The organism is Rhodococcus sp. C-2 (assembly GCF_027854095.1).
GTDB lineage: Bacteria > Actinomycetota > Actinomycetes > Mycobacteriales > Mycobacteriaceae > Rhodococcus_F > Rhodococcus_F qingshengii.
The window spans coordinates 2,921-58,406 of record NZ_JAQGFI010000010.1 but is presented as its reverse complement, the minus strand read 5'-3'; the positions used below and the strand labels follow the sequence as shown (position 1 = coordinate 58,406).

The following is a 55,486-nucleotide window of genomic DNA, read 5'->3' as shown; positions in this document are numbered from 1 at the left end:
TCCCGAACCGCACATCTGGATGCGTTCTTACCTGCGCTAAAGACAAAACAGTCGCCCGAAAATAGCGAATTACAAATCTCTGATATCGGCGTCATATTCGATTTCGGGCGTGATGCCAGAAGGTCGCAGGAGCCTCGAAGATCTCTCTCGGCTACAGGCTTGCGGCCAGAGCCAACTCGACCCGAACAGCAACGTCGACGCTCGCGTTCTCACACGAGAGATACAACTCGTGCGCGTCCAGTCGACCTATCGCGACCGCATCGGCGACTACTTCGTTGAGCAGGACTTGAGAAATTCCACCGGAAGCGAGGTCGTGCACGGTACGCAAAGGCGTGGTGATGCGGATGGGCCCGATCTGTTCACACTCGTCGTCCGCGAGCGGCAGTCGGTGCAGTGCTACCTGGCGGGTCGGCGCCGCGAGAGGGTGCGCAGCGGAGAGGTGAATGAAGCGAGGTTGCAGGTGCCCGAGGCCATGCAGATCTGCGGCACTGTAGTGCGAGACGGTGGCGCTACCGGCGAACCACGTGCACCACTTCGCGAACTCGTCCAAGGCGGTATGTCTGACGCGTTCGAGGCGAAAAAGCCCGCGGCACTCACATGTCCATGTTCCGGATTCCGTCATTTCTTCCATCAACGCCAGACCGAAACCCAGTTCGGATGCCTGGAGAGCCGTGACAAATCCGCACTGTCGCAGCGCCAGCAGCTCGAGTGATTCGTAGTCCGAAGCCATGACCACCTCCGGTGACCGTCGAAAACGCCGTTTCGAACAGACTACGGGCGAGTGTGTCGCGCATCACAGGAATGAGGAAGTGCGTATTCACAGAGTTCGTTCAGACTCGTCGGGAAGAATCTGGCGAATGACTGTCGCAGCGAACAACCCTCGTCCGCGCAACCGAGTGCTCATCATCCTTCTCGTGGTGATCGCCGTGCTCGTCGCGGCGCTCGTCGGTGGAGAACTGTACGTGCGCAACCAGGTGAAGACCTGCATGGCCGATCAGTTCCAGAGCGAACTGGGATCCCAGGTCGACGTCGGGTTGAGCTGGAAGCCCGTACTCCTGCAGGCAGTCGACAAGAAGGTGCCGTACATCAGCATCGACAGTGACGACTCTTCGTTCGGCCCCGCAACGGGAATGCAGGTTCACGCGAAGGTGAACGACATCAACTTGCAGCCCTCGGCGGGCAACAGCGGCACCGTCGGCAGCTCCAGCGCCGACGTCACCTGGTCTACCGCAGGCATTCTCGCCACCTTGCAGGAACAGACCTTCGGCGGGCTCGTCTCCGGCGTCACCGCCGACTCGAGCGCCGGAACACTCGCGTTCGACGTCGGTCCGGTCGGGCTCGCGAAGCTCACGGTCAAGCCCACCGTCACCAACGGTGTGGTCGACGTCCAGACCGTCGGCGCCGAGATTCTCGGATTGGGTCTGCCGACCGATCTGGTCGACGGCATCGTCCAGACACTCACCGACAGCCTGCAGACCTACCCGCTGGACATGAAGCCCACGAAGCTGACCGTCACCGACGACGCTATCCAGATCTCGTTGGAGGGCGGCGCTTACGCCATGCCCGTCGCCGACGCGAACAACCAGAACACCTCGGCGGTTCCGGACAGCTGCGGCCTGCTGACCTAGTCGGCCAGACCGTCCAATACTGCTCGACTTCCGGATAGTCCGAGGCGGGTGGCGCCGGCCGCGATCATGTCGAGCGCTGCCTGCGTCGTACGTATTCCGCCACTGGCCTTGACTCCCACGCCCGGGCCGACCGTCTGCGCCATCAGTGCGACGGCCTCGACCGTCGCTCCACCCGCGGGGTGGAAGCCGGTGGAGGTCTTGACGAAGTTCGCCCCGGCACGCACAGCTGCGCGGCAACATTCGACGATGGCCTCGTCGGACAGCGCTGCGGTTTCGAGGATCACTTTGAGGATCGCACTCTCCCCCATCGCCTCGCGGACGGTGAGGATATCGGCCAACACCGCGCTGTAGTCGCCGGCGACCGCCGCTCCTACGTCGATGACCATGTCGATCTCGGCTGCGCCTTGATCGACGGCCAGTCGCGCTTCGGCACCCTTGACCAGCGAATGATGCTTCCCCGACGGGAATCCGACGACGGCCGCCGTCACAAGTCCCTCGGCGCGAATCGGCAACATCGACGGCGAGACACAGACAGCCAGCACACCGAGGCTGCGTGCTTCGTCGATCAGGGCGGTCACATCGGCCGCGGTGGCTTCGGGTTTGAGGAGAGTGTGGTCCACCATCGCGGCAACCTGGGAACGAGTGAGTGCAGCTTCAGACATGTTGGAAAGCTTGGCACACCACCACGCGACCGTCGCTGCAGCCGCACCTGAGAGACTAGGCCGCATGACCGCTGCACCATCGATCGATGATCGTCGCTATGTTCTGTCCCTCGGCTGCCCCGACACCACGGGCATCGTCGCACGCATCTCGACCTTTCTCACCGACGTCGGTGGATGGATCGTGGAGGCCGCATACCACGCCGATGCCGACACCGGATGGTTCTTCACGCGTCAGGCGGTCCGTGCATCGTCGGTGAGTATGAGCATCGACGAGCTTCGTGAACGGTTCAAAGCTGTTGCGGCCGAGATCGGTCCGGAAACCGAGTGGACTCTTCACGACTCCGGCGCACCCAAGAAGATCGTGTTGCTCGTGAGCAAGGAAGGTCACTGCTTGCATGACCTCCTTGGCCGCGCCGCGGGCGGGGAACTCCCCGCAGAAATCAGCGCCGTCATCGGAAACCACGAAGATCTGCGCAGTGTCACCGAGCGCCACGGGATCGACTTCCACCATGTTCCGTTCGCCAAGGACCCGGCAGAACGGGGACCGTCCTTCGAGAAGGTCCGCGCCCTGGTCGACGCTCACAATCCCGACGCCGTGGTTCTTGCCCGATTCATGCAGGTGCTGCCCGAATCACTGTGCGAGCACTGGGCCGGGCGCGCGATCAACATTCACCACAGCTTCTTGCCGTCGTTCATCGGTGCCCGCCCCTATCACCAGGCGTTCGCCCGCGGCGTGAAGTTGATCGGCGCCACCTGCCACTACGTGACCGCCGAACTCGATGCCGGTCCGATCATCGAGCAGGACGTGATCCGTGTGGACCACGCCGACGATGTCGCCGACATGGTCCGTCAGGGTCGAGACATCGAAAAGCTCGTGCTCTCCCGCGGACTGCGCTGGCACCTCGAGGATCGTGTGCTGGTCCACGGGCGCAAGACGGTCGTCTTCAGCTAAGGCTGATCAGCAGGCAAGAGGGCAAGGACCTCCGGTACCGGCCGGAGATGTGCGGCCAGAATTTCGAGAGCCTTGTCTGCATCGGATTCGTCCAGCGCCGCAACCAAGGCGCGGTGCTGGGCATTGATCGTGTCGAGGCGGTGCGGTCCCACGTTGAGTGCGCGCACCGCAACTCTCTGCTGCCGTGACCGCAGCGACTCGTAGAGTTCGGTCAGTACCGAGTTCTGAGCAGCTCTGACCATCGCAAGATGGAACTGCCGGTCGAGACCGGAAACCTCGAACCAATCACGTTCGCGCCCTGCTGCTTCCATCGGTTCGATCAGCTCGATCATCGACGTCGGTGCGCCGAAGCCTCGGGCACACAGCACAGTCACCGCGTGACCCTCGATCAGTTGCCGGCTCTGGTAGACCTCTTCGAGCTCTCGGGCCGTCACCGTTCGTACCTGCGCACCCTTGCGCGGCAGGAGGGTGATGAACTTTTCGGCGGCGAGCCGATGGAATGCCTCTCTGACCGGTGTTCGGGACACTCCCATGGTTCCGGAGACCCACAGCTCGTCCAGGAATCGGCCGCCCTCGATCGATCCACGAATGATCTCGTCCCGCAACCAGACGTAGACACGGTCGCGTGCCGGCCCCTGGGCGGCTGACGGGTCGGCAGTTGCCGGTGTCGACATCACAATCCCTTCGCACTGGCGTCCGCCGGGTTGACGAACTTGTAACAAATTCATCATACCGACTCTGGACACACCAAGTATTCACTGTGTATACATGACGTATACGACAGCTGTGCGGGTCGTCACACCGATCAGATCAGTCGTAAAATCCCTACTGCCAAGGAGCCCACCAGCATGTTCAGCACTCCCGCCGACCGCCGTCACGCGATCTGGCTGTCCGATCCAAGCTTTGCCGCAGCAGAAATCGCGCGCGGGCTCGGCTACGGCGCGGTGATCCTCGACATCGAACACGGGTCGTTCGACCTTGCCGACCTCGAGCGATTCATCCCCTTCCTTCGCGGCCTGGAAATGGAGGTCCTCGCGAAAGTACTGGGACCCGAGCGCGGACCCATTCAGCAGGCTCTCGACTTCGGCGCCACTGCCGTTGTCATTCCGCACATCGAAAATGCTTCCCATGCAAAGGAAGTCACTGCGTTCGCCAAATTCCCACCGCTAGGCGACCGTAGTTTCGCCGGCGGGCGCACGACCAACTACGGCGGTTTCACCGACGACTGGGTCCGTCGCCAGGACACCTTCACCCGTTGCTACCCGATGATCGAGGATGCCGGAGCAATCGAGAACATCGCAGACATCCTGGCACTGGACACCGTCGACGGCGTCTTCGTGGGCCCGTCTGATCTTTCGCTGCGCCGAGAACGCGGTGCATACACACGTAACGAGGGCGATTTTGCCGACCTCGCTATCGTTGCCGCAGCGGCAGCCGAAGCAGGCAAGCCGTGGGTACTGCCGGCGTGGAGCGTGGAAGAGAAAGAATTTGCAGTCCGACACGGCGCTGATCAGATGGCGTTGATCATGCAGCACGGTGCCCTCGCTGCCGGCTTTGCCGGACCGCTCGATCAGATCACTCGGATTCGGGAGTCTCGATGACAACACAAACCTCGGAACCCGGCTCGTCACCGATAAAGGCGGCCGTCCCGCCGAAGATCGGCCGTGCCCGTTGGGGTATCGCCGGAGTTCTCGGCGTCGGCATGTTCGTCAACTACATCGACCGCGTGAACCTCTCCATTGCCGCACCGGAGATCATGCGCGACTTCGACATCAGCGCTTCGCAAATGGGAATGGTCTCGTCCGCGTTCCTGTGGACGTACGCCATGCTCCAGATGCCGATCGGTTCGTTCATCGACCGCATCGGCGTGCGGTGGGTCAATCGAGCTGCCGCTTTTCTCTGGGCCGTGGCGTCGTTCGCCTCCGCTGCGGCAGGTGGACTGGGAATGCTCCTGGTCGCCCGACTCGTCCTCGGTGTCGGCGAAGCGCCTACTGTCCCGGCCGGCTGGAAAGCAATCGGCCAATGGTTCCCGAAGCAGGAGCGCGGGACCGCGACGTCCATCTTCGACGGGTGCGCCAAGATCTCGAACGTGATCGGCATCCCGATCATGGCGTTCTTGGTCACGACGTTCAGCTGGCACGCGGCCTTCATCTTCACCGGCATCCTCTCCGTGGCCTACCTCGCGATTTGGTGGCTGCTGTATCTGACGCCCAAAGAGGCACTGGCGAAAGGTCGGCTGAGCCAAGCGGAGTTCGACTACATCCGCGAGGGCGGCGCCGAAGACGAGGACGCAGAAACCAGCGGTTCGCTCAATGGTTTGGGCTACCTCCTGCGGCGACGCAAGACTTGGGGACTCGCACTCGGGTACGCGTCCTATACGTACGCCTACTACGTGCTCTTGACCTGGCTCCCCGCCTACCTGGAGAAAAGTTTCGGGGTCAACCTCCTCAAGGGCGGCATCTACACGATGATCCCGTGGCTCGTCGCCGTGATCGCACAGTTCCTCATCGCCGGCATCCTGATGGACAGGTGGTTGGCCAAAACGGGTGACGTCACCAAGGTCCGCCGTACGGTCCTCGTGGTCAGCCTCCTGGCATCACTTGCTGTCACGGGAGCGGCATACGCGGGATCGATCGCAGTCGCCCTGATCTTCCTCTCGATCGGAGCCGCAGGACTGGCAGTGTCGGTCCCCGCAGGTTCGTCCATCGTGGCGCTCATCGCGCCGGAGGGATACACCGGGTCGCTCGGCGGCATCGTCAATTTCGTGGCGAATCTGCTCGGAATCGCGGCGCCCATCGTGACCGGCATGGTGGTCGACGCCACCGGTTCGTTCGCCGGCGCGTTCATCGCGACCGGTGCGGTACTCATCGGCGGAATCTTCTGTTACACCGTGGTGCTCGGCAAGATCGAGAGAATGCCGGCGCCCCAAGCCCAGAAAGGCACAACCACATGGTCGACGTAGCAATCGCACAGTACGCCCCAGGACTCGACAAGCAGTCGAATCTCGAGCAACTCACGAAACTGGCAAGCGAAGCGGCGGAATCCGGTGCTCGCATCGTGGTCGCTCCCGAGTACGCGATGTTCACGGCTCCGAGCATGGACTCACGTTTCGTCTTGACCGCCGAGTCGCTCGACGGCGAATTCGTCTCAGCACTGGCAGACCTCGCAACAACTCTCGGTATTCACATAGTCGCCGGGATCAACGAGGCAGTTACGGGCTCCGACAAGATCTCGAACACCTTGGTCGCCCTGGCCCCGAAACTCGGTGTCGTTGCGATCTACCGAAAGCTGCACCTGTACGACGCTTTCGGTTACAAGGAATCGGACGTCGTCCGTGCCGGTGAGATTCACGACCCCGAAACCTTTGTCGTGGAAGACGTCCGGTTCGGTCTTCAGACTTGCTACGACCTTCGCTTCCCGGAAACGACACGACGGATCGTCGATGCAGGCGCCGACGTTCTCCTCCTCCCGGCAGAGTGGGTGCCCGGTCCGTTGAAGGAAGATCACTGGACAACTCTCGTCCGCGCCCGCGCGATCGAGAACACGATCTACGTCGCGGCGGCCGACCAATGCGCACCGGCGGGATCAGGCGCGAGCATGATTGTGGATCCGATGGGCGTCATCGTCGCATCTCTGGGAGAACGCGTGGGTATGGCGACTGCAACCGTCTCCCTCGAACGAATCGCGGAGGTTCGGATGAAGAATCCGGCTCTCGAACTACGCAGATTCGGAGTCACCGCGCGCTAGAGATTGCGCAGTCGCACGATTTCCTTGTCGAACTCGTCGATGTTCTCGATCGACGACATGTGACCGACGCCCGGCAACACGATCAACCGTTCGAGGTTGCCGGCGTCGTCGAGGACTTGCGCAAGCTTGCGCGCATGGACCGGCGGAGTGAGTCGGTCGAGCGAACCGACGAGCACGGTGGTCGGCACTTCGAGATTGTCGAGTCCCTCGTGAATGTCGAGGGTGCTCAGCGCTGCTCCCCAACCTCCACGGATGCGGGGCTTGCACTCACGAACGATGTTCTCGCAGAACTGAATCTCGGCCTTGGTCGCGTTCGGTGACATCGAGACGTACTGGATCGCCTTCGTCATGGCGCCCGAGGAGACGAACGGAACGGGCGAACTGAGGATGGCGCGGCCCACGGGGACCGGCACGCGAGGGAAACGATTGGGCAGTGGGATGACCGTGGTCTCGGCGATCAACCTTTCGCTCGCGGTGCTCGCGAGCATGACCGCCGACGCGTACTTCTTGACCTCGTCGGGGTGACGACCCGCCCAGGCGATGATGCTCATCCCGCCCATGCTGTGACCGACGATGACGGCCTTCTTGTCCTCACGAACGGTGGCCGCCAGCACTGCAGAGAGATCGTCGGCAAGGACGTCCGGGCCGAGCGGAAGATTGCCGACGGTGCTGCGGCCGTGACCGCGCTGATCGTAGGTGATGACCCGATATTCGCCGGCAAGCGCATTGACCTGCGGGTACCAGAATTCGGTGGAGCACGTCCAGCCGTGACTGAGAACGATCGGATCGCCGTCGACGGGACCGTAAGCCCGGACATTGATGATCGCACCGTCGTCGGTGGTCAGTTCGCTGATGTCAGCTTTGAGCGTCGGAGTCTTCAGGAGTGCATTGGGCTCGACGTCGCTCGAAAGAGTCAACCCACGCGTGGATCGCCGATGACGGATCCCAGCGACGGCCGCGACGAGTGCTCCCACTCCGACGGCGCCTGCCAGTACTCGAAGCTCTGTGGTGCGCGAACGACTGGACATGCATTTACCCCTGACTGCTGCTGACGACAGACGGATGCAATCTATGTGTGACTGCCGTTAACCGACACTATCACTCGAACAACGCCCGTTGTCAGCGTTGGAGAGAAGAGTGGGGCAGCACACCATGAGCCGGGAACCACGGCTCGGAATGAGCGGGAGTACGGCAAACTACCAGCGAGAACCGCCGTGCTGAATGTCGTCCACCCGCGGGCGAACGTCGACGAGATACACGCACACTGCAACGACCGCGATGATGCCCAGGAGCCCGACAGGGGACGTCGCCAAGAGAATCAACGCCGCGACGATCAGAATTCCCAGCCAGATCGGCTTGGTCAATTTGTTGACCGCGGTGAAAGCGTCAGGACGCTGCCTGACGGCATGAACGATCGCGTAGACAGCACCCACCAATGCGAGCACTTTGAGTGCGAGAAAGATCAGACCGACTAGCCCATCGACTTGAGTCACAACTACATCCTAAGTTCTCATCCGGTTCCCGACGAACACGAAGGCTCCCACACTCGGCTGAGTGAGGGAGCCTTCGTCAGGTGGAGCTGGGCAAATCAGGCCTTCTTGGCCGGAGCAGCCTTCTTGGCCGGAGCCGGTGCGGTGGCCTTGGCGGGAGCAGCCTTGGCGGGTGCAGCCTTGACCGGAGCGGCCTTCTTCGCGGCGGTGGTCGCGCGCTCCTGGACGTCGGAAGCAGCAGCGGTCACGCGAGCGGCAGCTTCCTTGGAAGCCTCGTCAGCCTGGTCACCGAGGTCGAGGACCTTCAGTGCAGCCTCGTCGCCTGCGTCGGCGATCTTCTCACCGGCGTCAGAGATCTTCTCGCCGACCTCTTCTGCGGTGTCGGAGATGCGTCCGGCAGCGCGGCCGGCCAGCTTGGCAGCCTGCTCGCCTACGGCGCGCGTCTGACGAGCAACGGTTCCGAGTGCGTCTTCGGTCAGCTCGACGGCGTCGCCGAGTGCCGACTCTGCAGCAGCGATGCCTTCTTCGACTGCGGGCTGCTTGCGGATGCGCTCGACTGCGTCTTCGCCACGTTCTGCGAGGGAGTTGTACAGGTCTCCGGCAACCTTGAGGTATGCCTCGGCGACCTTGCGGAGTTCCTCGGGTGAGAACTTCTCGCGCAGCTCGGCGAGCTCTTCGGGCAGCTCGGACGGCAGGCCGGCGAGACGCTCGCGCAGCGCATCGACGCTCTCGGCAACGTCACCCTGGACGGAAGCGAGCTTCTCGCGAGCACCGTCGACACGGCCGTTGACATCGCCCTGGGTGTTCTCGGCGCGCTCACGAACCTGAGCAACTACATCGGCCACGGCCTGGACAACCAGGTCGCCTGCGCCGACGGCGGCGTAGAGCGAGGTCTTGACGCTGTCGATGGCGTTCTTGTCAGTCATCTTGTTCTCCTAGTGAAGTCTCGGTGTCTGGAATTGCGGCCGATTCCGCGAAATCGGGCGCTGCGGCTGGTCTTGACGACTCGTTCTCGCGACAGAACGAGTCGTAGATTTCGAGCAGTACTTGCTTCTGCCGTTCGTTGATGGCCGTCTCGGCCAACACCGCGTCCCTGATGGGACTGTGCGGGCGTTGCTCGAGATATCCCGCTTGGACGTACAGCACTTCTGATGAGACTCGAAGGCCCTTGGCGATTTGCGCCAGTACGTCCGCCGACGGTTTGCGCAATCCGCGTTCGATCTGGCTCAGATACGGATTGCTGACGCCGGCGAGTTGAGCGAGTTGGCGCATCGAAACTTGGGCGGCTTCCCGCTGTGCACGAATGAACCCCCCGATGTCGTGTGCCGCAGAGCTGACGACGCGAGCTGCCAAGTCGCTTGCTCCGGCTGCGGCACCGGATGATTCACGATCTCCGTCATCGGAGTTCGTCGACTTCGCTGGCATTGCGTCCTCCCTTTCCAGTGGACATTTCCCAGAATAGGAGAGGGTGCTAACTATTGCAAGCACTACTGCTAGCACTCGTGGTGGACGTCACATACCGGACAGCTCAGCCGAAGATGAGCGTCGAAATCGTGTAGATCAACAGCCCGGCGATCGAGCCGACAACGGTGCCGTTGATACGGATGAACTGAAGATCTCGACCGACCTGCAACTCGATCTTCTGGCTCGCCTCGTCGGCGTCCCACCTCTCGACGGTGTCACTGATGACTCCAGTGATCTCGTCGGTGTAGTTCTCCGCGATGTACTTGGTGCCCTGCACCAGCCAGCCGTCGACCTTCTCACGCATGGACTCGTCGTCACGCAGCCTGACTCCGAAGCCGGCCACGTTCTCGGCGACCTTGGTCCGCAGGGTGCTGTTCGGATCGTCGACGGACTCCATGATGAGCCGCTTGGCAACCTGCCATGTCGACGACGCCAGACCCGTCACTTCCTCGCGACCCATGATCTCGGCCTTGATCCCCTCGGCCTTCTTGATGGTCTCCGGGTCGTTCTGCAGATCATCGGCGAAGTCGATCAGGAAGCGGTTGGCGGCGAGGCGTACCTCGTGTTCGGGGTTGGAACGGACCTTCCAGGTGAACTCGACGAGTTCCTTGTATATCTTCTCCCCCAGCATGGCGTCGACGAACTTCGGCGACCACGCGGGCGAATCGCGAACGATCACACGATCGATCGTCTCCTGGCTGCCGAGAGCCCACTGATGTGCCCGCTCGGCAAGCAATTCGATGATCGGCAGTTGCTTGTTGTCCTTGAGAAGTTCACCGAGCACTCGGCCGATCGGCGGTCCCCACATGGGCTCGGCCAGACGCTTCACGATCGTGTTGTCGATGATCTGGGCGATGTCCTCGTCGCGAAGAACCTCGACCATGCCGCGCAAGACCGTCGACGTCTCGGCGGCGACGCGAGCGGCGTTGGCAGGTTCGGCCATCCACGTACCGAGGCGGAGCGGAATCTGCGCCTGCTGCACCTTGGCCGACACAACCTCGGGAGCCAGGAAGTTTTGACCGACGAATGAGCTCAGGCTGGCTCCGAGCTGGTCTTTCTTACGCTTGATGATGGCAGTGTGCGGGATGGGAAGGCCCATCGGATGACGGAAGAGCGCGGTGACGGCAAACCAGTCGGCAAGCGCGCCGACCATGCCTGCCTCGGACGCGGCCCGGACGTACCCGACCCACTCTCCGGCGCCGCGGGATTCCTGCCACCGGCAGAAGATGTAGACCACCGTCGCGAAGCCCAGAAGGCCAGTAGCGAAGACCTTCATCTTGCGAAGGTCCCGACGCTTGGCGGCGTCGTCGAAGGCGGAGAGGCTCAGTTGCTGCACCCTCGCCATTGTGCCGAAAGGTGTGACGCGGCGTAGCGCGAGCGACACGAAGTCCGATTCTGCAGGACCTAATCCCCCGAACTGCGGATGTGAGTGCCCGAGATAAAGGCGCGGACATTAAGCTGGACCGGAAAGTAGACCGATCGGACGTGGCTCGCACCACAGATATGAGATGACTCGTGGCCAAGAATGCCGTGCAGGACAACGAGCAGGTAGACGGCCCAGTCGTTGCTGATGCGAAGCCCGAGAAATCCGACGGTCGGAAGCGTCGTTGGCGTGAGCACAAGATCGCTCGCCGCGAGGAACTCGTCGACGGCACCATCGCCGCCATCCGCGCGCGCGGCCGTGAGATCGGCATGGACGAGATCGCGTCCGAGATCGGTGTCTCCAAGACCGTGCTCTACCGATACTTCGCCGACAAGAGCGACCTCACGACCGCCACGATGATGCGGTACGTCGAGACCATCCTGTCGCCGCGTATCTACGAAGCGATCAGTGGCGATCTCGACGATTTCGAACTCACTCAGGCGAGCATCACCGCATACGTCGAGACGGTGGCATCCGACCCCGACATCTACCTCTACGTCATGGCCAACGGCGCCGGCGCCAACCGCGACGTCGTTGCCGATTCCGAGCGCATGATCGCCGAATTGCTCTCCACGGTGTTGGGCAATCGTCTTCGCGAGATGGAGATGGATTCCGGCGGTTCGCTGCCGTGGGCGTTCGGGATCGTCGGCGGAATTCAGCTCGCGACGCACTGGTGGATCTCCAACAAGTCGATGTCCGCAGAATCGCTGATCGACTACCTCACGATGATGACGTGGGGCGGCATCACCGGCATAGCGGCGGTCAACGGATCACCGGCCAAGTTCAAGTCGGTTCCGCATCCCCTCGTCAAGCCTGCCGAGGACTGACTCGCCCGAGACCGAACTTTCGAGCCGCCGGGCGCGATCCTGTGGCACTCTTTCGGCATGGCACAAGACTCGCTGTGGGAAACACCGGCCGCCAAGACCCTGCGGGCGGAGCCCGGGTTCGAACTCGATCAACTCGATCGCAACAGCACTCCGGGATTCACCGGAAACAAAGCTGACGGCGAACGTCTGCTCGAGGAGCGCGGCGCGGTTCTGTCCGACCTGCAGGAGTTGCTGTACGCCAACGGCCGGTCAGGGGACAGTCGTTCAGTCCTGCTGGTCCTGCAAGGAATGGACACCGCAGGCAAGGGCGGCATGGTCCGACACGTGATCGGTCACGTGGATCCTTCGGGAGTTCAGCACGCGGCCTTCGGCGTCCCGACCGAAGAGGAAAAGCAACATCACTACCTTTGGCGGATCAAGAAGGAACTCCCCCGCGGCGGCTATCTCGGTGTGTTCGATCGCTCCCACTACGAGGACGTCCTGGTAGTGCGCGTCCACGATCTTGTCCCGGAGGATGTCTGGAGCAAGCGCTACGACGAGATCAACCAGTTCGAAAAGGAACTCGTCGACGCCGGAACCACCATCGTGAAAGTCGCGATGTTCGTCTCGCTCGACGAGCAGAAGAAGCGACTCGAAGAACGTCTCGACCGCCCGGACAAGTATTGGAAGTACAACCCCGGCGACGTGACCGAACGCGGTTTGTGGCCTGCATATCAACAGGCGTATCAGGCAATGCTCGACAAGACGTCGACCGAGCACGCGCCGTGGTACGTCGTGCCGTGTGATCGGAAGTGGTACAGCCGCATTGCGGTCACGGAGCTACTGATCGACGCTCTGGAAAAGCTCGATCTCGACTGGCCCCCTGCCGACTTCGACATCGAGGTGGAGAAGGCACGACTCGCACAGTCTTGATCAGAAGCAGGCCCGATCAGAACAGGTGTGGGGATTCGCGGTGCACTTTGTGATCGTGACGCACAGTACTGGCGTACAGGGCTACCGCGAGGCCGATGCACGCGACGCCGGCGAGGCCGGCGATCAATGCCCAACCACCCTGGCCTGAACCTGCCGCCACCAGAAAACTGCCGAGGCAGACCACTGTGGCCAGCACCAGGAAATACGACGCCCACGCTGCAAAGAGATTGAGCTTCATCGTTCGCTCCTCCGGTCGGATCTCTTTCGTTTCGACCGTACGCCGGAGCATGACGGTCGACAAGACACTGCCGCCTCGAGGTTTCCCGACGTCTACGCCGGGTAGCCGAATTACATGGACATCGGAACTCTTTATCGCGGAATCGAATCCGCTCACGGACTGGACGGTCCGTCCACTGGCCTCAGGCGCAGAATCCTCGAGATCACGGAGCGATCCGACCGATCGCGCACTGTCGCGGCACTTCTGCGCGGCGCCGCCGTCGGGCATCCCATCCATCCTGCCCTCGTGACCATTCCCGCGGGCGCGTGGACGGCTTCGTTGATCTTCGATGTTCTAGGCGATCCGCAGACTGCACGACGGCTGATCGGGCTCGGATTGGTTTCGACTCCGCCGGCTTTGCTGACGGGATGGCTGGACTGGTCCGAACGTGGCGACGTCGCACGCCGAGTGGGGCTGGTGCACGCGGCGTCGAATGCAGTGGGGATCTGGTCTTTTGCGGCGTCGTACAGGCTACGCGGAAAGGACTCACTCGCGCTGGCGCGAGTGCTGTCGGTGCTGGGGCTCACCGCGGTCGGTGTCGGTGGCGCGCTCGGTGGTCACATCGTTTTCAAGCTCATGGACGATCCGGCCGTCGAGGCTGCAGCGACTCCGGTTCTCGATCCCATCCTGGATGTAGTCAACTGAGCCGATCGGACCTCGATACTGTTCAGGCGTAAGCACTTCCGGAGTAGCTCCGCAGTTCTCGCGCGGTCTCGTCCGAATCCGCCAATGGTCTGTTCATGACCCAGTGTGGGCTGCGCGTGCCCAGTGTCGCGGCAAAATCGGCGACGGCGTCCGGGGTCGGCACTGCGTGTTCGCCCAGATATCCGAGAACGATGAGGTCCTCCCCTGATCTGGTCTCCACGGCCAGGGCCCAACCGCACGTCTCCTCCCACAGCAAAGCCACCTCGCGCCCGGGGAAACGCGGCACAGTTCGGTCCAATGCGATGTAAGCCTCCAGAGGGTGCTCGCGCCTGCAACACCACTGCTCGATGCCGGCCCCCACACCGACCGCCACCCGTTGTACGTACCGCTCGAACCCGAGTCCGACGGTTGCGTCGACCAGCATTTGTTCTGTCATCGAACCTCACTCCTCGCCATCGTGTTTGGAATGTGCCCAGCGCTGACCGCGTCGAAACCCGGTTCAGATCACGGACTCCGGGTATCCCCAGACGAACCGATCAAGTGGAGAGGGGACCCGATGAAGTACTCGCCCGCTATGGCTCCCGGACGAATGCTGAAGATCTCCATGGTGTCGGTGAACGCCGATCCACTCGCACCGGTGGGCTGCTCGGCAGCCGGTGCACAGAACCTGCACGTCGACGAACTGTCTGCCGCCTTGGTTCGTGCCGGACACGACGTCACCGTCTTCACCAGGCGTGCCCACGTCGGTGGGCCGGACCGCGTTCGCGCCCGCGCCGGGTACTCCGTCGACTATCTCGAGGCCGGCCCGACGCAGGCTCTCCCGGATGCCGATATCCTCCCTCACCTGGGAACCTTTGCCAGCATTCTGCGCGCTCAGTGGAGTACCGACCGACCCGATGTGGTGCACTCGCACTTCTGGATGTCCGGTGTGGCAACGGAACTCGCGACCCGATCGCTCGGCATCCCCGTACTTCAGACATTCCATTCCCTGGGATCTGCGGCGCACCGCCACCTCGGAGCAGCCGACGACAGCCCCTCGGAGCGGACTCACCTGGAACCGTTGATCGCCAGGGGCGCAACCCATGTCATCGCGACCAGTTCGGACGAAATCTTCGATCTGGTCCGGCAGGGATCACCACGATCACGGACCACGATGGTGCCCTCGGGCGTGGACACCGAAGCATTCACCCCGGAGGGACCCGCCGCGAAGAAAACCGCACCGCATCGATTGATCTGCGTCGGAAGACTGGTGGAGCAGAAGGGCTTCGATGTTGCCGTCGCCGCGCTGGCTTCGCTGCCGGATACGGAGTTGGTGGTGATCGGCGGGCCACCCGTCGCGCAACTGAGCACCGACGAAGTGGCGATCCGCTTGGTCAAGCTCGCCGAGCGCCTCGGCGTCGCAGATCGAGTCCAATTGTTGGGACGGGTTCCGCACCGCCAACTACCGAAACTGATGCGATCGGCCGACGCCCTCGTGTGCACCCCTCGATACGAACCGTTCGGAATCGCGGCACTGGAAGCAATGGCGTGCGGAGTTCCCGTAGTCGCGACTCCTGTTGGCGGACTGCGGGATACGGTGATCGACGGACTCACCGGGCGTCGGGTCCCGGTCAACAACCCGGTGGAAACCGCGCGCGCAGTCCGCCATCTTCTCGACGACGAGGACGAAGGCGCGGCGTTTGCACGGCAGAGCCGGGCCCGAGCGTGCGAATCGTATTCGTGGGATCACGTCGCCACCGAAGTGGTCCGCACCTACGGCCGCTGCGTCACAGCACCGCCGAGAGCCCGCCAACACAAGGGCACTCACCGAAGTGAAGTGCACTGACGCTGACGGGCTCTACGAAACTGAATTCACGAAGGTGATTTCACGAAGCTTGGACTGAAACTGCGTGATCAAGCGGGGAAACGTCGGGTCTCTTCGAGTCCGATTGCATGATCGAGCGACTCGTAGCAGGCAAACATCGACTCCTGACCAGCTGCTTTGAGCAACCTTTGCACCGGGCGGGCGCAGACGAGCGCGAGTGTGCCGCCCACGTCGCGTGATCGCGTCGACAGGACCGACAGCACGGACAAGCCGCACGTCCCCATGAATTCGAGTTCGGATAGATCGACGACCAGCGTCCGGTCCGCGGCCACGTGGTACGTCAAGAAGTCACGAAAAGCATTGGCGCTCATCAGATCGATCTCACCACGAACTTTGATCACAGCGGTGTGTGCACTGATGCGGTGCGCGTGAAACGATGCGGTCGCTGTCCCGGTCGCGGGAGGTCCGTAGTCTACCGATCCCTTCGCCGCGTTCGTAAAGCCTGAAATAGATGATCCTGGAACAACAGTCATGGTTCTCCCATCCCGCAACGGTTTACACTCTGCAAAAGAGAAGGGACCTCCGAAGGAGACGCACGATGAACGGGTCTCCAGAAATACGGATAAATCCCTCATCGGCTGTGTGCTCAACCTCGGTTTGAAACAGTACGCCAGCATGACGGACGTCACAAGTGCGTTGCGACCATTCGTTTCGGTGTTCCGAACAAAAATGTGGTTTGGTCTGCGGTTCCGCGAGGTAATCCGATGTTGCGATCGCCAACGGTCGTGAGCAGAATCGTGTCGTTTACCCCGGCACCACCATCGACCAAATTTCGTGTTCGGGGGTCACTGTGAAGGTCGGGATGGGTATCGTTCTCGGCACCAGACTTCACCGCGACCCCTGGTACGACGATCCGGAGAACTTATGGCACACCTCAGCGCACTCGAGCCCGATCAGGATCAGACTCAGCCAGTTGTGGAGTTGAGGATTCAAGCGACTCTCGATCAGCTGTCGATTTTGCGTGCACTGGCCGCCACCGTTGCCATTCAGGAAAACTTCGACCTCGACGCCATCGCCGACATCAAACTGGCCATGGACGAAATCTGTACGCATCTGATCGTTCGCGCTGCGCCTGATTCGGTTCTGGTGTGTCGGTTCGTCTTCACGCCGCCGCAATTGCACGTGTCCGTGTCCACGACGACCACGGAGTACGAGGACAGCAGTCAGCGTTCGTTCGGGTGGCACATCCTCACCGAACTCACCGATTCGATTTCGCTCGACCAGGAAGAGAACCTCGGCGGCGTCGGCTACATCACCACCATGAAGTTCACCAAGGCCCTCAGCGGGCGCCTGTGACCGCTTCCGCAGACGGCCCGTCACGCCCGCGTCGGCGGTCCACCGACGAATATCGGGACGTAATACCAGTTTTCGAGGAACTGCGGACCCTCGAGCCCCACAGCCCGGAGTACGAACGAGTGCGCACTGCACTCATCACCAGATGCCTACCGTTGGCCGAGCACATCGCCAGACGATTCGACGGTCGTGGCGAGGCACACGACGATCTGGTTCAGGTGGCGCGTCTCGGTCTGGTCAACGCCGTCGACCGTTTCGATTCCACGCGCGGATCCGATTTCGTCTCCTTCGCAGTTCCCACCGTGATGGGCGAGGTTCGACGACACTTCCGCGACACCGGTTGGGCATTGCGGGTTCCCCGCCGGATGAAGGAGTTGCACTTCCAACTCGGGCAGGCCATCAGCGAGCTGTCACAACAGCTCGGGCACGCGCCGACCGTCGACGAGTTGGCCGAGACGTTGGGGATCGAACGCGAAGAAGTTGCCCAGGCCTTGATCGCCGGCAACGCGTATCAGACGGTCTCGGTCGACGGTGCCGCGTCCAATCACACCGACGATCTCCCGCTCGTGGAAACACTCGGTGACTACGACGCAGCACTCGAGAACGTCGAGAATCACGAGGCGTTGCGTCCGCTTCTCGACAAGCTTCCCGAGCGAGAGCGGACGGTGTTGATGCTCAGATTCTTCGGAAACCTGACGCAGACACAGATCGCCGAGAAAGTCGGTGTGTCCCAGATGCACGTGTCGAGGTTGCTCGCGAAGACATTGAGTAATCTTCGCGAGCAACTCGACTGAGCTCCGCGAACAATTCGACTGAGCAGGACCGGGCGGGTCAGATCGTTGCGGTGTCGATCACGAATCGGTATCGGACGTCGCTCTTGATCACGCGCTCGTAAGCGTCGTTGATGTCGCTCGCCGGGATCAGTTCGATTTCTGCGCCGATGCCGTGCTCGGCGCAGAAGTCGAGCATCTCCTGTGTCTGCGGGATACCTCCGACCATGGAACCGGCGAGGCTACGACGGTTTGCGGCGAGCGAGAATGCTCGAACTTCGATCGGCTTCTCGGGCAGGCCGAGTTCGACGAGAGTGCCGTTGATGGCAAGCAAGGACATGTAGGCGTCGATGTCGAGGTTGACCGAGACCGTGTTGAGGATCAGGTCGAACTCGCCGCGAAGAGCCTTGAACGTCTCACGGTCGTTGGTCGCGTAGTAGTGATCGGCGCCGAGGCGAAGCCCGTCGTCTTTCTTGCCGAGCGTCTGGCTCAGGACGGTGACTTCCGCTCCGAGCGCCTTGGCGATCTTCACGCCGACGTGCCCGAGGCCGCCGAAACCGATGATGGCGACCTTCTTGCCGGGGCCGGCGTTCCAGTGCCGCAGCGGTGAGTACAAGGTGATGCCCGCGCACAGGAGCGGCGCTGCAACGTCGAGTTCGATGCCCTCCGGGATCGAGAGCACGAAGTGCTCGGTGACGACGATGTGCGTCGAGTAGCCACCCTGAGTGCGCTCGCCGTCGCGGCCGGTGGCGTTGTACGTACCCGTCACACCCTTGCGGCAGTACTGCTCTTCACCGGCGGTGCAGGCGTCGCACTCCCCGCACGAGTCGACGAAGCAGCCGACGCCCACTCGGTCGCCGACCTTGTGCTTGGTGACATCGGACCCCACGGCGGCGACGACGCCGGCGATTTCGTGTCCGGGGACGATCGGGTACTTCGCTCCGCCCCACTCGTTGCGAGCGGTGTGGATGTCGGAATGGCAGATGCCGGCAAATTTGATGTCGATGAGAATGTCCAGTGGACCGAGCTCGCGGCGTTCGACAGTGGTCTTCTCGAGGGGACCGTCAGCGGACGTCGCGGCATAAGCAGCAGCAGTAACCATGCACACATGCCTACCCGTGCATGGAGGGACCTGCAACTCGCAGGCCCCTCCATGACTTGTTCTTTACGTGACTTACCCGGCGTCGCGCTCGGCTTGCTCGGCCCGACGACGCAGGCGCCTCGCGGCCGCAACCATATTGCGCAGCGAAGGCTCGAGTTGCCACGGATGGCGGGTCTTGAGGCCGCCGTCCGGATTTGCCCACAAGCGATCGAGAGAGATCGATTCGCTTGCCTCGGTGAGCAATTCGTCGAGTTCGTCGATGTCGGGAATCCGAGCCGAGCGAGATTCGTAGACACCGGGGCCGACGCCGTGCGTGAGCGCGCCTTCCTTGAGTGCTTCGAGAACCCACGTGATGGAGCGGGTCGCGACGATAGCCGTCACATCGGCGTCCAACCGTTCAATGGCGTCGACCACCGACGACCGAGCGGAGTACGTCAAATGTGTGTGGATCTGTGTTTCCGGCTTCGCTCCACCTGTTGCCAGACGGAACGCGTCGACGGCCCACTCCAGGTAGGCCTCCCGGCCGTCCTCACGCAGTGGCAGCAGTTCACGAATTGCCGGTTCGTCCACCTGGATGATGGCGATTCCGGCAGCTTCGAGATCCGCGATTTCGTCTCGAATGACAAGTGCCAGTTGCTCTGCCGTTTCGTAGAGCGGCTGATCCTGGCGAACGAACGAACGGGCGATCATGGTGACCGGACCCGTCAGCATGCCCTTGACCGGCTTGTCGGTCAGCGACTGCGCGTACGCAATCCACTCGACCGTCATCGGCTTCGGACGTGCGATGTCGCCGTAGAGGATCGGCGGACGCGTGCAACGAGATCCGTAGGCCTGAACCCATCCGTTGTGCGTGAAGGCATAGCCCTCGAGCAGTTCGGCGAAGTACTGGACCATGTCGTTGCGCTCATGCTCGCCGTGCACGAAAACATCGAGACCGATGTCCTCTTGCAGACGGATTGTGCGCTCGATCTCTTCCCGGATGCGCTTGTAGTAGTCGTCCCACTCCAAACGCCCCTGGCCGAGTTCGTAACGAGCCTGGCGAATCGCGTCGGTCTGCGGGAACGAACCCAGTGTCTGGGCCGGCACCAAGGGCAGATTCAACCGTTCCTGCTGAGCTTTACGACGCTCCTCGTACGGTGCACGCACACGATCTTCGGGCTTGATCGCGTTCACCCGAGCACGGACAGCGTGCTTGAGCTTGAAGTGCACCTTCGTCGGACGCTTACGCCACTTGTCCGAAGGACCTTCGGTGAGCGCCTTCGCCAGTGAGACGACTTCGCCGACCTTCTGCTTCGCAAAAGCCAGACGGTCTGCGACGTCTCCCGGAATGTCGTACTCGGAGAGCACGTCGTACGGCACGTGCAGCAGCGACGACGACGTGGAGACGACGAGGTCAGGCACAACGTCTTTGAGTTCGTTCAGGTACGTCAAGGTGTTGAACCGGTCGACGCGCCAGACGTTGCGACCGTCGACGACGCCCGCGTAGATGCGCTTGCGCTTGATGTTCGGCACCGCGGCCAGTTCCTCGGCCGTGATCTTGCCGTGCACCAAGTCCAGACCGAAGGCTTCGATCTTGGTGGGCGCCAAGATGTTGAGGGCTTCGCCGAACTTGCCGTACGGACCCGTCACCAACAGGCGCGGGCGCAGCGGGGCCGTCGAAAGCTTCTCGTACGCACGTCCCAGAGCGGCTAGCTCCTCGGGGGTGCGATCCTCGGTGACCGAAGGCTCGTCCAACTGAACACAGGTCGCACCGGCCTTGGCGAGCTGCTCGAAGAGCTTCTCGTACTCGGGCAGGAGCGCGTCCAACAGGTCGAGCGGGGTGAAGTTCGGATCGGACTTCTCGGTGGCAGGTCCGACCTTCGAAAGCAGAAGCAGCGAGACGGGCCCCATGATGACGGGGCGCAATTCGATGCCGCGCGCCTTCGCACGTTCGAACTCGTCGAGAAGTGCATCCGAGTTGAGCGCGAACACAGTGTTCGCGTCGATCTCGGGCTGACGGTAGTAGTAGTTCGTACCGAAGAAGCGCACCAGCTCGAGAGGCGGGAAGTCCGGGCGGCCGCGGGCCATCGTGAAGTAGAAATCGAGCGGCTCGAGGGCGCCCTCGAGCGGCTTGAACCGCTCCGGCACTGCGCCGAAGAGCAGCGCATTGTCGAGCACGTGATCGTAGAAGGAGAAGGTGTTGCCGGGAACCTGGCTCAATCCCGTCGCAGCCAATTCGCTCCAGGTCGATTCCTGGAGTTCCTTGGCGACCGCGAGAAGTGCGTCCTTGTCCGAAGTGCCGTGCCAGTAGGACTCGAGGGCGCGCTTGAGCTCACGGCGCGGCCCGATGCGCGGATACCCCAGGACGCTGGAGCCGAATGCTGCAGTGCTGCTGGACATGCGGTCGACCTTTCTAACCGAGGGGCGCGAGCGCCCTGTGCGCCTTTGTGGTAGCCGGAACTACCAGAAAGGCGCACAGGGGCGTTGGGCCTTAGCTTGCCTGCTTGGTGGAGCGACCGTTGTCGGCGTATTCGTAGAAGCCCGCGCCGGACTTCTTGCCGGTCAAGCCGGCTTCGACCATACGCAGGAGCAACGGCGGAGCGGAGTACAGCGGCTCCTTGAACTCTTCGTACATGGAGTCGGCGATGGACTTGACGGTGTCGAGTCCGACCAGGTCCGTCAGAGCCAGCGGACCCATGGGGTGCGCGAGGCCGAGAACCGTTGCCTTGTCGATGTCTTCCTTGGTCGCGAAGCCCGACTCGACCATGCGGATCGCCGAGAGCAGGTACGGCACCAGGAGTGCGTTGACGACGAAGCCGGAGCGGTCGGCACTGCGGACGACCTGCTTGCCGAGGATGTCGCTGGCAAAAGCCTCGGCGCGCTGCGAGACGGAGGCACTGGTCTTGAGCGTCGTCACCAATTCGACGAGCGGCAGAACCGGAACCGGGTTGAAGAAGTGCATGCCGATGACTCGCTCGGGACGCTTGGTCGAGATGCCGAGCTTCATGATCGGGATCGACGACGTGTTGGACGCGAGAACCGCATCCGGGTCCGTCACGACCGCGTCGAGCTCGGCGAAGATTTCGCTCTTGATCTTCTCGTCTTCGACGACGGCCTCCACGACGAGCTGGCGGTCCGCGAAATCTCCCAGATCGGAGGTGAAACGCAGACGCCATGCGGCCTGCTCACGCTCACGTTCTGTGATCTTTCCGCTGCTCACGCCGCGGTCGAGCGAACGCAGGATGCGTGAACGCCCGGCTGCTGCAAGCTCGCGAGTCTGCTCGAAGACCAGAACATCGACATGTGCGCGGGCGCACACCTCGGCGATTCCGGCACCCATGATTCCGGCGCCGATAACGCCGACGCGCTGAATTTTTTCGCTGGTCACGTCAGCTCCTTGTTTGTCTCGTGGAGTTTGTCTGGTGAAGGTGTTGCAAAACAAGCACTTCGAACTGCGTCGACGCTGGTGGCCGACGCAATCGGAACTGCCTTGAAGACGAGAGAAAGTAGTGCGGTGATACAAGCAGGGGAGAGACCCGAAGCCGAGCCTCTCCCCCACCCGAAGTCAGTTCTTAGTGGAACTGTCCCTCTTCGGTGGAGCCCTTGAGAGCTGCCGTCGAGGTGTTGGGGTCAACGGTGGTGGCGATGGTGTCGAAGTAGCCGGCGCCAACCTCACGCTGGTGCTTGATGGCGGTGAAGCCACGCTCTTCGGCAGCCTTGAACTCGCGCTCCTGCAGGTCGACGAATGCCGTCATGCCTTCGCGGGCGTAGCCGTAGGCAAGGTCGAACATGCCGTAGTTGAGCGAGTGGAAGCCGGCCAGCGTGATGAACTGGAACTTGAAGCCCATTGCGCCGAGCTCCTTCTGGAACTTCGCGATGGTCGCGTCGTCCAGGTGCGCCTTCCAGTTGAAGGAAGGGGAGCAGTTGTAGGCCAGGAGCTGGTCCGGGAATTCGCTGCGAACGGACTCGGCGAACTTCTTTGCAACCTCGAGATCCGGCACGCCGGTCTCCATCCAGATGAGGTCTGCGTACGGTGCGTAAGCCTTGGCGCGAGCGATGCAGGGCTCGATGCCGTTCTTGACGCCGTAGAAGCCTTCAGCCGTGCGGGTTCCGTCGAGGAACGGGCGGTCGCGCTCGTCCACGTCGGAGGTGATGAGGGTTGCAGCCTCAGCGTCGGTGCGGGCGATGATGACGGACGGAACGTCCGCGACGTCGGAAGCCAGGCGAGCCGAGGTCAGGGTGCGGATGTGCTGCTGCGTGGGGATGAGCACCTTGCCGCCGAGGTGGCCGCACTTCTTCTCCGAAGCGAGCTGATCCTCCCAGTGGACACCGGCAGCGCCGGCGCCGATCATGGCCTTCTGCAGCTCGTAAGCGTTGAGAGCGCCACCGAAGCCGGCTTCGGCGTCGGCAACGATCGGAGCGAGCCAGTTGCTGACGGAGGTGTCACCCTCGGTCTTGGCGATCTCGTCGGCGCGCAGCAGTGCATTGTTGATGCGACGGACGACGGTCGGAACCGAGTTGGCCGGGTAGAGGCTCTGGTCCGGGTACGTGTGGCCCGAGAGGTTCGCATCGCCGGCAACCTGCCAACCGGAGAGGTAGATGGCCTTCAGGCCGGCGCGAACCTGCTGCACAGCCATGTTGCCGGTAAGTGCACCGAGGGAGTTGATGTAGTCCTCGTTGTTCACGAGATCCCACAGGATCTCGGATCCGCGACGAGCGAGGGTCTGCTCCTCGACGACGGTGCCCTGGAGCTTGACGACCTGATCGGCCGTGTAGTTACGAGTAACGCCCTTCCAGCGAGGGTTGGTGTCCCAATCCTGCTGGAGCTCAGCTGCGGTCTTCGGGGTGCCGGTGGTCGACATCAAGACTCCATCTCTTTGATCTGCTGGTCCGGCCTGTTGTGAGCAGTACGTGCGTACTACTTCACATACTTGCCAGGCCCTTCTTGTGTACTTACCGAGAATGGCACATCGAAAAAGTGCCGTCTACCTGTTGCTAATGCCAATCTTCGCTACCTTTTCAACACACTTTGCTAAGTCTGTGAAGATTCCTACGCGGCTGGTACTACGCAATCGGACAGGTTCCGTACTGGCGAGTAGGAAAGAAACCGCAGGCTGTGAACGAAATGCACTCAACTCCGCCGCTTGCGAATTCCGGCAGTTCGCACGCCACTCGGAACAGGCCCGTCCGCTACTTCGGAGCCAACTTCACTACCCGCGAGTGACCGCAATCACTCCTCGGCAACAGCCTTCGCTAGGACAATTCCGGGATCTACCCCTGGGAAAGCCGGAGACAACCCGTTCGCCGGCCATATGCTGTCGAACCATGACTTGTCGTTCGACGCCCCCGACCGGGCGATAAAGCGGTGCCGGACAACTATCAGCGGCCACCGAACAACCAGGCATGGTCGCAATCCGGTCCACAGCCGCCGCAGTTGGGCTACCGAGCCGCGCCGCAGTCGTATCCCCCGCCCCAGGGATTCCCGCCTGCACCGCCACGTGGAAATCCGCCGCCGCGTCGGCCCGGCTGGGTGATTCCGGTATCCATAATCGGAGTCATCACTGTGTTGGCTCTCTTCGGCGGGCTTGCCTGGGTCCTCTGGCCGAAGGACGTCCCCAACTCGGCCGCCGGTGGCGCCGCCCACACCACCATCAGCGCCGCGAACACACCCGGCACCACGACAACCGCTCCCAGCACGACATCCCCGACGACCACACGCGCCGCGAACTTCCCGGCCGGTGCGTCCGCCTGCCCCGGCGGGCAGCCGGCCGGAAGTTACAAGGAGTCCGCGACAAGTGGGGGCAAAACTTCATGTGAGTTTGCCGAGGCGGTTCGGATCGCCTACGGGAACTCCGGTGCAACCGGTGCATCCAGCACCGTGTCCGCACGTAGTCCGGTGACCGGCAAGGAGTACACGATGGCATGCAAGGTGACCTCCGGCATCGTCACCTGTACCGGCGGAGACAACGCGGTTGTGTACTTGCGCTGACGGGCGCAATTGCGGCATCGGCAACCCGGTGCGTGTCGTTCCAGTGTCGCACTTACGGATCCTCCGATAGCGTGACCGCATGCCTCTGTACGAGTTTCGCTGTACCGGCTGCGGCCCGCTCGAGCGGTCGTTCGCGATGGCCGAAGTGCCCCAGTCGATTACTTGCCCCCAGTGCAGTCTCGAGTCCAAGCGGGTGGTCTCGTCTCCCCGGTTGAGTCACGCGTCGTCGGCCGCGATGGGTCTACTGGACAGCACTGCTCGATCGGCTCACGAGCCTGCCGTGGTCAGTGGGTCGCTACCGGGCCGCGGCCGGCAATCTGCGCCGACGACATCCAATCCGTTGCACCGCAAGCTGCCTCGCCCCTGAGCGTCCTCACCGCGCGCCCTCGCCGTGAGTCCCGATCCGACACGAAAGTCCTGCCGCCACGAGTTTTCCGTTTCTTCGAGAATGAGGAGTGCATATGCCTGAACTGCTGTTTCCACTCGATTCCGCCAAGAAATTCACCGACCAGGCAATCGTCGGCCACAATCGGTGGCACCCGGACATCCCAGCGGCGGTGACGGTGAAACCCGGTGATGCGTTTCGTGTCCATTGCCGCGAATGGTTCGACGGCGCAATACACAACGACGACTCGGCCGACGACATTCTCAATGCACCACTGACCACGGTCCACACGCTGTCCGGCCCCTTTGCCGTCGAAGGCGCGAAGCCCGGCGACCTCTTGATCGTCGACATCTTGGATATCGGGCCTATCCCCCAAGAAGATTCGGGTCCGTTGGCCGGCCAAGGTTGGGGGTACACGGGTATCTTCCCTCGGAACAACGGCGGTGGCTTCCTCACCGAACAGTTCCCCGATGCGTACAAAGCCGTCTGGGATTTCTCCGGCCAAACGGCGACGTCGCGTCACATTCCGCACGTCTCGTTCACGGGCATCGTCCACCCGGGACTCATGGGCACGGCTCCGTCGGCAGCCTTGCTCGCCAAGTGGAATGCCCGCGAGGGCGCCCTCATTGCCACCGATCCCAATCGGGTTCCCCCGCTTGCACTTCCGCCCGAGCCCCGCGATGCAGTACTGGGAACCTTGACCGGTGACGAGTACACACGCGTGGCCGGCGAGGCGGCGCGCACCGCTCCCCCTCGCGAGAACGGTGGAAACCAGGACATCAAGAACCTCACCAAGGGCAGCCGAATCTTCTATCCGGTATTCGTGGACGGTGCGAATCTGTCGGTCGGCGATCTTCACTTCTCCCAGGGCGACGGAGAGATCACTTTCTGCGGTGCCATCGAGATGGGCGGCTTCATCGATCTTCGTGTGGACATCATCAAGGGCGGAATGGATACCTACGGCGTTTCCGAGAACGCCATCTTCATGCCGGGCAACACGGATCCGCAGTATTCCGAGTGGCTTGCGTTCTCGGGCACTTCCGTCACGTTGGACGGCGAACAGAAGTACCTGGATTCACATCTGTCCTACCAGCGTGCGTGCTTGCATGCGATCGAGTATCTGACCAAGTTCGGGTACGCGCCAGAGCAGGCGTACCTGCTACTCGGTGCGGCGCCGATCGAGGGTCGCCTGTCGGGTGTCGTGGATATCCCCAACTCGTGTTCGACGGTCTATCTCCCGACTGCGATCTTCGACTTCCCCCTTGCACCCTCGTCGAGCGGGCCGTTCCAGATCGATCCCGGAATCGGCGCCCCTCGTTCGGAGAACAGGGTCTAGGCCTCCGGCCCCGTGAGTGGTTAGGGAGTGCCGAGGCTCCTCAACCACTCACGGGGGCGGAGCCCCTGTGCGAAGACTGCGAACCCACCTTTGCGAAGCCGGACTGTCACTCGTATCCTGGGAAAATGTCGAAAACCTTTGTCGGTGTCCGGCTCCGCCAACTGCGGACCGAGCGCGGGTTGAGTCAGGCTTCGCTGGCCAAGACGCTCGAGATCTCGGCAAGCTATCTCAATCAGATCGAGCACGACGTCCGGCCACTCACCGTGCCGGTGCTCCTGCGAATCAGTGAAGTCTTCGGTGTCGACACCACCTTCTTCTCCCCGCAGGACGACACACGCCTGATCGCGGAAATGCGTGAAGTTGCCCTCGATCAGGAGATGGGTATCGACGCCGACGCCCACGAAATCGCGGAGATGGTCTCCACACACCCGGGCCTGGCCAAGGCGATGGTGAACATGCATCGCCGCTTCCGGAACACGACGGCCCAGCTCGCCGCAGCCACGGAGGACCGATTTTCCGACGGCAGCGGCAGCGGTTCGATCACCATGCCGCACGAGGAAGTGCGCGACTACTTCTATCAGCGACAGAACTACATCCACGATCTCGACACCGCGGCCGAAGAACTCACTGCCCGGATGCGCTTTCACCGTGGCGACGTCGCCGGCGAGATCGCCCGACGCCTCGAGTCCGTCCATGACGTGCAGATCGTTCGACGAGTCGACTTGGGCGAGAACATACTTCATCGCTACGACCCGGACACCAGGGTCCTGGAAATTTCCGCACGACTCTCCGGCGGGCAACAGGTCTTCAAGTTCGCGACAGAACTCGCATACCTCGAGCATGGCGACCTGCTCGACTCGTTGGTGGCCGAGGGCAACTTCACCAGCGAAGCGTCGGTTTCCCTGGCGAAGCTTGGTTTGGCCAACTATTTCGCCGCGGCCACCGTGCTGCCCTACAGCCAGTTTCACGAGGTTGCCGAGGACTTCCGGTACGACATCGAGCGCATGTCCGCCTTCTATTCCGCGAGCTACGAGACGATCTGCCACCGCCTCTCGACCCTGCAGCGCCCCAAACTTCGCGGGGTTCCGTTCATGTTCGTGCGTGTCGATCGTGCCGGAAACATGTCGAAGCGTCAGTCCGCCACCGGATTCCACTTCTCCACCAGCGGCGGTACGTGCCCGCTGTGGAACGTCTACGAGACGTTCTCGTATCCGGGCAAGATCATGCCTCAGATCGCGCAGATGCCCGACGGTCGTCGATACCTCTGGGTTGCGCGCACGGTCGAACGTCGAGCGGCTCGATACGGACAGCCCGCAAAGATCTTCGCCATCGGATTGGGATGCGAGATTCGACACGCCCACCGACTCGTCTACAGCGACGGTCTGGATCTGGACGAGTCGAATCCGGGAACGCCGATCGGCTCGGGCTGCCGTGTCTGCGAACGCCTCAATTGTCCGCAGCGTGCCTTCCCTCCGTTGGGTAAAGACCTCGACATCAGCGAGCACCGGAGTTCGATTTCGCCGTACGTGATTCGCTGACCGCGCTAACGCACGTGGTCGCGTAGGAACGCGACTGTGCGATCGAACGCGACCATCCCGTCCACGGTGTCGAGGTCGAACTGATATTCGTGGTCGAGTGCAGGCTCGTGATCGTCCGGGTAGAACAGTCCATCGACCTCGACGCCCAGATCGGCGAGCCGTTCTGCCATGGGTTTCGACTGGCTGGCGGTCAGTGGGTCGACATTTCCGCCGGTGATGAACGTCGCTGGAAAGTCCGAGGTCACATGACCCAGTGTCGACATCTGACCCACTGCAGTCGACCCGTCGAAGTCCCTCGTTCCGAGGTACCCCCACAGCGATTGCTTGTCGACGCCCCAACCGAAGTACTTCCCCTGTGACAGCAGCGATTTCAGATCGAAGACCCCACAGTCGAGGACAACTCCGCGTATCTGCTCGGGACGTAATGCCAGCTCCACACCCATTTCCGACGCGTAGTCAGGGCTGGTCATGACGGTCGCCAACTGACTGGACAACTGCGCGCCTGCCGAATCTCCCGCAAGAAAGAGATTGGTCGAATCGACATGCAACCTGTCCGCATTGCTCACGATGAATCGATACGCGTCGTTCAGCTGATTCACTGCGGTGGGGTAATACGCATCTGGTCCCAGTGAGTAGTCCACCGAAATCACAGTGAAGCCTTGATTTGCCAACAGTTTGTAGTAACCGTCGGCATCAGTTCTCGATCCTGATATCCAGCCACCGCCGTGCACCCAGACCACCGTGGGTAGCGCCGAAGTGGACTCCGACGGGTAGTACGCGTCCAGTTGTGCATCGTCGTCGCCGTCGCGGTACGACTGATCGAGAATCGAGACGATTCCTGACGGTGCATGCCTGTCGAGTTGTGCGTGAGTCGCTTCGGAGCCACCCGCTGACATCCACCGTACGAGGAGAACTCCTGGCCACGGACTGACGAGTGCCGCGGTTATCCCGGACAGCAGAATGACGACGAATACCGCCGCGATTCCGACAATGCGCCTTCGCCGTCTGTCGGGGGAAGACGCGCGCACAACAACTCCTGGGGTCGGATCGGATTCACCCAGGCTAGACCAAAAGGACTAGTTGAGAATTCCCTGGCAACGCACCCGCGGAGCTTTGTCCAAAATGACCATTTTCGCAGTGGTTCACCACAATCCGACATTTAGCCGGTATGAGCCTCGAGAAACTGAACCGTGCGATCGAGCGCAGTGAGACCGTCGGCATTGTCCAGATCGAACTGATACTCGTGACCGAGCGCCGGAACGTGATCGGCCGGATAGAACAGTGTGTCGACCGCAACTCCCAACCCGGTCAATTTGTCAGCCATCGGTTTCGACTGAGAATCCGTCAACGGATCGGCGTTGCCGCCGCTGATGTAGGCAGGCGGAAATCGATCGCTGACGTAGTTCAAGGTCGACATCTGATCCGCTGCGTCGGTACTCATGAAGTCACGCACGCCGGTATACGCCCAGAGGGACCGATCAACTCCCCAACCGATGATGCCGGGTCCGCCGACCATGTTCCCGACGTCGTAGATTCCACAGTTCAGGATTACTCCACGTAACTGATCCGGCCGCAGCGACGGGACCACGCCCACACGGTTCGCATAGGCGGGATCAGTGATGAGGGTGGCGAGCTGACTCGAGAGTTGCGCTCCCGCAGAATCACCCGCCAGAACGACCGTCGTCGGATCAACATGCAGCCGTTCCGCATTCGCGACGACGTACGCGTGAGCGTCGTTAAGCTGCCGCACTGCCGTCGGATAGTGGTGCTCAGGTCCGAGTGAGTAGTCCAGGGACACAACTGTGTAGCCACGCGAGGCCAGCAACTCGTAGTACGGCGCGTAGTTGGACTTGCTTCCCGAGATCCAGGCACCGCCATGAGTCCAGATCACCGTAGGCAATGCGGTCGTCGTCGCTGCGGGAAAGTAGACATCCAGGTATGCGTCGTCGTCATCGGCGCGGTACTGCTGGTCCTTGATCGAGTCGACGCCTTCGGGCGCGTGCTTCTCGAGCGCCTCGGTGACTTTCACGGCATCACGATCGAAGACCCATCGCACGGTGAGTGCGCCAGGTCTCGGGCTCAGAACGAAGGCCAGAACCACGGCTCCGACCAGAACGAACACAATTGCCAGAGCCCACAGCAAGCGCCTGCGCCACCGATGCGGTGAAGGGTTCGTCATCGGGTTTCCTTCACTCTCGGCACAATGTCCGGATCAGCGTAACGCGAAGCCGGTACCGCCAAGTGCGATCAGCCGAGTTCAGCGATCCGCCTCTGCGCGAGTGCCTTGACTTCACCCTTGGCTACTTTGCCGCCTGCCGCCATCGGCAATTCGGCGACCGTCATCACGTACTCGGGTATGTACTCGCGGGTCACTCCTCGGCTCTGCAGCCAGGCGGTCAGATCCTCCGAACTCAGATCGTCATCGGCGGACACGACGACCGCACAGACCTTCTCACCGAACAGCGGATCGTCGACCCCGACCACGGCGACCAACTCCACCGAAGGGTGCGCGCGCACGTACTCCTCGACTTCGACCGCGGAGATGTTCTTGCCGCCACGAATGATGATGTCGGCTTTGCGCCCGACCACACGCACCCGTCCTGTCTCGTCGATCTCGACGATGTCGCCGAGAAGCATCCAACCGTCATCGGTGTACAACTCGTCGTTCGCATCGGTGTCCCCCCAATAGCCCTGACACATCAGCGGTCCGTTCACCCCAGGCTGACCGCGGCGGACGGAGCCGGTCATTTCCTTTGCCGCATCGTCGAATACACGAACTTGCATGCGATCGATGACGTGGCCGCACGTCTTCAGTCGGGTGTCGGAATCGTCCGAAACCGTCGTCACCGAGACGGCGCCGGTTTCGTTCGATCCGTAGAACTGCAGGACAGCCGCTCCGGTACGTTGTTCGAATGCCAGCGCCTCCGAATAGGGCACGGCTTCACCACCGGTGAACATGAAACGAAGTGACGAGAGATCGGCCGATTCCGCGGCGTCCGAACGCAACAGCATCTTGAATTGTGTACTCACACAATTCAAAGCAGTCACCCGTTCGCGCTCGATCAACTCGATCATCACCGAAACGTCGAAGCGTTCCATGACGACATTGCGAGCACCGAGTAGTGCCGGCAGGAAATGCGAAGTCCAGAGGCCGAATCCGAAAGGTGCTGGAACCGCGCCGAGGAACACCTCATCCGAACCGATCGCCGCCGCCTCGGCGGCAATCTCGGAGAAACCAACCCAACGATCCTCGGTTTGTGTGACCAGTTTGGGTAGGCCCGTTGTGCCGGAGGTCGAGTTCAGCATCGAAACGGCTGACGTGACAAAACACGGACTGGTTGCGGGGAACTGCTTTAGCTCGACCGGCAACGAGGTGAGTTCGCCGTTTGCGCTCACGCGTTCGAAACTCACGTCGGCGCGTTCGTCGGCGAAGACGACGTCCAGTCCGGGATGCTCTGCCCGCAGACTCGCCACGAGTTCGGCGGTATCGACGCCGCGCAGCGTGCGAGTGGTGACGAGTACGGAGGCTTCCGAGCGGGCGATCAGATGAGAGATCTCGCGAATGCCCGAGCGCGAACCGATTCCGACGGCGACGCGGCCGGTACGAAATGCTGCGCAGAGAGCCGCATGGAATACAGCGGTGTCGGGGAGCAACACGGCTACATGTCCGTATCCCTCACCAGCTAGATCCAGCGCCGACGCGATCGCATCGGCAGCCGCGTCGTACTGCTTCCACGACACCCTCGATTCCGGAGTGACAAAGGCGGTTTCGTCCGGGATGGTCTCAGACCAATGCCTGACCATTTCGCTGATGCTGACGCCGGCGAAGCGGTCCGGATTCGTGGCGAATTCACCGACGGTGAAGTCGAGTGTCTTCGTTTCAAGCATGATCGTCGATCATCTCCCGTCGGCGCTGAGGACGCCCATCGATTGTTTGTACGCGTTGTCCAGTGTCGCTGCGGAATCGCATTCGCGGACGAGTTCGCCGCGCTGCATGACATATCCGCGGTCGACAACCGATTTCAGTGCAGTAAGTGCCGGTTCCGTCACGATGACGGTCACACCCTCGGCGGCCAGACCCCCGACCAATGCTCGCAGCTCCGCGACGATTTTCGGTGCCAGTCCTGTCATCATCTCGTCGAGGAGCAACACCTTCGGGGTTTCCAGAAGGGCCCGCCCCAGAACCAACATCTGCTGCTCACCACCGCTGAGGACCCCGGCATAACTCTCCGAGCGTTCACGCAGGATCGGGAACCTCTCGAAAGCTGTTTCCACGGCTTCGGCTTTCAATCCCAGCAGGTCTGCGCCGACGCGTAGGTTCTCGCGAACGGACATTCGCATGAACAGTTGCCTGCCTTGGGGAACGTAGGCAAATCCGCTGCGGACACGATCCAGTGCCGATAATTTCTGGATCTCTCGACCATCGAATTTGATTGTCCCGGTGGCGGGAACCGAGCCGTAGATGGATCCCGCCAAGCTGGTCTTGCCCGCACCGTTCGGCCCGACGATCGCTGTCACTTCACCGGCGGGGGCGACAAGGGAGACTTCCCGGACGGCGACAGCGGATCCGTATCGAACTGTGACTCTGTCGAGTTCGAGCATGTCAGGCGCCTTCCTCGTATTCGGAACCGAAATAGACTTCTCGCATCGCGTCGCTGGCCAAGCACTCCTGCGGTGGTCCGTAGAACGCCACTGATCCGAAATTGAGCAGCACGATCTTGGTGGCGAGCGCCGCGATGAGATCGACGTTGTGATCGACCAGGACTACTCCCTTGCCCTGCGCGGCAATCGATCGCACGGCACCGGAGATGGCAGCGATGCCGTCGTGATCCGCACCGGCAAACGGTTCGTCCAACAGGAGGACTTCGGGTTCGGTCGCCATCGCCCGCGCCACCTCGACCAGACGCTGCGCGCCCAAACTGAGATCCCCGCAAGCACTCTCGACGTCGGTGACCGAGTATCGCGCAGCAATCTCTCGGGCCCGCTGTGCTGTCCGGTCCCAGTTCTCGAAAGGTCCTTTGATCGCCCACCACAGCGAGTGCAGAGGTGAGGTGATCTTGTGCCCGTACAGTCCCGGGATGATGTTGTCGACGGCGTCGAGTTCCGCCGCGAGCTGCGGATGTTGAAACGTGCGCGAGAGCCCTTGCCGTGCACGGCGCTCCGACGGCCCCGTCAAGGCAGCACCCGCGAGCGCGACGGTTCCGGAGTCTGCTTGCTGTGTGCCGAAGATGCAGTCCACCAGGGTGGTCTTGCCTGCCCCGTTCGGGCCGACCAGGCCGATCACCTCTCCCGGTCCGACGCTGAACGAGACATCGTCGACAGCGCGGACGCCGCCGTAGGACTTGTGGAGCCCGCTCACTTCGAGTAGCCGAGTCATCGATTGCCACGCTCCTTGTACAGACGGTTCATTCGACCCAGAACGTTCTGACTCCACCCGATCACCCCACCAGGCGCGACGATGAGGATCACCAGGACGGCTCCGGCAAGCAGGAGTTCCCCACTTCCCTGGTACCCGGGCATGTTCAGCGTCACGATCACCACGATCAATGCACCGAGCGGAGCACCCCACGCCGAACCGCGACCGCCGATGATCGGCATGAAGATTGCGAGGAAAACAATACTGAGAGTGAAGGTTTCAGGAGTGACAGCTTGCACCGACACGGTGAACAGCGATCCGCCGGTCGACGCGATCGCAGCACCGATCGCCAGCGCCACAACGGTCAGGTGCGCAGGATTGACGCCGGAAGACCGTGCGACATTACGATTGTCGCGGGCAGCTTGCAACATCAGCCCCCACACCGATTTCCGGAGTCGATCGACAGCGACCGCGATCAGACACACGAACAAGATCGCGAACACGACCAATGCGTAGCGCGGTGGCTCCCAGCCGAACATCGTCACAGTCTCGACGCCCGAGATCCCGGCCGATCCGCCGGTGAAACTCGGCCCGTCGATCAACCAGTGCTCGAAAGCGATACCGAACAACAAGGTCACCGCGGCAAGGTAGAAGCCGGAGAGTTTCTGCGTTGCCAAGCTGAGGAGTACTGCAACCGCTGCAGCGGCGAGGGCGCCGAGAATCCATCCCCACCACATCGACAACCCGGTCCGAACCGAGATCAGCGCAACGGCATACGCGCCGATCGCCGCATACGCGCTGTACGCCATCGACAGTGATCCCGCGAGCACGAATGGCACGTACATGCCGAGTGCGATCAGCGAATACGTCGCAGCGAGGAACACCAGATCCTGCCGGTACAGACTCGGCCCCATCCACAGCAGCACGGCAGCAACCACGACCACGGTGATCAGCGCTTCTCGTGACAGGGCGAGCATCCTCGTCCGGGAACGGCCGGATGTAGCGGGCGGATTTGACGTCAGCGGACTGGTAGAAAGCGAGGCCATCAGACGCGAACCTTCCTCGAGAGCAAGCCTTCCGGACGGAAAGCGAAGAACACCAGGGCAATCAACAGAATCGCGGTTTGCGCAGCACTCGCACCGAAGTAGTACGGGGCGAATACCTGGACGACGCCCAACACCATTCCGCCGATCAGCGGAGCCCAACTTCGGCCGGTACCACCGATGACGAGTGCGATGAATGCCGTCAGCGTCCATGACAGACCGCTCGTGAACTGAACACCGGCCTTGGGAGCGAACAGAAGTCCGGCGACGGCGGCGATCACACCCGCGAGGGTGAACGCGATGAGGCGTACCCGATCCACCGGCAAGCCCAGGACGCGGGCGGCATCCGGACTGTCGCCGACGGCGCGTAGCAGACGGCCCGAGGTGGACCGGTTCAGCCACAGTCCGATACCGACGAAGATCACGGCAGTTCCGACGACGAGTACAACGGTCGAACTGTCGACGGTGGCACCGAGCACCGATATCGGATCGAAGTCGAAGATCTTCTGTCCGGGAAGTGGTGTTCGGCCGAAGACCGTGCCGGCGAGCTGCTGGATCCCGAACAGTACTGCGGTCACCGCCACCAACGCCGGTAGTTCCCCACGACCCGAACGCTTCTGAACCTGTTTGACCACAAGCTTTTCCGTCAGGATCGACAGCGCCACCGCTACCGCGATCCCCAGCGGCATGGCAATCCAGAGAGCGAGCCCGCAATTGATCGCGACCCAACTCGACGCCATGGCCGCAGCCATCGCGTACGGGCCCATCGCAAAGTTGAAGAAATCGGCGCCGACCACCACGAGATACATTCCGAGGGCTATCAGTGAGAAGAATGCACCGATCTCGATGGCTGCGAGCCACAGTTGTGCGTCTGTCATGTCAAGGCTCCTCGGTTATCCGCACGGGGGTTGGTAGGAATCCCACGGATGGGCCGGCTTGTTGTCCTCACCGAATTCGACGAGCACCAGTCCGCAGAGGCTGTCCGGAGCCAGGTGATCCTGCGAAGAAAACGACAGTGTCAATCCGTCCTGGCCGAAGCTGGCGGGAAGTGCCGAAACCTGTTGAAGAGCATCACGAACGGCCGTCCGATCTCGGTGGTCGCCGGCAATTTCGATTGCCTCGGCCAACATCATGACGGCGTCGTACGCCTGTGCGTCGTAGGCGGTCAGTTGATAATCAGGCCCCTTCACCGCCTGCACCTTGCGACGCAGTTCGGCGGTTCTCGGGTTGTTCTCACTGAGCGAGCCCATGTACACCATGCCGCTCAACGCCTTCGGGTCCGCCAAAGCCCAAGATGCGGGCTGGTTTCCGATGGAAGCGAGTGAGAAGCGTTGCGTCTGCGGGGTGACCTTCGACAAGGTGTTGTGCGCGAGGATTTCGAAGTGCCCGCCGATACTGGCGACCAGAATCGCGTCCGGTTCGGTTTCCGCGAGACGTGAGACCTGTGCGGTGATGTCCGCGGCATCGACCGGCGCCTTTTCGACGCCCGTCACTCTCGCGCACTTCTCGAGCGCCGGCCGCAGGGTCTTGATGATTCCGTCGATGGACGCACTCGCGTCACCGAGAATTCCCAGGGACTTGTACCCCATCTTCTCGAAAGCCCCGCAGTACACCTGGGCGTACTGCTTCAACGAGTTCGGAATCATGAACGAGAAGTCGTTGTCGGGCGCCGAGGCAAAGGCGTCGCTGAGAACGACCGGAGCTATCGCAGGAATCTTCGACTGCTGGAGAATCGACTTGGCCTGCAGCACCGACCCGCTGCCCGTGGCGAGGATGACCGCACTGGACCCGTGATCGACCAACTTCCGAATGATCGACGGGGTTTTGGTGGGACTGCTCTCGTCGTTCTCGACAACCAATTCGACTTGCTTACCGTTGATTCCGCCCGCCTGGTTGATCAGGTCGACGGTCATCCGCACCGTCTTGCCGGCGATCGTGCTGTACGACGCACCGGGCCCGGTGGAGTCCTCGTCCAAACCGATGACGATGGTGTCTTCGGGAATGACACCGGCAGATGCGCACGCGCTCGCCCCGAGGACCACTGCCGCGCAGACGGCGATCGCCTTTCCGAGTCTCACATCGAACTCCCGTCCAAACTGTGCTTGGTAAATCAAACAAGCGCTTGATTTACGAGTGTGGACAGAAGTATGCACTGGGTCACACTGATAGTCAAAATCCGAACTACACGCGCAGGAACTGCGGTGTTACGGCTTCTGCAGCTGCCGGATCGACGAGCTGAGTTCGCGAATGACGGACTTCAATTCGTCGACATCAGAGCGGAGTTCGGCAAGGTCCGAGTCGGGAGATTCGGTCTGCGCTTCCTTCTTCGCCGTGCGCCGCGCAATGCGTGCCACCGGCTCGCCGTCGACGGAACGTGCGGCAAAGCCGTCCAGGAAAACCGAAATCAGATTGCGCTGCAGATCTTCGGCCAATTCGGAAAGCTGCGGGCGATACTGCGCGACGGTGGACCAGACGGATTCACGCAGGAGACGGTGAAACTGTTCGGGATCGATGTCTTCCCGAAACTCCGCGTCGGCAATTCCGCGAGCGATAGCCGATCGCCAGTAGCTGTGTGCCTTCTGAACCAGGATGGTGATGGGCGCGTCCGCCGGTTGCGACGAAAGTATGGCTTCTCCCTGATAGACCTCCGTGGCATACGGGTGATCCACCGCCGAGGCAAAAGACACCGACACCATCGTGGCCAGGCGATTTCGAGCCGAACCTTCCGGTTCGATCGAGTCTTCGTACCGGACGTTGAGATCTTCGAGGAACCGGACGACGATCTCGTTGGCTATCGCATCCTTGGAGTCGAAGTAGTGATAGAGGCTGCCGGAGAGGATCCCGACTTCGTCGGCGATGTCTCGCACGGTCGTCGCGGCGATTCCCCGCTCACTGAACAGCTTGGCCGCATGAGCGAGTATTTCGTCCCGTCGGGTCGAGCGCACGAGAAGATCCTTCCGACGTTCCGATCGTCAAGCGAGTGCTTGATCAATTTCTCGTCGATGCTAACACCGCACCCTCGCTGACCTGCGGTGTGAGGTCCTGGATACGCAATCGAAACACCGGACACACACTTGTCACCGACAGTCATTCCACCGCAACAACTTCCACCTACTCTGTGCACTCGACGAATACAGCGTTGTATACGCACTCCGGATACAGATCTGTCAGAGCCATTGTCTGCCAGAGCCATCGACACGAAAGGCCCGTACATGCGAACCTTCTCGAAGCGCACCCTTGCCGCGCCGGCCGCTCTCGCCGCGCTGGGCTTGGTTCTCACCGGCTGCGGAAGCAAGGCAACAGACACCGCATCGGGAGATTCGACGGCTACGTCGTGCGTCGACACCTCGGGGGACACGATCAAGGTCGGTTCCCTGAATTCACTCTCGGGCACCATGGCCATCAGTGAAGTGACGGTCCGCGACTCCATCTCGTTGGCGGTGCAGGAGATCAACGATTCCGGCGGTGTACTGGGTAAGAAGATCCAGATCGTGGCAGAGGACGGCGCGTCGGAGCCGACAGTGTTCGCCGAGAAGGCCGAGAAACTGATCAGCAGCGATTGCGTCGCAGCAGTTTTCGGTGGCTGGACCTCCTCGAGCCGCAAGGCCATGCTGCCCGTGTTCGAGGACAACAACTCTTTGCTCTACTACCCGGTCCAGTACGAGGGACTGGAAGATTCGAAGAACATCTTCTACACGGGCGCAACGACCAACCAGCAGATCATCCCGGCTCTGGATTACCTGAAGGAGAAGGGCGTCAAGTCGCTGTATCTGGTCGGCAGCGACTACGTGTTCCCGCAGACCGCCAACCGCATCATCAAGGCGTACGCGGCAGCGAACGGCATCGAGATCAAGGGCGAGGATTACACGCCTCTGGGTTCGACCGACTTCTCCACCATCGTGAACAAGGTCCGCACAGCCGACGCCGATGCCGTGTTCAACACACTCAACGGCGATTCCAACGTTGCGTTCTTCCGTGAATACTCGAATGTCGGCCTGAAGCCTGCCGACATGCCCGTCGTCTCCGTCTCCATTGCGGAGGAAGAGGTCGGTGGTATCGGAGTCCAGAACGTCGAAGGCCAGCTGACGGCGTGGAACTACTACCAGACCATCGACTCCCCCGAGAACAAGAAGTTCGTCGCGGCGTACAAGGCAAAGTTCGGCCAGGACAAGCCCACGTCCGATCCGATGGAAGCGGCATACACCTCCGTCTACCTCTGGAAGAACACCGTCGAGAAGGCCAACTCGTTTGCGGTCAAGGATATTCAGGACAACGCCGACGGTGTGACCTTCCAGGCGCCCGAAGGACTCGTCACCATCGACGGCGACAACCACCACATCACCAAGACTGCCCGGATCGGCGAAATCCGTTCCGACGGACTGATCTACACGGTCTGGGATTCGGGACAGCCGATCGAGCCGGATCCGTACCTGAAGAACTACCCCTGGGCTGAGGGGCTCGGTAGCTGATCGACAAAAGGCGGAATTGACGGAATCGACGAGTAGAGAGGTGGAGCGTCTGTCATGGATGTTGTGATCGGGCAGTTGTTCACGGGTTTGAGTATCGGATCGATTCTCCTGTTGGCAGCGTTGGGGTTGTCTCTCACGTTCGGGCAGATGGGTGTCATCAACATGGCACACGGCGAGTTCATCATGGCCGGCTCGTACACCGCATATGTAGTGCAGCAAGTGATCTCGAATGCAACGGGATCGTTGATCATTTCTCTGCTCGTCGGTTTCGTCGTCGGCGGACTGATGGGTGTCGTGCTCGAAGTGGTCCTGGTATCGCGGATGTACCACCGACCCCTCGACACCCTGTTGGTGACATTCGGCGTCGGATTGATCCTTCAGCAGTTGGCGCGCGACATCTTCGGCGCGCCGGCAGTCAATGTTTCGGCGCCGAGCTGGCTTTCGGGCGGGGTCGATATTTTCGGCGCCGTGGTGCCGAAAACCCGCATCTTCATTCTGGTGTTGGCGATCGCAGCGGTGATCGCACTTTCGGTCGCACTGAAGCAGTCGTCGATGGGTAGACGCATCCGGGCCGTCGTCCAGAATCGCGATCTGGCCGAGACGAGCGGAATCTCCTCTCGTCGTACGGACATCACGACCTTCTTCCTCGGTTCCGGGCTCGCCGGCGTCGCGGGTGTCGCGTTGACGCTCATCGGTTCCACCAGCCCGACCATCGGCCAGTCCTATCTGATCGACGCCTTCCTGGTTGTTGTCGTCGGCGGTCTCGGTCAGATGAAGGGAGCCGTGATCGCAGCCTTCGCCCTCGGCATCTTGAACTCGTTCATCGAGTACTCGACGACAGCGTCGATCGCGAAGGTGATCGTGTTCGTCATCATCGTCGTCTTCCTTCAAGTTCGGCCGCAGGGCCTGTTCGCAGTCAAGACGAGGAGCCTCGTATGAGCATCCTGAACAATTCCCGAATTCGGGTGTGGGGCGGTTTCGCACTTGCCGCGATCGTGCTGTTCGCCGTCGCTCCGGCTGTGCTCTCGGACTTCAGGCTGTCACTGTTGGCCAAATTCCTGTGCTTCGCCATAGTCGCTGTCGGTATCGGCTTGGCTTGGGGCAGAGGCGGAATGCTCACGCTCGGCCAGGGCGTCTTCTTCGGAATCGGCGCATACGTGATGGCGATGCACCTCAAGATCGCCGATGCCGAACTCAAGGGCGACGCGGTCCCGGACTTCATGTCCATCGCCGGCAAGACCGAACTGCCGGGATACTGGCAACCGTTCGCCTCGCCATTCGTGGCGATCTTCGCCATCCTTTTCCTGCCGGCCGCTGTTGCCTTTCTCCTCGGACTCGGTGTGTTCAAGCGGAGAGTCAAGGGCGCGTACTTCGCGATCCTCTCGCAAGCACTCGCCGCGGCTTTCGCGATCCTCTTGATCGGCCAGCAGTCGATCGGTGGCAGCAACGGCCTCAACCGCTTTCGCACGTTCTTCGGTTTCAACCTCAACGATCCGGCGAACAAGCAGATGTTGTTCTTCATCGCCGCCGGAGTTCTTCTCGCATCGGTCGCTCTGATTCGCCAGCTGATGAACTCCCGATACGGCGAACTCCTCGTCGCCGTCCGCGATCAAGAGGAGCGCGTACGTTTCCTCGGATACGATCCGGCGAACATCAAACTGGTCGCCTACGTGACCGCGGCGTTCCTCGCCGGTATCGCCGGTGCGCTGTTCGTTCCGATCGTGGGCATCATCTCCCCCGCCGACGTCGGGATCGTTCCGTCAATCGCCTTTCTCATCGGGGTCGCGATCGGTGGCCGCGCAACGCTTCTGGGTCCGGTACTCGGTGCGATCGGCGTCGCGTGGGCGCAGTCGACATTCTCGGAGAAACTCCCTTCGGGATGGATCTACGCACAAGGGTTGATGTTCATCGTCGTGGTCGGGTTCTTCCCGGCAGGTGTGGCCGGATTGTTCGCCCTGATGCGCCACCGCAAGAAGCGTGAGACCCCGGCCGACCCACCGGTCAAGGTCTCCCAACCCGAACCAGTGGAGGTGTCGTCATGACCAACACAACCGCCACCAGCGAACCCACACCGGCACTGGGCGGCAACGCCGGAATGTCGTCCGAGTACCTCGAAGTACGAAATCTTTCGGTCAGCTTCGACGGTTTCAAGGCCGTCGACGGCGTCGACTTGACCCTCATGCAGGGCGACCTGAGGTTTCTCATCGGCCCGAACGGGGCTGGAAAGACAACGTTGGTCGACGCCATCACCGGACTCGTTCCCGCGACGGGTTCCATCACGAAGTCCGGCGAGCAACTGCTCGGCAAGAAGGTTCACAAGATCGCCCGCCTCGGCGTCGGGCGAACCTTCCAGACGGCAAGCGTCTTCGAAGAGCTCTCGGTGCTGCAGAATCTCGACATCGCGGCCGGAGCCGGCCGATCACCGTGGAACCTGCTCAGAAAACGCAAAGGTGTGCTTCCCGAGATCGAAGAGGCGCTGGAGACAACCGGGTTGGAGCACCTCAGGGACACCGCCGCAGGCATTCTGGCGCACGGACAGAAGCAGTGGCTCGAAATCGGAATGTTGTTGGTACAGAACTGTTCCGTGCTCCTGCTCGACGAGCCCGTCGCAGGCATGAGCCTCGAGGAGCGCGAGGAGACCGGGAACCTTCTGCGGCGCATCGGCGGTGCGCGAACCGTCGTCGTAGTCGAGCACGACATGGACTTCATGCGATCCTTCGCCACGTCCGTCACAGTGCTCGCCGCTGGGAAAGTGCTTGCCGAAGGAACTGTGGCGGAGGTCCAAGCCGACCCCAAGGTGCAAGAGGTCTACCTCGGCACAGCCGCTGCCGGAACCGATCTCGGCGCCGACACCGAACCGACCCCGGAGGACTGAATCATGCTCGAGCTCGTCGACATCCGCGCCGGCTACGGACGCACCGAAGTGATCCACGGCGTATCCCTGCTGGTTCCCAGCGACGGAGTTGCGGCAGTCATGGGTCACAACGGTGCGGGTAAAACCACCTTGCTGCGCGCCGCCGTCGGTCTGATCAAACCTACACGGGGAAAGGTACTTCTGAACGGTGAGGACATCACCGGTCTACGGCCGAGCGCCCGCGTCGCTCGCGGACTTGCCTACGTACCCCAGGGCCAGCAGTCGTTCGGACAACTGACAACTGCCGAGAATCTTCGGGTGGTCGCCGACGGGCGCAAACGCGGAAAGGCACTCATCGCAGAGGCATTGGATCTGTTTCCCGCACTCACCACGCTCCTCGACCGTCGCGCGGGACTTCTCTCCGGTGGGCAGCGACAACAGCTTGCCATCGCTCGCGCCCTGATCACCGAGCCCAAGATCCTCATTCTGGACGAGCCGACCGAGGGCATTCAACCCAACGTGGTCGCCGAAATCGAAAGGACCGTCATGGAACTCACCGAACGCGGCGATCTCGGTGTCCTCCTCGTAGAGCAGCACATCGGTTTCGCGCTCCAATCTGCGCAGCATTACAGCATTCTCGCGGCGGGACACGTGACCTCGACCGGTGAGGGCGGCACCACGTCCACCGAGGCGGTTCGTCGAGCGATGGCAATCTGACATGAGTGTGCGCCCGCCGCTGCGCGAGCAGGTCTATCGGTCGATCCGGAGCGATCTGATGTCGGGTCAGATCGCGCCATCCGAACGACTGGGCGAGGAACGCCTGGCCCATCTCTACGGTGTCTCGCGAACACCGGTGCGCGAAGCGCTCGCAAAGTTGGAATCCGACGGGCTGGTCGAGCGCGACGAACACGGCCTCTTTCCGTACCGACCGCACCTCGACGAGTTGGGTGGCCTCTACGAGCTGCGCATACTCCTCGAGGTACACGGACTTCGGCGGGTACTCGACGGTGAGGCCCCCGCTCATGATCGAGACGCGCTCGGTTCCGAACTCGACAAGTGGTACGCATTTCTCAAACAGATGCCGGTACCGGACGCCGGTTTCGTGACGCTCGACGAGGAGTTCCACATCGCGCTCCTCGCCTCGTCCGGAAACCACGCGTTGGTCGACGCTCTTCAGGCCGTCAACTCGAAGCTGCGCCCCGTGCGGATGTTCGACTACCTGACTCCCGACCGTATGAAGGCCACGGTGGAGGAACATATCTCCGTCGTCGAACTGGTGCTGGACGGCAAGATTCCGCAAGCACACGAGGCACTGGTGTCGCACATCGACATCTCTCGTGCGGTTGTCCTCGACCGCGCTCGGCAGGCCCTCTCGTTGGCCGCCATGGCCAACGCTGTGCGGAACTGATCAGCGTCGTGTCGCTGACTTCAGGGTGAAGACTTCGGTGACGTGGTCTCTCGTCAGGGGGACCAGCAGATACTCCCCCGGTACGGTTGGCTTCGGGCCGAGTACAGAACCGGGCACCGTACCCGTTGTGCCGTCCGAGCATTCGACTGCAACTTCGCTCGTGTAGTCCGCATCAGGAGCAACGTCGCAGGTGAGTCCGTCTTCCGTGGTGAAGGCGGAGATACTCGAATCGGCGGGGCCGTGGATCGCTGTCCCGATTGGATCCGCCGGAGCCGGTGTGCTCGTAGTTGGTGCGGCTGTCGTTGTCGGGGTTGCTGTCGATGTCGGGGTTGCTGTCGATGTCGGGGTTGCTGTCGGTGTCGGCACAGACGCGGTGGTCGTCATCCCTGCCGTGTTCTCAGCTGCCGTGTTCTCAGCTGCCGTGGTCTCAGCTGCCGTGGTCGAAGAAGTCGTCGATGACGGGGGTTCGCTCACCGAAGTAGACGTCGGGCTGACCGCACGCGCAGCAAATCCGGTTGGGAGGCTCAGCGGCGTGACCGGGTATGTCGCGCTGCCAATTCCGCATTGGGCCGTTACAAGATTGAATGTCACGTTTGTGGTGCCCAGTATCTGCGCCCCCAGAATCGCAAAAGCTGCCATCGAAAGACTCACGCTCAGCGTCGATTGCGCCGTTGTTGCCGTGGACGTTCGCGTGCTCACGAGCTTGATGTTCGTGTATTGAATCGTCGCCAAGCCAGCGGCGTTCACAGTGGCGTCCGCCCCTGTTACCGTCACCGATGCGTTCTCGGCAGGCTGTGGAATCGTGAGGACGCGAGATCCCACCGTCACCTGATTCGTGGGGCTACTCGCCGATACCGATGCCCTGTTCGAGGTATCGCACGCAGCCCCTGCCGTAATCGGCGATGCCACAGTGACTATCGGCGCACTGACCAGATCAACCCCCAGTAGAGACAGCAAGTTCACTGTCACGGTCATCGAGGTGAGTGTCGACGTCGCATCGGTATCCGAAACAATTGCCGACTGGCAGCGGCCGCTCGCTGGCTGCCCGACCGAGTAGGCAGCGCACGACGAGATCGATCCGGTCCGGGACAACGAGTTGACGCCCAGTAGCTTTGCAACCACCAGATTGGTTGTGTCCAGGTCCTTTCCAATCGTGTTCTGTTGTGAGACACCTTCGAACATCGAACTGCCGAAAAGATCTATCACGATTCCGCCACTGGACAACCCGAGCCCGCCGGCGCCTCTGCCGTACCCACTCGTCGTCCATGAACCGGTGGAAATCGGGCCGGTAACGTACTCGGAGTCTGTCCACGCCGCTTCTGTCTCTCCGAGGAGTGGGTGAGACGAGAAACCAGAGCCCAAAACAACCGCAACTGCCAATACGATGACTGAAAACAGGTGGCGACGCTTCATTGTCTACCGCCGTCTGGCGGTAGAAGAACCTGGATGGGTTCGGTTTTCGGGTCGGCCGAGTCGGCATCATCGTCGTCATCGGTATTGCGCGGCCAGAATACCGCGACCACCAAAGCGGCCATGGTCAGCGTGATCGCCCCCAGAACAAGAGGATTCGAGAAGTAGACGATCACCCGCGCCAATCCCGGAACGTGCCAGAGCACCTTTCGGACCGTGGTGACCTCGTATACCGCGGGATCAGCCGAAGCGTTGGCATCACCCTTGAGATCGAGAATCGTGATGCCGTTGTCCTGGGTACGAGCGGAGACGACCCGGTGGGTCACCGGCAGTTCGGACACTCCCCGATCGACGGTGACGACGTCGCCCACCTCGACGGAATCTGCCGTTACTTCCCGCACAACTGCCAGAGATCCGGTCGGAATGGTCGGCGACATCGATCCGGTCTTGAACAAGATCAGTGTGATGTCGAAAACGAAGGCACAGATCACCAAAGCGATACAAACAACCCCACCGGCAGCGAGAACCTGAAGGATGCAGTCCCCGATGATCGTGGGGATCGAACGCTTCTTCGTCCGGGCATGTGTTGCCCGGGCATGTGTTGGCATTGCAGCTCCTTCAGGGTGTTGCACTGAACTGCCAAGTGGGAGTTGCCGTTTTACCGGTCAGCGCCGAGTTGCTCCAATTAGCCGAGGTTGCGGGCAGCGAAATCTCGAAGCACAGCGCCACCGCGGCGCCCGGGGACGCTCCACCGGTGGGTAGCGCGATGGCCCCGACTGCGGAACCAGTTGAGAGCGACGGAAACACCGTCGCACTTCCCACCACGAATTGTGGTGTTCCCGTGGCGAAGGCTGACGCATCACAGGTCGTCGACTTGACCACCCGATACCGCAGCGCCGACGCCAGAGTGGAGTCGCCGGCAACCGTGGCCGCCTGCAGAGTGACGGATGCTGCCGGCGAGACCGGCACTGTTCGAAGAGATATCGGGCCGTACGAGAACGCACCGGGGCGAATCAGGAGCGCCGAGGGCGTGTACGTGAAAACGCCAGGGGCACTGGATGAATGCGACGACCATCCACCGCCGACGTTCGACTCGATTCCGAATGTTCCGGTGCGAAACGATGCATCGCCCATCGTGCTGTCCACCCAACTGGCGGCCACGGTGGTTGCACCGATACCCAGGACGAGTCCCGAGGCCGCCAGTGCGTACACCTGACGCATTCGCCGTGTGACCACGCAGGCGTCAGGGGGTGGACTGGCCGGTGAACTGCCAGAGCAAGCGCCCGGTGTTCTTGCCCGACACGATCGAAGGGTCGACTCCGGCAGGCAGCGTGACCGCGAAGCACAGTTCCACCGGCACGCCCGTGCCTAGCAAGGTGACATCCGAACCCGAACCTGCCGTCAAGGCCACCGGACTGGCTGTCGTGCCTACCCATGCTGTTCCTGCTCCAATTCCCGCTGCCGTGCAGGTCGTGGAGGGGACACCTCGATACACCGAGTACCGCAGGGCGGGTTTGAGGTCGGTATCACCGCCCGTTGCACCGAGTAGTTGTACCGTCGCGCCGGAAGTGCTGGCCGTGGGACCGATCCGAAGCGCTACCGGCGCGTATACCGTCGTTCCGGGTGAGAGTGCGTCGAATCCCGTGCTGAATTGGAAGTGGCCGGCGGAAGCGTCCACTTGATACTCACCCCAGGTCGTCAGTCCGTCGAAGCTGCCCTGGAGATTCCAACTTCCCGTCTTGAACTGCGCGTCGCCGAAAACGTTGTCTGTCCACGCCGCCAAGGTGACAGCGGCGCCGATACCGAGGACAAGTCCTCCGGCAAGTAATGCACGTACTTTGCGCTTGTTTACAGCCTTCCGATCAGTGGCCATGCTGGTCTCGATTCACTTGGAATGCGAAAGAACCTCCGATTCGGGAAATCTAGCCCCCAATTTCATCCGAAATATCCGAAATGACCGAAATCGAGACAAGAACTTCACGCCTTGTCCGCCTCGCCACCATCCGTGGGCGCTGACCAGGCGGAAATAGGAAAGCCGGCCAGATGGTTGCACCTTCCAACGACGTTTGCGTTCTATTCGCTGAGAAAGGCACCACATTCATGGCCGTCCCACTTTCCATCCTCGATCTCGCCCACATCGGCGACAACGAAACCGCCAAAAACAGCTTCGACGCCAGCGTGACCTTGGCGCAGCGTGCCGAGGAGTGGGGTTACAAGCGAATCTGGTATGCCGAGCACCACAACATGGGTTCCATCGCGTCTTCGGCCACCAGCGTTCTGATCAGCCACGTCGCCGCGCACACCAGCAAAATCCGCCTCGGCGCCGGTGGAATCATGCTGCCCAACCACGCGCCGCTGACGATCGCCGAGCAGTTCGGCACCCTCGAGACTCTGCACCCGGGTCGCATCGATCTCGGTCTCGGTCGCGCGCCCGGTAGTGATCAGAAGACCATGCAGGCTTTGCGACGCGACCCGAGTTCTTCGGACAGCTTCCCGCAGGACGTACTCGAGCTTCAGGGCTACCTCGGCGACACTTCGCGCGTCCCCGGAATCAATGCCGTTCCCGGTAAGGGCACTCACGTTCCGCTCTACATTCTCGGATCGTCACTGTTCGGAGCCAAGCTTGCCGCGATGCTCGGCCTGCCGTATGCATTTGCCTCGCACTTCGCCCCCAACGCCCTGCGCGACGCCGTCGCGATCTATCGACGCGAGTTCAAGCCGTCGGAGCAGTTGGCGGAGCCGTACGTCATCGCGGGCGTCAATGTCATCGCCGCCGACACCCATGAGCAGGCTCAGCAGGACTTCCTCGCGGCCAAGCGTTCGCGCGTCAGCCTTCTTCTCGGACGCGGACGCAAGTTCACGGACGACGAAGCGGACATGCTGCTCGACTCCCCCGCGGGTCAGCAGGTTCTGCAGATGACCAAGTACAGCGCCATCGGCACGCCCACGGAGGTCCGCGCCTACCTCGACGAGTTCACCGAGCATGCACAGGCCGACGAGCTGATCACGGTGTCGACCGGTACCAACCGCGAGGCCTGGTTACGCACGTTCGAACTCCTCGCCGACGTGAGCGATCTGGTACCCGCCTAAGCTGCCGGTATGGGCGATCCATCCCGTCGCGGGTTCATCTCGGTACTGGCAGTTCTACTTTCGACGGGTTGGGCCGCCAACCACTTTGCTTCGCTCATCCCGGTTCTCCGGATGGACGAGGGTCTTTCGCATACCGTGCTCGACGGTGTTTTCGGTATCTACGCGCTCGGACTCCTACCCGGCCTGTTGACCGGTGGAGCACTGTCGGATCGCGTCGGCCGAGCTGTAGTCGTCCTGCCCGGAGCGCTCATAGCCTCGCTCGGAACCTTGATTCTTCTTCTCTGGCACGACGCGCCCGGGCTCATGGTCGGGCGCCTCGTTGTCGGTATCGGTGCCGGTCTGGCAATCGGCGCCGGCACCGCGTGGGCGGCTGACCTTCGCGGCAAGTCCGGAACCGTGATGGCGGGCGTAGTACTCACCTCGGGTTTTGCACTGGGACCACTGTTTTCGGGTCTGTTGGCACAATTTGCCGCCTTCCCACTCGCTACGCCCTTTGTCGTCTCGGCCGTCTTGTCGGTGGGTTCGGTTACCGCGGCAGCTGTGTGGAGTCGTACACCTGTTCCCGTAGAAGCCGCGACCATCACACCCGTCCCAGACGGCGCGGAGCGCTCCGTCGCAAATGCGCCAGACGGCGCGGAGCGCTCCGTCGCAAATGCGCCAGACGGCGCGGAGCGCTCCGTCGCAAATGCGCTGCTCTGGGCACTTCCGTTGGCGCCGTGGGTGTTCGCCAGCGCAACAGTCTCTTTCGTGACCATGACGGCCAGGCTCGGGGACCGCTACTCAGGTCCTCTCCTTCCGGGTTTCGCGGCGGCGCTGACTCTGGGTGCTGGAATCCTGGTTCAAACCGCTGCGCGCCATCGCAATTGGGGTCCTCAGGCCGGCACGGTCGGCGCCGCACTGGCGGCGCTCGGATACTGCCTGGTCGCAGTCGGCGGCGCGCACCCCGCGCTCGGGTTGTTCATCGTCTGCGCGCTCGTCCTCGGTACGGCCTACGGACTGTGTCTGCGTGAGGGACTGCTCGACCTCGAGTCGCTGGCTCCCCCGGCCTCGCGGGGCGCCCTGACCGGGATCTTCTACGTCGGCACCTATCTCGGATTCGGACTGCCGGTGCTACTTGTTGTCATCGAACCCACGATGGGTCCGTCACTGCCGTTGGTGATCCTCGCCGCTGTTGCCGCCGTCGTTGCCGTGGTCCGATTCCGTCGATTGCGGTCGACCCAGGCTTCCTCGTCACATCCGCGTCTCGAAGCCGCATCGGTCTGAACACCCGTTCGGACGGAGTTGGCGGTACTTGCAGTCGCAGCTACCCGGCGGTGTTAGCGTCGGAGGACCAGAAGGTCACTGCGTAGGGACACAGCAATGGGCAAGAGCGAGGCGGGCAAGGCCGAATCGGCCAAGAGTAGTGCGGACGACCTGACGGGTCGGCGCATCCTGATCACCGGCGCTGCCCGCAATATCGGTTCTTCGCTGGCCAGACGCCTGTACGACCGTGGTGCGTCCGTGGGACTGCTCGGCCTCGAGCCTGAACTTCTCGAACAAGTCGCCACTTCCTGCGGCCGCGCGCCGTGGCAGTTGTGCGACGTCGCCGACCTCGAGCAGGTATCTCGCGGCGTCGACTACATCGCTGAGAAGCTGGGAGGCATCGACGTCGTCGTCGCCAATGCCGGGGTCGAGGCGAACTCGTCGATCCTCGGCGGCGACCCTGCGGACATGCGCCGCGCCGTCGAAGTCAACCTCATGGGCACGTACTACACCCTGCGCGCAGCAGGTCCGCACATCAGTCACGAAAACGGTTACGCCCTGGTGGTCGCCTCGGCCCACGGCGCCGCCAAGCATCCGTTTCGCGGACCGTTCGGTGCTTCGCGCGCCGGCGTCGACGCGTTGGGTGACGCGTTGCGCTTGGAAATGAAACACCTCGGCACCAAGGTGGGCGTCGCGTACATCGGCGACATCGACACCGATACCACCGCACTCTCTTTCGACGGCGCTCGCGGAACCCTCGCCAGCGCCGGCACCACGACCGTCGCTGACGCCGTCGACGCGTTCGAGCGCGGTATCGTCGGCCGGAAGTCACGCGTACACGCGCCCCGCCGCAGCGCCGCGGTTCGCCACATCGCGCAACGAGCTATCGACCTCCGTCCCTCTCACATCCGTGGAGTCGCATGAACCCCCGCATCCCGCCCGGCCGATTCAAGGACCTCGGTCCGATCAACTGGGGAATCTGGCGTGTCCTGTCGAAGGCTGCCGGAGCACCCGATGCGCATCTGTTCAGCACCTTGGGGCGCACGGGTGGACTCTTCCGCGGTTGGCTGCACTACTCCGGCTCACTCATGCCCGGCGGCAAGATCTCTCGCCACGACACCGAACTGATCATCCTGCGGGTCGCGCACCTGCGGGACTGCGGTTACGAGATGGATCACCACATCAGGCTCGGCCGCAAAGCCGGAATCGACGCAGAAGAACTGGCCCGAATCATCGAGGGCCCTGGCGCTTCCGAGTTGAGTCCGCGTCACCGTGCGATCTTGACTGCGGTCGACGAGTTGGTCACCACCAAGGACGTCACCGACGACACGTGGGGAACGCTCTCGCAGCATCTCGACGATCGTCGGTTGATCGAATTCACCTTGTTGGTCACTCAGTACGACGGCCTGGCCACCACGATCGGAACCTTGCGGGTTCAGCGCGACTTCTCCTGAAGTTCCGCGGCGGCCGTAACTCAGCTCTAACCCGAAGACATCTGGACGAAACACCTGATCAATAGCGTATACAGGTATGTCGACAGGGATGAATACGGCGCCGGAGCCACTGCGTGAGGTGGTCTACCGGGAACTACGCACCGAACTGGTCAACGGGACTATCGGGTTCGATCAGCGCCTGACGGAACCGAAACTCTCCACGCGTTTCGGCATTTCTCGCACACCAGTACGGGAAGCGTTGACGATGCTGTGCGCCGATGGACTCCTGCGCCGGGAAGAGTACGGGTTCTCCGCCGTGCGCCCGAGTATCCCGCGGATCCGAGATCTGTATGAACTCCGAATCACTCTGGAACTACAAGGAATTACCCGGGCGATCGCAGATCCGACGATCCGGCACGACCGAACAATCCTCGACGACGAATTGGTGCGGTGGCGTGCCCTGGCTCTCGATCCGCCCGCTCAGGAACCGGGGTTCGTCGAACTGGACGAGGAATTCCACGTCGCCGTACTGAGGGCGTCGGGAAACAATGAACTGGTCGCGTCGCTGCTGTCGGTGAATTCCCGTATCCGGCACGTTCGGATGTACGACTTCATGGTCAACGGCCGCATCGACACCTCGATCGCGGAGCACATTCGAATCCTCGAAGAACTACGTGCCGGCAATCTGCCCGAGGCCCGCACGCTTTTGCACCAGCACATCGGCGAGTCTCTCGACGTCGTCCTCGACCGGGTGACCCGCGCGATCACCGCGCTCTCACTCGCCAACATCACGGACTGATCGGAGCAGTACACACCATGACCATCGCAGCAGAAGTTTTCACCCCGACAGCCCGGGTCGAGCAGGCATTCCAGCGGATCGAGGAAGTAGATCGCCCCGAAGTCTGGATCACGTTGCGCCGCAAGGAAGATGTGCTTGCCGATGCCGCTTCGGTCGAAGCCAGAATCGCCACGGGCGAGCATCTTCCTCTGGCTGGGCGTCTGGTCGCCGTCAAGGACAACGTCGACGTCGCCGGTCTGCCGACCACAGCGGCGTGCCCCGAATTCGCGTATTCGCCGGACGAAACCGCCAGTGCCGTTGCGCGGTTGATCGAGCACGGGGCTGTTGTTCTGGGGAAGACCAATCTGGACCAGTTCGCCACCGGACTGGTCGGAACGCGCAGTCCGTACGGAGCCGTTCGCTGCGCCTGGGACGAAGAGTTGATCTCGGGCGGTAGTAGCTCCGGATCCGCCGTCGCTGTCGCGCTGGGAATTGCAGACATCGGAATCGGCACCGACACCGCCGGTTCCGGCCGGGTGCCGGCAGCGTTCCACGGGATCTACGGACTCAAGCTCTCGCTCGGCGTCATCCCAGCCCACGGAGTAGTGCCCGCCTGCGTGGACTACGACGCTCTGACGGTATTTGCCGACGACCTCGAATCGGCAACCGCGGCAGCGGCAATCATGATCGGCCACGAACCTCGGGATCCCCGCAGCCGCGTCTGGCCTTCCGACGTTCGTCTCGCGGCGGCGCCGAATCCCCGCGTCGCCGTCCCCCGAATCGAGGATCTCGCTCAACTGAGCCCGTCGTATACAGCAGCATTTCAGGACACTGTGACAGCTCTGGTAGCCGGCGGCGCCGAGACCGAGACCGTCGACATCTCCGGGCTGCTCGACGCGGCCCGATTGCTCTACGACGGCGCCGTAGTGGCGCAGCGGTACGCCGCTGCCGGCGAGTTCCTCGAAACTCGTCCTGCCGGAGCAGATCCCGCGGTGTCCGACATCGTGCTCGGTGCGAAGCACCCCACCGGATACCAGCTAGTCGACGATCTCGATGCTCTCACCCGCGCCAAGGCTGCCGCCCGGGAACTCCTCGCCGGGTTCGACGCCCTACTGCTTCCCACCACCACCGAACACCCGACGATTGCCGCCGTGACCGAGGATCCGTTCGGAATCAACCGCCGGATGGGAACTTTCACCAACTTCTGCAACCTGCTCGACATGGCGGCCGTCGCGGCGCCCGGACACCGCACTGCCGAAGATCACCCGTTCGGCGTCATGTTCGTCGTACCCGCTTTCGACGACCAGAGCGCCATCGACCTCGCTGCGCGACTCGGCGGTGTGCCTTCACCTACCCTCGTCGATACCGGAATCGACCTCGCAGTATTCGGCGCTCACCTGCGCGGGCAACCCCTCAACACACAGTTGGTCGACCTCGGCGCGCGGTACGTCGAAACCGTCACGACCTCGGATGCCTACCGGCTCTTCGCTCTCGACACGACGCCACCGAAGCCCGGCCTGGTACGCCGTGGCCCTGGACTCGGCGCACCGGTCGTCGGCGAGATCTTCCGAATCTCACCGGCCGGGCTGGGAACATTCCTCGCCGCCTTGCCTGCACCGATGGCGCTCACGAGCGTCGAGTTATCCGACGGCAGAACGACAGTCGGTTTCAGCTGCACTCATGACGCCGTAAACGGCGCAGCTGACATCACCGACTACGGCGGTTGGGCCGCGTACCTCTCTCGCTGACAGTCACGGCTTGCAGATTCGAGTGACGGCCTCGCGCACCACTTCACGGCGGCGCGCGATCTCGTCGGCGTCGACGTTCTGGTTGTCGGCCACACCGGGGGCCACCACCCAGCCGAACACGAGGCCGAACAGCATCGTGATCAGGTCCTGGGGGTCCCAGTGCTTCGAGATGAGGCCGTCTTCTTGAGCCTTGCGAATCGTGGCCATTCGCGGAACCCAGCTGGAATGTTCCTCGGCCAGCTTCTTCATCCGTGGTGCCTCACCCTGCAATTGACCCCAGATCATCATCCGTTGAATCTGTGGTTTGCCGAGCATTGCGTCGAACAGTTCGACGGCATGCGCGGGCATGTCTTCACCGGTGAACTCGACGGATTCCATCGCCTGCTCGAAGTCGACGTCGAGCACCGCGTGGAACAACGCGACCTTGTCACCGAAATAGGCGTAGAGGCGCTCCTTACTGGCGTTTCCGTTCTTCGCAATCCGATCGATGCGCGCACCGGCAAGCCCGTAGGTGCCGAATTCTTCTTGCGCAGCGTCGAGGATTCGCTGTTTCGTCGCGGTCACGTCAGTGGGAGCCATAGTGATGATGGTAACCGAACGAACTATTTCGTTTGACTCACCCGAGAAGGCTGGAATACCTTTTTCCAATGACCACCACGTCCCACGTCGACGGCGGCACTCTGCCACCGATCCCGGCTGTCTCCGAGAATCCGAATCATCAACGTCGCTGGCTGGTGCTCTGCATCGTCGCGTTCGCTCAACTCATGGTGGTGCTCGACGGCACCATCGTTTCCATCGCCCTACCGGCAGCCCAGGAAGAACTGGGCATCAGCGACCTTGACCGCGCGTGGGTGGTCACGTCGTACGCCTTGGCGTTCGGTGCGCTGCTGCTCCTCGGCGGACGTATCGCCGACTACTGGGGCCGCAAGCGCTCCTTCATCGTCGGCATGGCGGGCTTCGCGGTTGCCTCCGGCATCGGCGGCATCGCGCAGAGCGGTATCGAACTGTTCATCGCCCGCGCCGGCCAGGGCGTCTTCGCAGCACTGCTCGCGCCCGCCGCGCTGTCGATGCTCACCACCACCTTCATCGGAGAGAAGGAGCGCGCCAAGGCTTTTGCCGTCTACGGCGCGATCTCCGGCGGTGGCGCTGCTATCGGCCTTCTCCTCGGTGGAGTGCTGACGCAGTACGTCGACTGGCGCTGGTGCCTGCTCGTCAACATCCCGATCGCGCTGATCGCCATCGCTGCGGCCGTCCCGATCGTCAAGGAAACCAAAGCGCACGGCGACACGAGCTACGACCTTCCCGGCGCTGTCCTCATCGCCCTGGGGCTCGGCTCACTGGTCTACGGATTCACACGCGCCGAGCACGGCTGGGGTCAGGCGGACACTTTGCTGTTCATCGCACTGGGTCTGGTCTTCCTCGCGATCTTCGTGGTCGTCGAGAGCCGCAGCAAGAATCCGCTTCTACCGCTGAGCGTTCCGTGCCATCGCGATCGCGGCGCTGCTCTGATCGGCTCCATGCTGGTGGGCGCCGCCCTGCTCGGCGGCACGTTGTACCTGACGTTCTACCTGCAGATCGTGCTCGGATTCAGCCCGGTCATGGCCGGCGTCGGATCGCTGCCGATGGCGTTCTTCATCGTCTTGGCGTCGACCATCGCAGCGCAGTTGTCCACCAAGATCGGCCCCAAGCCGCTCATGGTCGCCGGCCCGCTGGTGGCAGCAGTAGGACTGCTCATGCTGACCCAGATCGAGGTACACAGCTCCTACTGGACGCACGTGTTCCCCGGCCTCGCGATCTTCGGCTTCGGACTGGGTCTGCTGATGGTGCCGATGCAGAACCTCGCACTGATCGGTGTCCCCGACCACGACGCCGGCGCTGCCAGTGCCCTGGTCAACGCCACCCTGCAGATCGGCGGCGCACTCGGAACCGCACTGTTCACCACGATCTACGCTTCGGCAAAGTCGGCCTTCACCGCCGACAACGCGGCGCCGATCCCGCCGGAAGGCATTCCTGTCGACATGTCGAACGCGACCATCCCGACTGGTGACCAATTGGCGCTACTCCCCCAGCCGGTGCAGGACCTCGTCGCCTCGATGACGGACTACTTCTTCGGCGCCGAGGTATCCGGATACTCGGCCGCATTCGGTTGGGCGGCAATCCTGTTGGCGATCATCGCACCGGTAGTGCTGGTGCTGGTCCGCGCCAAGAAGGGTGATCTGCCCGCCGAGGGTGCAGTCCACATGGGGTAACCCCCCTGTGCGCCTTTATTAACCGCCCGCGGTTAATAAAGGCGCACAGCAGGGCAGGGCGTCACAAAAAACACAGCCCCCCCGCGGCGGCGGGGGGCCGACACCATAGGGGGGGGCACCCCC

At 62.1% G+C, this 55,486-nt stretch carries 58 protein-coding genes; 30 read left to right on the top strand and 28 right to left on the bottom strand.

Annotation, left to right across the window (positions count from 1 at the left end):
• Positions 1–151 precede the first annotated feature (151 nt).
• The gene (locus tag PCS43_RS21230; RefSeq protein WP_209907990.1) at positions 152–730 is read right to left on the bottom strand and encodes a type IV toxin-antitoxin system AbiEi family antitoxin domain-containing protein; all 579 of its coding nucleotides are present in this window, start codon (positions 728–730) and stop codon (positions 152–154) included.
• A 127-nt stretch (positions 731–857) separates the two neighbouring features.
• On the opposite strand from PCS43_RS21230, the gene PCS43_RS21225 reads away from it, so the two are divergent.
• The gene (locus PCS43_RS21225) at positions 858–1,628 is read left to right on the top strand and encodes an LmeA family phospholipid-binding protein (protein WP_058227464.1); all 771 of its coding nucleotides are present in this window, start codon (positions 858–860) and stop codon (positions 1,626–1,628) included.
• On the opposite strand, the gene deoC is transcribed toward PCS43_RS21225, so the two are convergent.
• Complete coding sequence (gene deoC, locus PCS43_RS21220) at positions 1,625–2,290, bottom strand: deoxyribose-phosphate aldolase (RefSeq protein WP_047268935.1); 666 nt, start codon at positions 2,288–2,290, stop codon at positions 1,625–1,627. The two genes, PCS43_RS21225 and deoC, sit on opposite strands and share 4 nt — an antisense overlap.
• Before the next feature lie 64 nt (positions 2,291–2,354).
• On the opposite strand from deoC, the gene purU reads away from it, so the two are divergent.
• Positions 2,355–3,242: a formyltetrahydrofolate deformylase gene (purU, locus tag PCS43_RS21215; protein ID WP_003941509.1), complete on the top strand. Its 888-nt coding sequence runs from the start codon at positions 2,355–2,357 to the stop codon at positions 3,240–3,242.
• On the opposite strand, the gene PCS43_RS21210 is transcribed toward purU, so the two are convergent.
• Complete coding sequence (locus tag PCS43_RS21210; protein ID WP_050793986.1) at positions 3,239–3,916, bottom strand: GntR family transcriptional regulator; 678 nt, start codon at positions 3,914–3,916, stop codon at positions 3,239–3,241. The genes purU and PCS43_RS21210 overlap by 4 nt on opposite strands.
• A gap of 174 nt (positions 3,917–4,090) precedes the next feature.
• Here PCS43_RS21210 and PCS43_RS21205 point away from each other — a divergent pair, with 174 nt between their 5' ends.
• From PCS43_RS21205 to PCS43_RS21195, 3 genes are read left to right on the top strand one after another with little or no spacing between them, the layout of a single operon-like run.
• Positions 4,091–4,843 (top strand): HpcH/HpaI aldolase family protein, encoded by a 753-nt coding sequence (locus PCS43_RS21205; RefSeq protein ID WP_209907988.1) that lies wholly within the window; start codon positions 4,091–4,093, stop codon positions 4,841–4,843.
• The gene (locus PCS43_RS21200) at positions 4,840–6,204 is read left to right on the top strand and encodes an MFS transporter (RefSeq protein ID WP_003941494.1); all 1,365 of its coding nucleotides are present in this window, start codon (positions 4,840–4,842) and stop codon (positions 6,202–6,204) included. Before PCS43_RS21205 ends, PCS43_RS21200 begins: the two co-directional genes overlap by 4 nt.
• Positions 6,192–6,989, top strand: coding sequence for a carbon-nitrogen hydrolase family protein (locus PCS43_RS21195; RefSeq protein WP_003941519.1), 798 nt, complete (start codon positions 6,192–6,194; stop codon positions 6,987–6,989). Before PCS43_RS21200 ends, PCS43_RS21195 begins: the two co-directional genes overlap by 13 nt.
• On the opposite strand, the gene PCS43_RS21190 is transcribed toward PCS43_RS21195, so the two are convergent.
• The 5 genes from PCS43_RS21190 to PCS43_RS21170 all read right to left on the bottom strand — a co-directional run bounded on the left by PCS43_RS21190 (position 6,986) and on the right by PCS43_RS21170 (position 11,288).
• Positions 6,986–8,017 (bottom strand): alpha/beta fold hydrolase, encoded by a 1,032-nt coding sequence (locus PCS43_RS21190; protein ID WP_021333908.1) that lies wholly within the window; start codon positions 8,015–8,017, stop codon positions 6,986–6,988. The two genes, PCS43_RS21195 and PCS43_RS21190, sit on opposite strands and share 4 nt — an antisense overlap.
• Positions 8,018–8,185: 168 nt before the next feature.
• A complete protein-coding gene (locus PCS43_RS21185; protein WP_003941505.1) occupies positions 8,186–8,482 on the bottom strand; it encodes a DUF2516 family protein in 297 nt (98 codons plus the stop codon).
• A 95-nt stretch (positions 8,483–8,577) separates the two neighbouring features.
• Positions 8,578–9,405 carry a heparin-binding hemagglutinin gene (locus PCS43_RS21180; protein ID WP_209907986.1) on the bottom strand — a complete coding sequence of 276 codons (828 nt, stop codon included), beginning with the start codon at positions 9,403–9,405 and terminating at the stop codon, positions 8,578–8,580.
• Entirely contained in the window at positions 9,398–9,904 is a 507-nt protein-coding gene (locus PCS43_RS21175) for a helix-turn-helix domain-containing protein (protein ID WP_003941483.1), read from the bottom strand. Before PCS43_RS21175 ends, PCS43_RS21180 begins: the two co-directional genes overlap by 8 nt.
• 103 nt (positions 9,905–10,007) lie before the next feature.
• On the bottom strand, positions 10,008–11,288 hold the full coding sequence (locus tag PCS43_RS21170; protein WP_020968906.1) for a DUF445 domain-containing protein: 1,281 nt from the start codon (positions 11,286–11,288) through the stop codon (positions 10,008–10,010).
• Between the two features lie 170 nt (positions 11,289–11,458).
• On the opposite strand from PCS43_RS21170, the gene PCS43_RS21165 reads away from it, so the two are divergent.
• A complete protein-coding gene (locus tag PCS43_RS21165; protein WP_003941527.1) occupies positions 11,459–12,193 on the top strand; it encodes a TetR/AcrR family transcriptional regulator in 735 nt (244 codons plus the stop codon).
• A gap of 57 nt (positions 12,194–12,250) precedes the next feature.
• Positions 12,251–13,105 carry a polyphosphate kinase 2 family protein gene (locus PCS43_RS21160; RefSeq protein ID WP_047268875.1) on the top strand — a complete coding sequence of 285 codons (855 nt, stop codon included), beginning with the start codon at positions 12,251–12,253 and terminating at the stop codon, positions 13,103–13,105.
• A gap of 16 nt (positions 13,106–13,121) precedes the next feature.
• On the opposite strand, the gene PCS43_RS21155 is transcribed toward PCS43_RS21160, so the two are convergent.
• Positions 13,122–13,343 (bottom strand): hypothetical protein, encoded by a 222-nt coding sequence (locus PCS43_RS21155; RefSeq protein ID WP_039973486.1) that lies wholly within the window; start codon positions 13,341–13,343, stop codon positions 13,122–13,124.
• Between the two features lie 114 nt (positions 13,344–13,457).
• Between PCS43_RS21155 and PCS43_RS21150 the strand changes: the two genes are divergently transcribed.
• Complete coding sequence (locus PCS43_RS21150) at positions 13,458–14,027, top strand: DUF2231 domain-containing protein (RefSeq protein WP_209907984.1); 570 nt, start codon at positions 13,458–13,460, stop codon at positions 14,025–14,027.
• 22 nt (positions 14,028–14,049) lie between these two features.
• Here the strand turns inward: PCS43_RS21150 and PCS43_RS21145 are convergent, their stop codons facing one another.
• Positions 14,050–14,463 (bottom strand): DUF6292 family protein, encoded by a 414-nt coding sequence (locus PCS43_RS21145; RefSeq protein WP_003941464.1) that lies wholly within the window; start codon positions 14,461–14,463, stop codon positions 14,050–14,052.
• Positions 14,464–14,583: 120 nt separating this feature from the next.
• Between PCS43_RS21145 and PCS43_RS21140 the strand changes: the two genes are divergently transcribed.
• Entirely contained in the window at positions 14,584–15,852 is a 1,269-nt protein-coding gene (locus PCS43_RS21140) for a glycosyltransferase (RefSeq protein ID WP_003941555.1), read from the top strand.
• Positions 15,853–15,920: 68 nt separating this feature from the next.
• On the opposite strand, the gene PCS43_RS21135 is transcribed toward PCS43_RS21140, so the two are convergent.
• Positions 15,921–16,364, bottom strand: coding sequence for an STAS domain-containing protein (locus PCS43_RS21135; protein WP_007735372.1), 444 nt, complete (start codon positions 16,362–16,364; stop codon positions 15,921–15,923).
• Between the two features lie 391 nt (positions 16,365–16,755).
• Here PCS43_RS21135 and PCS43_RS21130 point away from each other — a divergent pair, with 391 nt between their 5' ends.
• Both PCS43_RS21130 and PCS43_RS21125 read left to right on the top strand, forming a co-directional pair.
• Complete coding sequence (locus PCS43_RS21130; protein ID WP_003941553.1) at positions 16,756–17,187, top strand: ATP-binding protein; 432 nt, start codon at positions 16,756–16,758, stop codon at positions 17,185–17,187.
• A complete protein-coding gene (locus tag PCS43_RS21125; protein WP_003941515.1) occupies positions 17,184–17,978 on the top strand; it encodes an RNA polymerase sigma factor SigF in 795 nt (264 codons plus the stop codon). Before PCS43_RS21130 ends, PCS43_RS21125 begins: the two co-directional genes overlap by 4 nt.
• 37 nt (positions 17,979–18,015) lie before the next feature.
• Here PCS43_RS21125 and PCS43_RS21120 read toward each other — a convergent pair whose 3' ends face one another.
• From PCS43_RS21120 to aceA, 4 genes are all read right to left on the bottom strand, one after another.
• A complete protein-coding gene (locus tag PCS43_RS21120) occupies positions 18,016–19,056 on the bottom strand; it encodes an NAD(P)-dependent alcohol dehydrogenase (RefSeq protein WP_003941488.1) in 1,041 nt (346 codons plus the stop codon).
• A gap of 72 nt (positions 19,057–19,128) precedes the next feature.
• Entirely contained in the window at positions 19,129–21,435 is a 2,307-nt protein-coding gene (gene metE / locus PCS43_RS21115; protein WP_209907982.1) for a 5-methyltetrahydropteroyltriglutamate--homocysteine S-methyltransferase, read from the bottom strand.
• A gap of 91 nt (positions 21,436–21,526) precedes the next feature.
• Positions 21,527–22,423 carry a 3-hydroxybutyryl-CoA dehydrogenase gene (locus PCS43_RS21110; RefSeq protein WP_003941541.1) on the bottom strand — a complete coding sequence of 299 codons (897 nt, stop codon included), beginning with the start codon at positions 22,421–22,423 and terminating at the stop codon, positions 21,527–21,529.
• A 184-nt stretch (positions 22,424–22,607) separates the two neighbouring features.
• Positions 22,608–23,897, bottom strand: a complete 1,290-nt coding sequence (gene aceA, locus PCS43_RS21105) for an isocitrate lyase (protein ID WP_003941533.1) — start codon at positions 23,895–23,897, stop codon at positions 22,608–22,610.
• Positions 23,898–24,400: 503 nt separating this feature from the next.
• On the opposite strand from aceA, the gene PCS43_RS21100 reads away from it, so the two are divergent.
• The 4 genes from PCS43_RS21100 to ramB all read left to right on the top strand — a co-directional run bounded on the left by PCS43_RS21100 (position 24,401) and on the right by ramB (position 28,283).
• Positions 24,401–25,024 carry a serine/threonine protein kinase gene (locus PCS43_RS21100; protein ID WP_230793337.1) on the top strand — a complete coding sequence of 208 codons (624 nt, stop codon included), beginning with the start codon at positions 24,401–24,403 and terminating at the stop codon, positions 25,022–25,024.
• 79 nt (positions 25,025–25,103) lie between these two features.
• Positions 25,104–25,391 (top strand): FmdB family zinc ribbon protein, encoded by a 288-nt coding sequence (locus PCS43_RS21095; RefSeq protein ID WP_037129638.1) that lies wholly within the window; start codon positions 25,104–25,106, stop codon positions 25,389–25,391.
• A gap of 94 nt (positions 25,392–25,485) precedes the next feature.
• Positions 25,486–26,745 (top strand): formamidase, encoded by a 1,260-nt coding sequence (fmdA, locus tag PCS43_RS21090; RefSeq protein ID WP_042923284.1) that lies wholly within the window; start codon positions 25,486–25,488, stop codon positions 26,743–26,745.
• Between the two features lie 125 nt (positions 26,746–26,870).
• Positions 26,871–28,283: an acetate metabolism transcriptional regulator RamB gene (ramB, locus tag PCS43_RS21085; protein WP_003941547.1), complete on the top strand. Its 1,413-nt coding sequence runs from the start codon at positions 26,871–26,873 to the stop codon at positions 28,281–28,283.
• A 5-nt stretch (positions 28,284–28,288) separates the two neighbouring features.
• Here the strand turns inward: ramB and PCS43_RS21080 are convergent, their stop codons facing one another.
• The 9 genes from PCS43_RS21080 to PCS43_RS21040 form a co-directional block, all read right to left on the bottom strand.
• Positions 28,289–29,311: an alpha/beta hydrolase gene (locus PCS43_RS21080; protein WP_209907980.1), complete on the bottom strand. Its 1,023-nt coding sequence runs from the start codon at positions 29,309–29,311 to the stop codon at positions 28,289–28,291.
• Positions 29,312–29,442: 131 nt separating this feature from the next.
• Positions 29,443–30,462, bottom strand: coding sequence for an alpha/beta hydrolase (locus PCS43_RS21075; RefSeq protein ID WP_058227461.1), 1,020 nt, complete (start codon positions 30,460–30,462; stop codon positions 29,443–29,445).
• Between the two features lie 68 nt (positions 30,463–30,530).
• Positions 30,531–32,171 carry a class I adenylate-forming enzyme family protein gene (locus PCS43_RS21070; protein WP_054827783.1) on the bottom strand — a complete coding sequence of 547 codons (1,641 nt, stop codon included), beginning with the start codon at positions 32,169–32,171 and terminating at the stop codon, positions 30,531–30,533.
• 9 nt (positions 32,172–32,180) lie between these two features.
• Positions 32,181–32,885: an ABC transporter ATP-binding protein gene (locus PCS43_RS21065; protein ID WP_020906733.1), complete on the bottom strand. Its 705-nt coding sequence runs from the start codon at positions 32,883–32,885 to the stop codon at positions 32,181–32,183.
• 1 nt (position 32,886) lies between these two features.
• A complete protein-coding gene (locus PCS43_RS21060; protein WP_064443299.1) occupies positions 32,887–33,660 on the bottom strand; it encodes an ABC transporter ATP-binding protein in 774 nt (257 codons plus the stop codon).
• A complete protein-coding gene (locus tag PCS43_RS21055) occupies positions 33,657–34,685 on the bottom strand; it encodes a branched-chain amino acid ABC transporter permease (protein WP_064688305.1) in 1,029 nt (342 codons plus the stop codon). Before PCS43_RS21055 ends, PCS43_RS21060 begins: the two co-directional genes overlap by 4 nt.
• Positions 34,685–35,560, bottom strand: a complete 876-nt coding sequence (locus PCS43_RS21050) for a branched-chain amino acid ABC transporter permease (protein ID WP_209907978.1) — start codon at positions 35,558–35,560, stop codon at positions 34,685–34,687. Before PCS43_RS21050 ends, PCS43_RS21055 begins: the two co-directional genes overlap by 1 nt.
• A gap of 15 nt (positions 35,561–35,575) precedes the next feature.
• Positions 35,576–36,760, bottom strand: coding sequence for an ABC transporter substrate-binding protein (locus PCS43_RS21045; RefSeq protein ID WP_042452925.1), 1,185 nt, complete (start codon positions 36,758–36,760; stop codon positions 35,576–35,578).
• 126 nt (positions 36,761–36,886) lie between these two features.
• Positions 36,887–37,627 carry a TetR/AcrR family transcriptional regulator gene (locus PCS43_RS21040; protein WP_003941474.1) on the bottom strand — a complete coding sequence of 247 codons (741 nt, stop codon included), beginning with the start codon at positions 37,625–37,627 and terminating at the stop codon, positions 36,887–36,889.
• Positions 37,628–37,894: 267 nt separating this feature from the next.
• Here PCS43_RS21040 and urtA point away from each other — a divergent pair, with 267 nt between their 5' ends.
• The 8 genes from urtA (at position 37,895) to PCS43_RS21000 (ending at position 44,470) form a co-directional block, all read left to right on the top strand.
• Positions 37,895–39,151 (top strand): urea ABC transporter substrate-binding protein, encoded by a 1,257-nt coding sequence (urtA, locus tag PCS43_RS21035; RefSeq protein WP_007735391.1) that lies wholly within the window; start codon positions 37,895–37,897, stop codon positions 39,149–39,151.
• Positions 39,152–39,205: 54 nt separating this feature from the next.
• Entirely contained in the window at positions 39,206–40,090 is an 885-nt protein-coding gene (urtB, locus tag PCS43_RS21030) for an urea ABC transporter permease subunit UrtB (protein WP_003941514.1), read from the top strand.
• A complete protein-coding gene (gene urtC, locus PCS43_RS21025) occupies positions 40,087–41,193 on the top strand; it encodes an urea ABC transporter permease subunit UrtC (protein WP_007735392.1) in 1,107 nt (368 codons plus the stop codon). Before urtB ends, urtC begins: the two co-directional genes overlap by 4 nt.
• Complete coding sequence (gene urtD / locus PCS43_RS21020) at positions 41,190–42,026, top strand: urea ABC transporter ATP-binding protein UrtD (RefSeq protein ID WP_003941545.1); 837 nt, start codon at positions 41,190–41,192, stop codon at positions 42,024–42,026. Before urtC ends, urtD begins: the two co-directional genes overlap by 4 nt.
• A gap of 3 nt (positions 42,027–42,029) precedes the next feature.
• Positions 42,030–42,722: an urea ABC transporter ATP-binding subunit UrtE gene (gene urtE / locus PCS43_RS21015; protein ID WP_003941544.1), complete on the top strand. Its 693-nt coding sequence runs from the start codon at positions 42,030–42,032 to the stop codon at positions 42,720–42,722.
• A 1-nt stretch (position 42,723) separates the two neighbouring features.
• Positions 42,724–43,413, top strand: coding sequence for a GntR family transcriptional regulator (locus PCS43_RS21010; protein WP_209907976.1), 690 nt, complete (start codon positions 42,724–42,726; stop codon positions 43,411–43,413).
• A 190-nt stretch (positions 43,414–43,603) separates the two neighbouring features.
• Positions 43,604–44,134, top strand: coding sequence for a hypothetical protein (locus tag PCS43_RS21005; protein WP_076949135.1), 531 nt, complete (start codon positions 43,604–43,606; stop codon positions 44,132–44,134).
• Positions 44,135–44,248: 114 nt separating this feature from the next.
• A complete protein-coding gene (locus tag PCS43_RS21000; protein WP_042923314.1) occupies positions 44,249–44,470 on the top strand; it encodes a hypothetical protein in 222 nt (73 codons plus the stop codon).
• 352 nt (positions 44,471–44,822) lie between these two features.
• Here PCS43_RS21000 and PCS43_RS20995 read toward each other — a convergent pair whose 3' ends face one another.
• Genes PCS43_RS20995 through PCS43_RS20985 form a run of 3 tightly spaced genes read right to left on the bottom strand, consistent with a single transcriptional unit; the run spans position 44,823 to position 46,696 of the window.
• Positions 44,823–45,431 carry a signal peptidase I gene (locus tag PCS43_RS20995; protein ID WP_076949134.1) on the bottom strand — a complete coding sequence of 203 codons (609 nt, stop codon included), beginning with the start codon at positions 45,429–45,431 and terminating at the stop codon, positions 44,823–44,825.
• A 10-nt stretch (positions 45,432–45,441) separates the two neighbouring features.
• Complete coding sequence (locus PCS43_RS20990) at positions 45,442–46,059, bottom strand: hypothetical protein (protein WP_228232510.1); 618 nt, start codon at positions 46,057–46,059, stop codon at positions 45,442–45,444.
• Between the two features lie 7 nt (positions 46,060–46,066).
• Positions 46,067–46,696, bottom strand: a complete 630-nt coding sequence (locus PCS43_RS20985) for a SipW-dependent-type signal peptide-containing protein (RefSeq protein ID WP_007735401.1) — start codon at positions 46,694–46,696, stop codon at positions 46,067–46,069.
• A gap of 227 nt (positions 46,697–46,923) precedes the next feature.
• On the opposite strand from PCS43_RS20985, the gene PCS43_RS20980 reads away from it, so the two are divergent.
• The 6 genes from PCS43_RS20980 (at position 46,924) to atzF (ending at position 53,114) form a co-directional block, all read left to right on the top strand.
• A complete protein-coding gene (locus tag PCS43_RS20980; protein ID WP_076949133.1) occupies positions 46,924–47,913 on the top strand; it encodes an LLM class flavin-dependent oxidoreductase in 990 nt (329 codons plus the stop codon).
• 9 nt (positions 47,914–47,922) lie between these two features.
• On the top strand, positions 47,923–49,176 hold the full coding sequence (locus PCS43_RS20975; protein ID WP_270923096.1) for an MFS transporter: 1,254 nt from the start codon (positions 47,923–47,925) through the stop codon (positions 49,174–49,176).
• A 96-nt stretch (positions 49,177–49,272) separates the two neighbouring features.
• Complete coding sequence (locus tag PCS43_RS20970) at positions 49,273–50,079, top strand: SDR family NAD(P)-dependent oxidoreductase (protein ID WP_125050464.1); 807 nt, start codon at positions 49,273–49,275, stop codon at positions 50,077–50,079.
• A complete protein-coding gene (locus PCS43_RS20965; RefSeq protein ID WP_003941526.1) occupies positions 50,076–50,609 on the top strand; it encodes a carboxymuconolactone decarboxylase family protein in 534 nt (177 codons plus the stop codon). Before PCS43_RS20970 ends, PCS43_RS20965 begins: the two co-directional genes overlap by 4 nt.
• Positions 50,610–50,685: 76 nt before the next feature.
• Positions 50,686–51,387: a GntR family transcriptional regulator gene (locus tag PCS43_RS20960; RefSeq protein ID WP_019744458.1), complete on the top strand. Its 702-nt coding sequence runs from the start codon at positions 50,686–50,688 to the stop codon at positions 51,385–51,387.
• Positions 51,388–51,404: 17 nt separating this feature from the next.
• The gene (gene atzF / locus PCS43_RS20955) at positions 51,405–53,114 is read left to right on the top strand and encodes an allophanate hydrolase (RefSeq protein WP_125050463.1); all 1,710 of its coding nucleotides are present in this window, start codon (positions 51,405–51,407) and stop codon (positions 53,112–53,114) included.
• Between the two features lie 3 nt (positions 53,115–53,117).
• Here the strand turns inward: atzF and PCS43_RS20950 are convergent, their stop codons facing one another.
• Positions 53,118–53,693, bottom strand: coding sequence for a TetR family transcriptional regulator (locus PCS43_RS20950; protein ID WP_003941498.1), 576 nt, complete (start codon positions 53,691–53,693; stop codon positions 53,118–53,120).
• 68 nt (positions 53,694–53,761) lie between these two features.
• Here PCS43_RS20950 and PCS43_RS20945 point away from each other — a divergent pair, with 68 nt between their 5' ends.
• Positions 53,762–55,363, top strand: a complete 1,602-nt coding sequence (locus PCS43_RS20945; protein ID WP_209907971.1) for an MFS transporter — start codon at positions 53,762–53,764, stop codon at positions 55,361–55,363.
• Positions 55,364–55,486: the final 123 nt, after the last annotated feature.

What these genes read in the sequence shown, in the direction of transcription:
- PCS43_RS21230 (WP_209907990.1), bottom strand. Translation starts at nt 730, where the DNA reads ATGGCTTCGGACTACGAATCACTCGAGCTGCTGGCGCTGCGACAGTGC.
- PCS43_RS21225 (WP_058227464.1), top strand. Translation starts at nt 858, where the DNA reads ATGACTGTCGCAGCGAACAACCCTCGTCCGCGCAACCGAGTGCTCATC.
- deoC (WP_047268935.1), bottom strand. Translation starts at nt 2,290, where the DNA reads ATGTCTGAAGCTGCACTCACTCGTTCCCAGGTTGCCGCGATGGTGGAC.
- purU (WP_003941509.1), top strand. Translation starts at nt 2,355, where the DNA reads ATGACCGCTGCACCATCGATCGATGATCGTCGCTATGTTCTGTCCCTC.
- PCS43_RS21210 (WP_050793986.1), bottom strand. Translation starts at nt 3,916, where the DNA reads ATGTCGACACCGGCAACTGCCGACCCGTCAGCCGCCCAGGGGCCGGCA.
- PCS43_RS21205 (WP_209907988.1), top strand. Translation starts at nt 4,091, where the DNA reads ATGTTCAGCACTCCCGCCGACCGCCGTCACGCGATCTGGCTGTCCGAT.
- PCS43_RS21200 (WP_003941494.1), top strand. Translation starts at nt 4,840, where the DNA reads ATGACAACACAAACCTCGGAACCCGGCTCGTCACCGATAAAGGCGGCC.
- PCS43_RS21195 (WP_003941519.1), top strand. Translation starts at nt 6,192, where the DNA reads ATGGTCGACGTAGCAATCGCACAGTACGCCCCAGGACTCGACAAGCAG.
- PCS43_RS21190 (WP_021333908.1), bottom strand. Translation starts at nt 8,017, where the DNA reads ATGTCCAGTCGTTCGCGCACCACAGAGCTTCGAGTACTGGCAGGCGCC.
- PCS43_RS21180 (WP_209907986.1), bottom strand. Translation starts at nt 9,405, where the DNA reads ATGACTGACAAGAACGCCATCGACAGCGTCAAGACCTCGCTCTACGCC.
- PCS43_RS21175 (WP_003941483.1), bottom strand. Translation starts at nt 9,904, where the DNA reads ATGCCAGCGAAGTCGACGAACTCCGATGACGGAGATCGTGAATCATCC.
- PCS43_RS21170 (WP_020968906.1), bottom strand. Translation starts at nt 11,288, where the DNA reads ATGGCGAGGGTGCAGCAACTGAGCCTCTCCGCCTTCGACGACGCCGCC.
- PCS43_RS21160 (WP_047268875.1), top strand. Translation starts at nt 12,251, where the DNA reads ATGGCACAAGACTCGCTGTGGGAAACACCGGCCGCCAAGACCCTGCGG.
- PCS43_RS21155 (WP_039973486.1), bottom strand. Translation starts at nt 13,343, where the DNA reads ATGAAGCTCAATCTCTTTGCAGCGTGGGCGTCGTATTTCCTGGTGCTG.
- PCS43_RS21150 (WP_209907984.1), top strand. Translation starts at nt 13,458, where the DNA reads ATGGACATCGGAACTCTTTATCGCGGAATCGAATCCGCTCACGGACTG.
- PCS43_RS21145 (WP_003941464.1), bottom strand. Translation starts at nt 14,463, where the DNA reads ATGACAGAACAAATGCTGGTCGACGCAACCGTCGGACTCGGGTTCGAG.
- PCS43_RS21140 (WP_003941555.1), top strand. Translation starts at nt 14,584, where the DNA reads ATGAAGTACTCGCCCGCTATGGCTCCCGGACGAATGCTGAAGATCTCC.
- PCS43_RS21135 (WP_007735372.1), bottom strand. Translation starts at nt 16,364, where the DNA reads ATGACTGTTGTTCCAGGATCATCTATTTCAGGCTTTACGAACGCGGCG.
- PCS43_RS21130 (WP_003941553.1), top strand. Translation starts at nt 16,756, where the DNA reads ATGGCACACCTCAGCGCACTCGAGCCCGATCAGGATCAGACTCAGCCA.
- PCS43_RS21120 (WP_003941488.1), bottom strand. Translation starts at nt 19,056, where the DNA reads ATGGTTACTGCTGCTGCTTATGCCGCGACGTCCGCTGACGGTCCCCTC.
- metE (WP_209907982.1), bottom strand. Translation starts at nt 21,435, where the DNA reads ATGTCCAGCAGCACTGCAGCATTCGGCTCCAGCGTCCTGGGGTATCCG.
- aceA (WP_003941533.1), bottom strand. Translation starts at nt 23,897, where the DNA reads ATGTCGACCACCGGCACCCCGAAGACCGCAGCTGAGCTCCAGCAGGAT.
- PCS43_RS21095 (WP_037129638.1), top strand. Translation starts at nt 25,104, where the DNA reads ATGCCTCTGTACGAGTTTCGCTGTACCGGCTGCGGCCCGCTCGAGCGG.
- fmdA (WP_042923284.1), top strand. Translation starts at nt 25,486, where the DNA reads ATGCCTGAACTGCTGTTTCCACTCGATTCCGCCAAGAAATTCACCGAC.
- ramB (WP_003941547.1), top strand. Translation starts at nt 26,871, where the DNA reads ATGTCGAAAACCTTTGTCGGTGTCCGGCTCCGCCAACTGCGGACCGAG.
- PCS43_RS21075 (WP_058227461.1), bottom strand. Translation starts at nt 30,462, where the DNA reads ATGACGAACCCTTCACCGCATCGGTGGCGCAGGCGCTTGCTGTGGGCT.
- PCS43_RS21070 (WP_054827783.1), bottom strand. Translation starts at nt 32,171, where the DNA reads ATGCTTGAAACGAAGACACTCGACTTCACCGTCGGTGAATTCGCCACG.
- PCS43_RS21065 (WP_020906733.1), bottom strand. Translation starts at nt 32,885, where the DNA reads ATGCTCGAACTCGACAGAGTCACAGTTCGATACGGATCCGCTGTCGCC.
- PCS43_RS21060 (WP_064443299.1), bottom strand. Translation starts at nt 33,660, where the DNA reads ATGACTCGGCTACTCGAAGTGAGCGGGCTCCACAAGTCCTACGGCGGC.
- PCS43_RS21055 (WP_064688305.1), bottom strand. Translation starts at nt 34,685, where the DNA reads ATGGCCTCGCTTTCTACCAGTCCGCTGACGTCAAATCCGCCCGCTACA.
- PCS43_RS21050 (WP_209907978.1), bottom strand. Translation starts at nt 35,560, where the DNA reads ATGACAGACGCACAACTGTGGCTCGCAGCCATCGAGATCGGTGCATTC.
- urtA (WP_007735391.1), top strand. Translation starts at nt 37,895, where the DNA reads ATGCGAACCTTCTCGAAGCGCACCCTTGCCGCGCCGGCCGCTCTCGCC.
- urtB (WP_003941514.1), top strand. Translation starts at nt 39,206, where the DNA reads ATGGATGTTGTGATCGGGCAGTTGTTCACGGGTTTGAGTATCGGATCG.
- urtC (WP_007735392.1), top strand. Translation starts at nt 40,087, where the DNA reads ATGAGCATCCTGAACAATTCCCGAATTCGGGTGTGGGGCGGTTTCGCA.
- urtD (WP_003941545.1), top strand. Translation starts at nt 41,190, where the DNA reads ATGACCAACACAACCGCCACCAGCGAACCCACACCGGCACTGGGCGGC.
- urtE (WP_003941544.1), top strand. Translation starts at nt 42,030, where the DNA reads ATGCTCGAGCTCGTCGACATCCGCGCCGGCTACGGACGCACCGAAGTG.
- PCS43_RS21010 (WP_209907976.1), top strand. Translation starts at nt 42,724, where the DNA reads ATGAGTGTGCGCCCGCCGCTGCGCGAGCAGGTCTATCGGTCGATCCGG.
- PCS43_RS20995 (WP_076949134.1), bottom strand. Translation starts at nt 45,431, where the DNA reads ATGCCAACACATGCCCGGGCAACACATGCCCGGACGAAGAAGCGTTCG.
- PCS43_RS20985 (WP_007735401.1), bottom strand. Translation starts at nt 46,696, where the DNA reads ATGGCCACTGATCGGAAGGCTGTAAACAAGCGCAAAGTACGTGCATTA.
- PCS43_RS20980 (WP_076949133.1), top strand. Translation starts at nt 46,924, where the DNA reads ATGGCCGTCCCACTTTCCATCCTCGATCTCGCCCACATCGGCGACAAC.
- PCS43_RS20975 (WP_270923096.1), top strand. Translation starts at nt 47,923, where the DNA reads ATGGGCGATCCATCCCGTCGCGGGTTCATCTCGGTACTGGCAGTTCTA.
- PCS43_RS20970 (WP_125050464.1), top strand. Translation starts at nt 49,273, where the DNA reads ATGGGCAAGAGCGAGGCGGGCAAGGCCGAATCGGCCAAGAGTAGTGCG.
- PCS43_RS20965 (WP_003941526.1), top strand. Translation starts at nt 50,076, where the DNA reads ATGAACCCCCGCATCCCGCCCGGCCGATTCAAGGACCTCGGTCCGATC.
- PCS43_RS20960 (WP_019744458.1), top strand. Translation starts at nt 50,686, where the DNA reads ATGTCGACAGGGATGAATACGGCGCCGGAGCCACTGCGTGAGGTGGTC.
- atzF (WP_125050463.1), top strand. Translation starts at nt 51,405, where the DNA reads ATGACCATCGCAGCAGAAGTTTTCACCCCGACAGCCCGGGTCGAGCAG.
- PCS43_RS20950 (WP_003941498.1), bottom strand. Translation starts at nt 53,693, where the DNA reads ATGGCTCCCACTGACGTGACCGCGACGAAACAGCGAATCCTCGACGCT.
- PCS43_RS20945 (WP_209907971.1), top strand. Translation starts at nt 53,762, where the DNA reads ATGACCACCACGTCCCACGTCGACGGCGGCACTCTGCCACCGATCCCG.